A 57,671-nucleotide genomic window follows, 5' to 3' on the forward strand; every position below is an offset into this window, starting at 1 on the left:
ATCTTTCGCTATATGAATAGCCCGTTGAAGAGCAGGTATACTGATAACAGGAATTTTATGCTCTTGTAAGTGCCATAGTGATGGTTGATAGGAGCCCGTCACTACTGTGACATCATGCCCATCCTGTTTTAAATGGATAGCAAGTGCCTCCACATGCTTTTGCGCACCTCCAACTTTATCCATTCGTGTAATAAGCTGAACGATTTTCAGTATTGCCACTCCTTATTTTTTAGTAAGCACCTGTGCGTGCAACTACAACATAAATTGTCTTCAACAAAATTTGGACATCCAACCAAAAGGAATAATGGTCAACGTATTCAATGTCATATGATATTTTTTGTCCATGTGAAATATTCGACCTACCGTTAATTTGAGCTAGACCTGTTAAGCCTGGCTTTACCTCCAAACGCCGAACCTGTAAGGAATTATATGCATTCGTGATCGCTGGAACCTCAGGACGTGGACCTACAATGCTCATATCACCCTTTAACACATTTAAAAGTTGTGGAATTTCATCAATACTGAGCTTTCGAAGGATAGCGCCTACTTTTGTGATGCGTGTATCTTGCTCTGTTTTAAAATAATAATCATCAGGTATACCGTTGGCACAAAGAGAAGGCATATTTACCGGGACTGCCTGGATACACATTGTTCGGAGCTTCCAAATCACAAAGCGGTGATGATCGTGGCCAGTTCGTATTTGTTTGAAGAAAATGGGGCGACCTGTTGTTATGAGTAAAATGAGGAATACTGCTAGCATTAGAGGAATCGTCATAAAAAGTAAAAATAATGCCCCAACAATATCAAATATTCTTTTGCCGTACTGACCATAGAATGTGAGATTCTGAGCTGTCTGAACGTGCAATACATCATCCTTTGCATTTTTTTAGCACTTAACTCTATATATTCATTTTGAACATTTCTAGAACTATTTTAGAAAAAGTGCTTATTTTATGAAAAAAAGAGTTATATCAGCGACACTTGCTGAATAACTCCTGTTGTCTTATTATATGCTTGCTTCCAAAATTTGAACATCACATTCAATCACAACATTTCCTTTTAATGCTTTACTAATCATACAAGTTTGTTCCGCCTTTTGTGCTAAGCGTATCATTCTTTTTTCAAGTTGTTCTGTTAGCTCTTGCACAGTAATAATCGGCCTATGCACAATTTTTTCATATGTAAAAACGCCATTTTCTACACTGACAAATCCGTGTGCCTCCATAGATAATTCCGCCACATCTATTTCTGACCTTTCGAGTAGAGCAGCTAATGTAATTAAATAACAAGTTGCGGCTGCACCTAAAAGCATTTCATCTGGATTTGTACCAATGCCAGGCCCATTCATTTCCCGAGGAATAGAAATTTGTGTTTGCAGATTACTTGCTTTAATGTTTCCTGTACCATTTCTTCCCTCAGACCAAGTTAAGTCCATTGTGAATTTATGCTGAACCATTCTAGATCCTCCTTTATTTGTGTAGCTAAGAAAAATGCTCGCTTACAAACGTAAGGCGAGCATTCCTTTTATTCAACTGTTACTGTATTTTTTTCTGTCTCATTATGGCGACCTTTTTTGGTCACAGTCTGGTACTCAGCAAGGCGAGCCGTTGTACGCCAATAGTGATAGACAAGACGATCAATCCACAGCAAAGCCTCCACTTTCGATACGGCTGTCTCTAACTCTACCACATTCTCAACAGTATGCTCAAAATATGCGTTTCGTTTATCGCGTCGCACGGCAGCCATTTCAGAGGAAGTAACCTCAAGCAAGGTTGCTATCTCAGGTAGGCGTTCATCCTCATCGATGATTAGTAGTACTTTTTCCAATACCTCTAGCCACTTTTGAGTTAATGTCTCCTGTAACTGAAAGGCATTAGGATGTTGTTCGCGTAATGCCTTTGACAAACGATAGAGGTGGTCTAAAGCATGTAAAAGGGCTATATGTTTATAACGTTCCTTTTGTGAGGAAGATTGGATAGCATCCATAAATAAACGTGTTTTTTCAATCGCCTCATCCATTTGAGCCAATCTACTGTCTGTTTCAGCTGTGCGTTTTTTCCCTTGAATAAGAGAAACAAGTACAGTCGTCATTTCCTTGGTAATATCTTGTAATGTATTAAAGGATACCTCCACAGCAACCCCAGGTAATTTGGCAACACTACTATCTAAATTACGTGTTAAATGATTGCCTTTTTCAGGAATCATTTTTTCAATGGCCTTTGCAAAAGGACGGACAAATGGTACAAAAAGTATCGCGCCAATCACACTAAATAATGTATGGAAAACAGCAATGCCCAGTGTTTCATCAAAGCTACCATTGATGGATTTTGTGACGAGTTCTGTAAGAGCAAACATAAACGTTGCACCAAATGTCACTAGTATAGCAGTGACTACATTGAACATTACATGGGTCACAGCTGTTCGCTTAGCAGCTGTTGATGCACCAATCGCTGCAAATAATGCTGTAGCAGTCGTCCCAATATTTTGACCAATGACTAAATAAGCAGCCTGTTCAAAATCAATGGCACCTGCATATAAGGCTGTTAAAGTGGCTGCTATTGCAGCACTAGAAGCCTGCATAATAACGGTCATGATAAGACCCAAAACAATTAAAATTAGTTTTCCACTAATAGTATTTGCACTAAATGCATCGAATGGGATTTTATCTTGTACAGCTGCCATTCCTCCCTGAAGAACATCAATGCCTAAAAATAATAAACCAAAACCAGTAACTAGCCCTCCAATTGCTTTGTAATCTCGTGGTGCGAGCAATTGTACAAATACACCAAGTGCAATAAAAGGCAGTGACATTGTCTGCATATTTATTTTGAAGCCGATTAATGAAATAATCCAGCCAGTACTTGTACTCCCGATATTCGCACCAATAATGACACCAATCGATTGGACAAACGTGAGGAGTCCCGCACTGACAAAACCAATCGTAATCAGGGTTGTGGCCGTGGAGGATTGTACAATCATTGTCATGAATGTACCCGATAAGACCGAGCTAATGGTTCCACCTGTAAAACGATTGAGCCATTTTTTTAAGGCATCCCCTGCCAATTCCTTTAAACCGTTCGTTAGCATCGTCATTCCAAGTAAAAATAAACCGATGCCCCCAAGCACATTGATCAACCTATCAACACTCCCTACTAAAATTGTATCTATTTATGAACGACTCCCTTTTTAAAGGAGTTTTATTCCTCAAACATTCTTAATAGTACCATTATTAAATTTGAGAAAATAGGGATATTTCCCTGCATTGTACAAAATCAACCATTATTTTACGAAAAACAATGTCATAATTTTTATGGTAGAATAGAATAAATAATTCTTTAGGAGATTTTCAAAATGATTTTAACAAAGCAAGAAGCAATGCAGGCACTTAAAAAGAACAAGTTCATCGGTTTTACTATTACAACAGGCAATATTATTATGAAAAAGATTAATAAAACCGAATATAATATTTTTGTTTTTGAAGAAGAAAGAGAGAAACCATTACGTTATGTAGGCTCTATCATGAACGTTATGGCGACAATGAGCGATAAAGCTTCCAAGAAAGATTTTGTGATTGTTGAACAACTACCAGCAAGAAACAGTGCTGAAGAAACTCAATCTTCTGAACAGGAAGACATGACAGAAGAAAAAGTAGCGCCAATCGAAGAAAAACCTTTAGTTGAAGGTCAAGAAGAAAGCCGTGCGATTGCTGGCTATGAAGGGTTATATGAAATGACGATGAGTGGTCGAATTATTACGGTACGCGAAAACCGCCCATTGGCTCGTTGTAATGATGAATATGGCTTCCATATTGCACGACTAACAAAGGACGGCAAAGCATCTAGCCATAATGTTTTTGAACTTTGGAAACAGACATTCCCAGAGCTGGAGCATACTCTTTTCAAAGGTGCTTTAAAAGCTAAGTATGGTACAGGCTGTAAGCTAATCGATAAACCTGGTATCCATTTTTAATGGAACACCCTCAGCGAAAAAAAGCTGAGGGTGTTGTTGTTTAGACATGATATATTTTTTGCCATTTGAAAATCTTTATTATGTTGATTTTGGCTACTTTATGGAAACCTGCCTGTACGAGCTTTCGCCGTCTGCTTCTATCATACCATGGGGCTATTGTACAAACTGCCCTCCCTTCACGTTGCACTTCAGTAACAATCTCAACTAGTCGCTGGCTGTCATATTCTTTTATAAACGACATATTATCTGACAGCTCATAGGAATAGTCAACCGTTTCTTCCGTTGCCGTTTTATCGTGTCTCTTGTATATGACTTGATCGCCATCTGCAAAGGGTCGATACCCCTTATAGAGGTCTGCAACATTGTTCGCTCGCTCTTTCATCGTCATGATATCCTTCATTGGTAATTCTTGAAATCTCACTTTTTCGCTATCTTGTTTTTGCTCTGCAATATAAACATCTAAAATATGAACCGATAGTATTCGTTGGAACATTTTCGTAACAGCTCTTAGCCAGTCTTTTGTATTTGCATGCTTCAAAAAATAACGCAGTTCTCCTAATCTGTCTCGCTTCAGTTTCACTAGCTGATGATTATTCGTTAATAGCCCTTTTAGCCGATCACGTATGACCATCCATAATCGAATATTACGCTCTTTAATTCCTTTTGTACTCATGACAAATTTTCTAGTGAAATCAATATGTGTATACCATTCAAACTTATATGGCTCATAGCCACTTCCTAAGTCATAATAACGATAGCCAGATTGATGTGCTTTTAGCATGTTTTCCTTTTCAATAAGGCGCCCTGGGCCAAATAGGTTAAAATCAGGCTCATGGCCCATTGCCTGGCAAAAATTACGCTCTCTACAGCATAGGTCAATTGTAAAAGCAATCCACTGCCTTTCAAATTGTAAGCTATCGACTTCTACCCGAAGCACCTTGCTGTTGGTTTTAGCTAGCCGCTCATAAAATAGACGTGTTTGCTTTTCTGTAAAGCCACTTTTATCAATTTTCTTTTGCCATCTTCTTGTGAACAACGTAAACATGTCTTGTAGATAATTGGGATTTACTTCCTGAAAGACGACATGACCAAGTGACTTTAATTTGTTTTCACGTCGTTTAAGGCTTTTGAATTTCTTGCGATGCTTCTGTAGAAATGTATCTATTGTAATGGATTGAAAATCGATATAGGATGTGACAGTCCGAAAAATCGAATGGGGCATCTGATATTCGATCGCATACTTCTCTAATTCTTGAGAGGTTTTCTTACTTTCTACTAAACCATGTAACACGATTAAATAACGCTTATATTTTCGCGAAAACTCCTTCAATAGAAACGTAATGGAATGTTCCAGCCACTCCTTGTCAGCGATCACTTCCATATAGGTCGCAAAACCTTGTCCTAAAAAGCTAAAATAATGGATTGTACCAAATCGTATACAATGCACTAACGGAAAAAAAGCCACTGCCACACCCTGATGTTCCACTATGTAAATCTCTACATTTTCCTGAACCCCAAGCGTTGCCCACCAAGTTGAAATCCATTCGTACTCAATAAAAGGATTATTATTGTGCTCTTTTTCAAGTATCCCTGACCAAGTACTTCTATAGGGCTCTAACTCTTCGATAGTCGTGATGAGTTTATAAGCTAGCAATGTACTAAATCGCTCCTTTTTCCGTTATCATCCATACATTTAGTAGCCACTATATTCCTAGCAAGAAAGTATTAGAACATTACACCAACGTAAAAACCCCTCCTCATTAGAAAGGAAGGGTTATGTCTCATTTATACGTTTACAAGTGATACCTCACCTTTTGTCACTGCATTGGCCATATGTGCTGTCGCTACATAGCTTAATGTCATACCAGGTCCAATGGTTGCGCCTGGGCCAGGATACGTCTCTCCCATGATAGACGCTGAACAATTGCCTGAAGCATACAATCCTTCAATGGGTTGACCATCCTCCTTTATCACACGAGCATATTCGTCCACTACGAGGCCTCCTTTTGTGCCAATATCTCCAGGATAAAGACGCAATGCATAGAATGGCGCTTTCTTGATTTCTGCTAAATTTGGATTTGGTAGTGTCGGGTCCCCGTAGTAATTATCATAGGCACTATCTCCTCGATAAAAATCATCATCATGTCCGTTCCTCGCAAAGTCATTAAAACGATTCACCGTCGCTACTAGACTCTCCGCTGGCACATCCATTTGTCTAGCAAGCTCTTCAATCGTTTCCGCACTTTTTGCGACTCCATGCTCAAACCAACTTTTAGGGAAGGCTTGTCCAGGGAACAGTCCTGTAAAAATATAACGGTTTTTAGCAGAGGCATCAATCAGTATCCAGGAAGGAACCGCCTGTTTGGTTGCCTCTTGATGCTTATACATCGTATCCACAAATTCATGATATGGTGCCGCTTCATTGACAAAACGCAGTCCTGTACTATCCACCACCATCATATTTGGTACACCGCGATCTGCCACAAGGAAGAATGGATGTCCTTGTGGATCAATAACAGAAGGTGCTCCCCACACTTTATCCATTAAATCCAACGTAGCACCAATTTTTACACCAGGTTCAATGATGTCACCTGTTTGCCCTTCTGGTGAAGAAGTCCATGCAGCTTTCGTTGGACTTGGTAAATATTTTTCTCGGAGGGTCTGATTATGTGAAAAACCACCTGAAGAAAGAACAACACCTTTCTTTGCCTCAATTTTCAGCTCTTGCCCATCTCGTTCCACAATAATTCCATTCACTCGCTCCTTGTCCATAATGAAATCTTTAAAGGCAGTTGATAGCCAAAGCTCACCATTTGCTTCTGCAAGAGAGAGTCGTAAACGAGCAACTAAAGCTTCTCCTAATGCGACTGGGTCACTCTTAGTCACCTTTGACTTTACTAAACGCGCTCCTAATTTCAGGGCAGTTGTTTTTCCTTTTAACGTCCGAGTAATCATGTTCACCTTATGAAACTCGTAGCTATTCATCGTGAATCCTTTTGTTGATAGAGTTGCTCGACGCATAGAATTTGCTAAAGAACCCATTTTCGTTAAATCGAAAATAAGTGGTTCAATGGAGCGTCCTTGTGACAAGCCACCTGTTTTTTCTGGATAATAATCCGAGTAGCCTTTTGCATACTGGAACCGCATATGCTTTGTTTTATTGTATAAAAAGCGTAACATTTCAGGTCCTCTCGTAATATAAGCTTCCTTTAACGCTTCTGGCACACGATCACCGATTGTTGAATCTAGATATTGGCGTGCAAGTTCATGTGTATCTGGGACACCTGCACCTTTAATGACATGATTATTAGGAATCCATAAGGCACCGCCTGAAATAGCAGAAGCACCACCATAGCGATCTGTTTTTTCAATCACTAATGATTTCATTCCTTGTAACTTTGCTGTTAAACCTGCTGTCAATCCCGCTGCACCAGAGCCTACTACCACTACATCATAACTTGCATCCCATTTCATTCAACCATTCCTCCTTATATGAGCTAAATCGATGAATCTGGCCTTTCTATTAAAAAGCATAGAATTAAACCAATATTCAGTCAATTTATACCGTTCCCTATATTTCCACAAAAAAAGAGCATAATCGCTCCCTTTAAGGTTTTAGAATCACCTTTATACAGTTATCTTCCACTTCACTAAATAAGCTTTACTTGCAATTCCCTGATATGTTACAGCCTTCATATCATCATCTCCCTCTGTAAAGTATCATTACAACTAGCATAGATTCTGACTCTATTCTTTCCTTGTCTAATCTGCGGTCTGCACATCATGTTTTTACGCTGCCAAATCGACTGCAAGCATATTCATTTCTACTTAGCATATATTTTGAAAAAGACATTAAGTTGATGATAGGGCGGAGGAATTTTACAGGTGAGTGCAATGATACTTGGCGGTTTTCTATTTTTCAGTGTGAGCATTGGGGGCGCGATTGCCTGGATTTTCTCTAAGCTATTTCAGCATACAACACAAGGATTATCATTATTATGTGGGGGTTTTTTAGTAGGCTTACTTGTGCTAGATATCATCCCATCTTCATTTCAAATCTATCAACCATTCGGTATTATACTGGGTATTTTTATTGGCTATTTCATCTTTCAACTACTAGACACCTTATTTCATGCTTCTCATACACAAAATCCCTCGGTCTCTCTATTAACCCTTGCTATGATTATCCATACAATACCCATTAGTCTCACTGTCGGAAATTTACTTGGAAATGCTGCATTAAGTATTTCTCTCACTGCCTCCATTATTCTTCACCATGTTCCAGAGGGCTTTGCTCTATCTACCGCACTCATCTCTCAGGGCGAAAGGCTATGGAGACTTTTCATTTATTTCTTTATCTTTTCTATTTTCTTTAGTATTTTCATCTGGTTTGGTCAATATTGGGCTTTACCAGACAAAGCACAAGGGATCTTAATGGGCATTTCGATAGGATTGATTGCTACAGCTAGTATTTCTGAATTCATTTTACATCAGCTACAAAAAGTCTCATTTAAAGCATTTTTTATGTATCTCTTTTTAGGTTATTTTCTAAGCTATATTTTCCATATACTTGTTGAATAACAAAGGGATATCTCTGCACTTGAGACACCCCTTTCCTATTTTATTCTTCACTTACTAGCATTAAAGTATGCGTGAGAATCTTACTTCTATTCTTGAATTTGAAGCTACTTGAGCAGATGAACAAACGACAAGCCACATTACATATTTAATTAGATATAAAGACGAATGTGGTCCTAAATCCCATCACTATAGACATACATTAATGGAAATCAAGCTTACAGGAGGTTTCAAATGGTTATCACCCCTGGTATAAAAGATTTGCCTTATCGTATGCAGGTAGATGGTTCGAAGTTTTTCACTTTAATTGCGGAAGAAATAACATGGGAGCTTGTCGATGGGATATTCATTCAGGCTTGGGGCTACAATGGTTCCACTCCTGGACCAACCATTCGTGTTTACCCTGGTGATCGTGTATGTATTCGTGTCATTAATCGACTGCCTGAAAAAACTAGTGTGCATTGGCATGGCTTAATCGTACCGAACACAATGGACGGTGTCCCCCCAATTGAACCATCACCCTTTATTGAACCTGGACATTATTTCGATTATCATTTTACGATTAAAAATCCTCCAGGAACGTATATGTATCATTCCCATGTAAATGTTGCTGTGCAAGATAATGCTGGTCTATTAGGTGGCTTGATCGTTGAAGATCCAAACTTACAAAATACTCATCAGCATAAGGATTATCTATGCCTATTACAAGAATGGGCCGTCGACCAATTGCCTTGGGGGAAGCTTACAAAAGGTACGTATCCGTTAAATTTTATCAAACCGGAATTTAATTTCTTTACGATCAATGGCAAATGCTATCCTTTTACAAAACCATTAGCCGTACATTTCGGTGATACTGTAAACATTCGTTTTGGCAATATTCAAATGCATCACCACCCCATCCATTTACATGGTCACCAATTTCATGTTGTTGGGGCAGACGGTTTTCCTATCGCTAGTCACAAGCAAATTGCCAAGAACACCATTCTTGTGGCCTCTGGTGAAACTTGGGATATATGCTTTACAGCTAATAACCCTGGTATCTGGCCCATCCATTGTCATATGCCACATCACGTAACAAATAACGGCGCGCCTGGTATTGGGGGCATGTTTACCACGGTGAATTACCTCTAAAATGAGGGCAGCTTAAAAGCTGTTCTTTTTTACGTTATATTTCTTTAATAGTGGGTACATACTTGAAAAGGAACTTCGCGCAAAAAACTTTATATTTATATAATATCAGAGGCTTTCATTTGATTTTTATTCAAGGGTAGAAGTAGTATGGAATTGTAACGAAGGATTATCTACATATCCACACTATTATATTAATGTAACAATTCCAAAGGAGGAATTTCGATGAATTATCAAAACATTACAGTTGCAGGTAGTGGTGTATTAGGGAGTCAAATTGCTTATCAATCTGCTTTCAAAGGTTTTAATGTAACCGTTTACGACATTAATGACGAGGCTCTAAAAAATGCGCAAGATCGTATTATAAAATTAAAACCATTTTATCAACAAGACTTAGGTGCAACTCAAGAAGAAGTGGATGCAGCCTATGCACGTCTTTCATTTAATAGTGACTTGGCTCAAGCCGTTGCCAATGCTGATCTTGTTATAGAAGCAATTCCTGAGGTTGTGAGCATCAAAACAGATTTTTACACGAATCTTGGAAAAGTAGCACCAGCAAAAACAATTTTTGCAACAAACTCGTCTACTTTATTACCAAGCCAATTTGCTGAAGCAACTGGCCGTCCTGAGAAATTTTTAGCTCTTCACTTTGCTAATACAATCTGGAAAAACAATACTGCTGAAATAATGAAACACCCCGATACAGATATGAAAGTATTTGATGAAGTTGTTGAATTTGCACGCGCCATCGGCATGGTACCACTACCATTGCACAAAGAGCAACCTGGCTATATTTTAAACTCATTACTAGTGCCGTTTTTAGATGCAGCTGAATCCTTACTTGTAAAAGAAGTGGCTGATCCAGAAACAATCGATAAAACATGGATGATTGGTACAGGCGCTCCACTTGGACCATTTGCTATTCTAGACATCGTTGGCATTAACACTGCCTATAATATTGTCGAAGCGAAAGCAACTGCCACTGGCGATGAAAACATGAAAAAATTAGCCAACCTCTTAAAAACAGAGTATATCGACAAAGGCAAACTTGGTCGCGCAACAGGTGAAGGCTTCTACACATATCCAAACCCAAGCTTTGCTAAACCAGATTTTCTAAAAGCTTAATCGATAAAAAGATGTACATAGTACTTTTTACTATGTGCATCTTTTTTTACTTTCCCAATGTTCGTAGTGACAATCCTATCTTCAGATAAGCCGCGTAAGTTATTCCATCATGCATGTAGGAATGAACTCTGGCAACAACAGTATATGTAATCTGGTGACTACTCGAACACCAGAATAGAAAATCGCCTGGTAGCTTTCACAAGAAAAAGTCCCAAAAACTAGGCGCGTCTTGAAATTTTACTGTTGCAAGCTTTTCTATAATTTTTAATTTAATTTCTTGCTCTAGGTCTTCCCTTTCATGATAGTCTGTATTGTGTAAACAATGTTTAATTTTTGGGATGAAATTCTCGATTATTGTTAGCGTCTCTTCAGTATGTTGATTTTCTAAATTTCCCATAGTTTATTCCTCCCTTTTTCCGAGTGAATGATTGAGTTTATTTAAAGCCTTTCTATGATGATTGGATATATTCTGGGGAGTTGTTTGTAATAGTTGAGCTATCTCTTTTATAGAAAGCTCTTTTACATAAATCATCTCTAAAATTTGAAGCTGTTTTACCGTTAGTTTTTGCAAGGACTTTAAGAGCTGTACATCTTCTATATTGTCCAATAATCCTCCACCAATTAAATGATCTAGACCATTTTCATTGCGTGTATCTTCTATTAGTTCTTTTAGGGTCGTCTCCCCCTCCTCTGATAATCCCTTATCTAATATTAATAAAGACCGATTTTGCAGCCTTCTTCTTTTTTTATCAAAATCTAAACTAAAGAAATAAATTAAATTACTTACATATTTGATCTTCCTAACATTTATATAGTGCGATTGAAAAGATTCATCAACGAGTTTCTTATTCAAATCAGTTGGATATAAGATCGCTTTTTGCACCAAATAAAGATTTTGGGAATCCGACAAAAAGCTTTTAATAATTGGATTGTTAACCTGCTCATTATTTCTATAGAAAAATTCCTCTATTTTTTGTTTATCATTCTTCATTTAATAATCCCTCCTATTATCCGCCTTCTTTCTATATAAAGTGAATGTTGTATCTATATTATAAACCAAAATAAGAACAAGTGTTCTTAAAAAAGATAAAAAAATCACCTTTTATACAAAAAAGGTGATTTAATCCAACTTAGTTAAATTTCTAATATAGCTTTTATTTTTTCTGGCTGATAACCAATAATTCTCTCTACTTTATTATCAGCGACTAATAAAGTAAATGGGATAGCGCTACTATTAAATTGCTTAAACTCCATTAATACGTGCTCTTCATTAATATCCTTATTAATATAAGTAATATTATTTTCCTCTAACCACTCCTTCAACCTAACACAATATTGACATCCATCGCTTGAATATACCGTTATATCATACTTCATCTTAGAGACCTCCTTTTTTCTATAAAGAGGATTACAACATAAGAAATGAAACCATGACAAAATAATATTTTTTTATAGGCAGGTTGTTTTTATTACAGAAGAATCCTCTTTACATAGTACAGTTACAATTTTGGTGATATAGCCAAGCGGTAAGGCAAGGGTCTGCAAAACCTGGATCCTCGGTTCGAATCCGAGTATCACCTTATATTACTAATTTGGAGTAAGAGGGAGGGTGATTTACATTATGACACCAGAAAATGTTCCAATTTGGATTAGCCTAATAGGAAACTTTGGATTCCCTATTGCCATAACAGTCTATCTGTTCATTCGCTTTGAAAGGAAAATAGATAAATTAGAAGCTGTCATCATGGAGTTATCTGAAGTTATAAAATCTCTTAATTACAAGAAAGGAGGGTAATCCACATGGAAATTGAAAAATTAATGGCCTGTTACTGTAAAGCAAGAGAAGTTCAATCATTTTATACAAATTGTTTAGCGAGTGACAGTCTGTCCCCAAAAGAACGCGATTTACTAATAAATCTTATACAAAATACTAGTATTTCTTCTAATTTATTGAGGGAATATTGTCAGATTCATGCTAATGAAATATGATCTATTAACAAAATAAACCCATCAAATAATTTAGGTTAAGAACTACCTAATTTTATTTGATAGGTTTTAATTTTTAATAAGTGATTTAAGCTTCTTTAAATCCAAACGTTCCTATTAAAAATGCTATTAGAAATATTATTAGCAAAATGGAATTGAGGATAATTAAAAGTAATTCTACTACCGCATCTCATACCATACCACTTTTTATACAGTCGAATAACAAGAAATCAACATTTATGGAGCAACTTTTATATTATTATGTAATGTCGATAATAAGGTTTTTTCATAATCTTTAAGTACTGACTATTATAAATAAAAAAAGGCAAAGTTGATTTCAGGCAAGGAATGGTTTATTCGATGTGATGAAAACTGTAAATAACACGTGTGGTATAATTGTAATAAAGTCAAACCTTCATTTACATACAAAGGGGCGGTGCTATTTGCAAAGAAAAATTTTTACGTATTTATCAATAATTTTCTTGTTTTTAACATTTCTTATTGGATTGGCTCCTCAATATATTCTGGGAATTGGCATAACAATTCCATTTATTTTAGGAATTTCAGGACTAATATTTGCTATTTTAGGGATAAAGGGACCCACTCGTATGATTTTAGTTGTCCTTAATTCGTTTATATTAGTAGTGTTTATCGGGATTTATCTAATGGCTTTTTATGGATTTAATAAACCTTAAAAGAAGCAAAGTTTATCTTTAAAAGTCAGAATGATAGGAATTTTATGATAGTCTACAAAGAATAGCTATACTATATCTTCTTATAATAATCCATAGTATTTTTTAGGCTAAATAGATGAAAAGTATATAATTGGATTCTCGGGTCTTGCTTTTTTGTATTTGGTGCTTATGAGCCTTCATTATAATTGCCAAAAAGGCGTAGTTTTTGAGATGTTTTAGTATTGGTTAAAAATAAATGCGCGAATAGGTCCTAAATTATTTTTCAGAACAATATAAAGAAAAAATTGTACTTTTTATTTCTCTCTTAATCATTCTATTCTATTTAATTAAAATAACTATTAATTATAATGCATATTACCTATATTCTAAATGTACTACTTTAATCGTTTTATCAAATTCCATAGATTCGAGCTATTAGCCTCCTTATTCATAACGTAACAAACCATTCAAAAGCATATAATTTCGTTTTATAGGTTTAATTTATATTTCCTGAAAAAAATTTAAAAATGCAGTTTAAATCTCCAGTTGTATTTCACTTTACATAGTAATGAAGCACATCATACTAAATGTTGCTTCAAATACTTTAAAAGGGAGAGAAAACAATGACTGAAAAACAAACTAAATCAGGAATTAAAGAGTTATCGAAAAATGAGGTTAACAATTTAGTTGAAAAAGCATTGGCAAATGAAAGTGTGCAGACGCTTATCAACAACTCACTAAATCATTACCCTGCTATTAAAGCTAAGTATACTGATCTTCGAGCTTTAATAACACAATCATTAGGCGGAGAATTTACTAAAGGAACTACCCCTGTACAAGTTCTTACTTTAGTTATGGAAGAACTTCAGACAGTAATTACTTTTACTGTCGAAAACGCAGAATTTAAAGCTGTTTCGCATTTCCATGGTCATTCAAGTGTTATCGAAGTTACACAATCTGTTGGAGTAAATTTATTCCCAATTGTAACTATTAAGATTAATGGAGAGTATTTCGATTATGAATGGCACACAAACCCATTATATGATGTCAATGAATTACGTTCTTCTACACAAAATAATGAACTTAATCTAATGTGGTCAAATTGTACTATCTGTACTACTGTTTGTGACACTATCCAAGGTTTAGGATGTACCTTAGCTGGTACAGCAGCTTGTATGGTAGCTTGTGCTCCAATCGGTACTGTAGCGTGTCCATTTATTTGTGCAGCTGTTTTTGGATTAGTGTGCCTTAGCGAAAATAAGATCACATGTGGACCAGGTTGTAAATCATTAGGGTTTTGCTAAATAGAAATAACAAGTTATAAAGTTAATATCTCCCCACCAATAATGTTATAATTAAAATAGGAGGGGAGATTCTTGTTAGCCTATAAGAGAATAATTATAATACATTTACTTATTATGTTTTCTAGCATTTTTATTAGTTTTCAGATAAAAGGTATATGGATAGGATTACTTATATTTTTATTGGTGTATGCTTCTCTTTTTTGGTTGTTTATTGGACTACCTTATGCATTTCAAACAAAGTCGAAGTTTTTCGAAAGGTATTGGAATTGGTTAGTAAAAGGTGGGAAAATTGGTCCAAAAAGCTAAAGATTTATTCTTTAATATTGCTTAATAATAGTAACAGAATACTCAATTTTATAAGAGAAATATTAAATTTAATCTACCTCCGAAAATGTTAGACTTTTACTAACATTTCAGGGGTAGATTTTTGTTTAATATTGAGCGAATTTCTCCTTTTTATTTATTATCATCTTCCTTCTAACACTTTATTATTTAAAAGGAGATGACAAAATGAAATATGAAATCATTTTAGAGCGGGTAAAAGTGGTCAAGTTGTTTAAAGTTTTAAATGCAGTTCCTGATAATTTAGATAAGATTCGAGCAAGGGAATTTTGGCAAGAAACAGATCAAGGTTCAGGATCTGTTATTGCTGTATTAGATAGTGGTGTTCAGGTTGACCACCCGAGTTTAAAGGACAATATTATTGATGGCTATAATTTCACAGATGATGATGAAGGTAATCCTTCAATATTTAAAGATTATCTTGGACATGGTACACATGTAGCTGGAATTCTAGCTGCTGTTGATAATGGCAAGGGAATCACAGGTATTGCGCCAAAAAGTAAACTTCTTATATTAAAAGTAATAAATCACAAAGGAAGAGGAAGCTTTGAAAGTTTGATTAAGGCGATTATGTATGCAGTTAATTGGACTGGACCTAATGGAGAAAAAGTAAACATTATTAATATGTCACTTGGCAGCCCAGAACCAAATGAAGAATTGCATAAAGCCATAAAATATGCCCGTTCAAAAGGTATAGTATTAGTTGCAGCAGCGGGAAATGAGGGCGATGGAGAAAGCGCAACTATCGAAATATCATACCCTGGTTTTTACAAGGAAGTAATTCAAGTCGGCTCTATATCTGAAACAGATACGCCTTCAAAATTTTCTAATACGAATGTTAACTTAGATTTTGTAGGGCCTGGTGAAAATATATTATCAACGCATTTAAACAGTGATTATGTAGAATTGACAGGAACCTCTATGGCAGCTCCGTTTGTTGCCGGTGCGGCTGCACTTATCATAAAAATAATCAAACATTGTGAACCCCATTTGATTCCAATGTATGTATTTGACTACTTGTTAACTCATGCTCTTTCATTGGATCATTTCTCCATTAATCAGGTAGGGAATGGTTTTATTCAGTTGAAATAATTTGTGTTAACAATGGCAATTTAATTACTCCCTTTAAAAGGTAAACATCAACAATTTCCTTTTAAGAGGAGTATTTTTCTTGTTTTTAGTTCATTGTACTACTCATTACCATTTTCAGTATAATAAACAGTAAGTGCTGTTGATATTTGAAACCTTAGGTATTTAGCAAAAACTTATTTATTGAAAGGATTTGAATAAGGGATGGATATTCTACTTCCAATAGAAATAGGCTTTTTCGCTAATATGTTAGTATTTGGAATAAGTATACTTGTTATAAAAGATAAAAGAAAAGCATCAAAGCTAACACTTATTTTCTTCGAAATCATTGTTCTTCTGTCGTTGATCATTGGTAGTTGGTCAGAAATGGGCTTATTTGTTATAAGCTTAGGCATATTACTCTTATGTATGTGTTTATATTTATATATTTTTATTGAGCGTACCTTCAGACCTATAGAGTAATGCTTGTAGTCCGCAGAATGCACGAATACCAGCCACCGCTGTAGTATGTCCTGAGACTCTTGAGGCAACAGGCACTGAGGTATTTATTTGTAAGAGCTTTAATCCGAAATGACGGCAGCACTCTTTTTAAAAGTACTGCCGTGTGACTTACCTGTTTATCTGCATACCATATATGTAAGAACAAATATGTAGATGGGGGGATTTTATGGAACTGATTTTGACCATTTTTCTCATGCTAGATATTCCCTACAATTACTTTCACCATTCATTCCCCATTACGATTGAATACTTGGGGATTCTTGGATTTTGGCTAGCACTCCCATTATCGGTCATTATTATCTTGCTAAGTATATGGTTACTTATAAAAAAAGTGGGCATTGTTAGCTCTTTACTTATTCTTTATATTACGGGGATTCTTTTATTCATTGCTTTATTTTCATTGTTCCATTGATACTCATCATAATAAATTGAAGCCTTTGAAGATAGAAACTTCAAAGGCTTTTTAACTTTTTTAGAAATACAGCACCATATAATCCTCATCAAAATATTGCTGTCCTATTTTTAAGGCGTTTCGCTCTGTTCCAAAAACGTGAAAGCCTAACGATGTGTATAATCCCTTTGCTGATTCATTGGAAGACACAACTGTTAAATTAATTTGTTCGACGTCTACTAGTGATTTTGCTTGATTGATGACCTCTACCATTAGTTGTTTTCCAATGCCCAATCCTCGCTTTTTTGGTGAAACATAAACGGCAAAAATGCTCGCTTTATGCTTTAGCTTCATTTTATTTGCTTGCACCAATGTTGCCACACCGAGTAATTCCTCCTGGTCAAATGCACCAAATGTAAATGTTCCTTGTCCTTCGAGCCTACTTGCAAACGACTCAAGTGACAAATCCTTTTCTTCCTCGAAGCTAGAGCCAAAAGCTTCAGGATTTGTTTGCAATCCCTCTAACCTTAAATCTCTATATACCTCAGCATCAGCTGCTGTTAATTGTCTAATTTCCATGCCTTTCCCTCCCATCGTACTTTTCCTATTTATCGGCCATAACGATTAGCATTTAATGTACTTTTCCTATAACAATCCTTAAAATGGAAATAAAGGAGTTGAAAATCTATGAAATCTACTAGTATGGTGAAACATTTTCTTACGTTAGAGGAGCAACGAGCACACTATCTACCAGCTATTCATACGCTTCCACAAGAGGAACTATGGCAGCAAGGACATGAAGGAAAATGGTCCATTGGTGAACACTTTTATCACCTCTATTTGATTCTCAAAATGTTACATACAGCAACCAAATATTCTTTCTTCCTCACACCTTTTGCCAAAATGCGAAGAAACAAGCCCTTCGCTACTGAAATACATGATATTTATGAAGAATATCAATCTAAAAAAGGACAAGGAATGCGAGCACCAGCTATTTTAGTTCCATCTAAGAAACTACGCTTTGCCTTAAATAGTTATGATATCGAGCAATTACTTATCAACGAGACACTTGCTTTGCAAAAATTAGTAAAAGATATAGACGAGGATGTTGCCGGACACATTATCTTTCCAGATCCCATTGCGCATTATCCTAATCTAATTCAAGCTATTCAGTTGTTGGCTATTCATGAGAGACATCATTTTAATATTATGAAAGGGTTAAAATTATATTGAAAGGTACAATTAATGAAGTCAAATAGAGCCAATTTGATTTTATGTCCATCAAAACTGGCTCTGGATTTTTCAGTATAGCAACTTTGTCATGGAAAAATTTCATTAGGAAACGCTACGATCTCTTTGCTCTACAACAACACTTAAAATTCCAAACAATAACAGTAATAAGACGCCCATTAACGTAATATTTGACCATTGTAACCTTGTATCAAAAAGCTGAAAAAAGAAGGTACATACAGGAATAAAACACAGTGACATCATGACTAGAAATACTTCACAATATTGAATACCCTTCTGTAATAAATACATTGGAATCAAAACACCGATGACTGTCATCAGTAAAATCCAACCAATGTTTTCAAGTAAATAAGTAAACATGACATCATATGTAGCGATAAATGATAGCAAAATGATACCATAAAATCTTTTTGCTAAAATCATTGAGCTTGTCCATCCTAATTGACTGAGCCGCTTAGAATAGACTGTACATAATACTGCACCAAGTCCACACAATATGCTTGCCCCGACTCCTAAAATACTTGATTGGTCCCATGTTTGTACAGCCGATTTCCCTGTAAAAATAGCACCAATTAGTAATAAACTAGCTGCAAATATGCCAATTGCAATACCCCACTGTGCATTTATCACTCGTTTTTTCTGCTGTATTGCAAGTAGCAATGCAAACAATGGGCCTAGTCCCATTTCAAGAGAGCTCACTATCGCAGGTTCAATATATTTTAATGCAAAGTAAAACCCCATAAAGGCTAATATGGAAGCACCGTTTAACTTCCATAAAGATGATCGAGCCTCTTTCCAGCAGGGCTCTACCTTTTGCTTACTTGTGATTAATTGAAAGAAGACAGTCGTGAGAAAAAAACTAATGCCTGTGAAAAGAAATGGATGCACCGCTTGTACACGGTTCGAGTAATACACTTGGCTAATAGACGTTAAAATGGCTGACAATAGTAAACTTATTACCCCTATTGCATATAGATTACGTTTATTTTCAACTATAACTCCCATAGATTTCCTCCTGATAGGATGTCTACTCATATGTTTACTATTGCGTCGCTAGAGTAAACTTCTTTACTAGGTTCTCCAAACTGTCCTCTACATGGTGGCAGTCGACGAAGAATACCTTCACTTCGGTACTTTGGTCACCTTCATTTGTGTTGAAGTAGATTTCTTTCATTTGTTCAACCTCAGTATTCAATGGATAGATAAGCCAAATTTCTTTAGCGTGATATTTTTTAGCGTAAGCATACATTTGATACATATCTGCCTGTGTAATTCCATAGTTATTGTGTGGCGTATTACTTAGCATTTTCCATTTTGTATCTAAAACAATTTTGCCAGCGCCATTAGTTAACACTATATCTGGTCGTAATGCAAATTTTCCTTGAAATAAATGATAGCCTTTATCCTGTAATTGCACCTGCCATGCTGAATTACTTAGTAGCTTTTTCAGATGAAAGCCAATATAAGACTCAAAAACTTTTTCCATTGGGAATAATAATGCTTTTCTAAATGAATTTCCCGAAAAAGTTGTAAAGCTTTCATCATTTAAAAAAATGTTAGACCATTGCATAATCGTTTCATAATCTTTTGAGTTACGATCAATCTTTACCTTTGAAAAGTCTTTGCTGTAGTTTTTTGATTGCTCAATCAGTTCAAAGTGTACGAGCAGTTTACGAATTTCGTTTATATTGTCATTACTTGTTGATTGTTTTAGCAATTTAAGTAATGTAGCCTTGATTAAGCGGTTTTCGGCCCGATTCATCCCAAACTCATCGTAGCGTGTATAGAAACGTTCTCTATGAACAAGGTTATATTTTAATTGCTGTGAAAATACCATTTTACCTTTGTATACATTTAAGTTATCTTCCATCGCATAATAGGATGATTTAAGCCCCTTTTTAATCAGTTTTTGCACTTCTTGAATGTACAATCGAATGAAAATTTCCAATAATGTCATACGATCTGTCCGAAGGCTAGTCTCATTAAATGTTTTGCTAGGAAATTCTTGTAGCGATTTAAGCATTTTCACAAATGTTTTTTTAGGGTCAATGGCTGTTTTCCCATATATTTTTGGCAAAATTTGAATTTGTGTACCATTCTTCAATTGCACAATACCAACATAATTTTTTGCACGAATGACCTTTCCAACATGTCGCTTTGTGGAAACAGAGAAAAAATCGTATGCCTCAACATCTTCCATTTCATTGCAGTGCAAAATCATATTTTCAAGCTGCTCGAAAGAATCCTTATCTAAGTATATATACTCATCTTTATAAGCTTTATTGCATGTCAGGATATCGTATTCCTTCATTTCAATTAACCTCTTCATTCTCGACCCTTCCATATATCCCGATATAGCTTGATGGTTCCTCGAATGCACTTGCTTGAAGATGGTATTTTGTTTCTGGGAGGTCTATATCAATGTCTCGACCAAATAATCCTTTTATACTTAATTTCTCATCCAAAATAAATCGATATTGCTGTGGTTTTAAATGATCTCCTAACACTAACTGAATCTTACTATAATCTTCATAAAAATATTCTTGGAGAAGCGGAATAATCGCATTCTTAAAAATAGTAGCTAGATTTTCTAATGAATTGTCTTCTTTTAAGCTCATAAAATATGCATGACCAATAGTATGTTCACGATCATATAGCGCTTCAATACGAGCGTTCATGACTTCCATTAGACGTTGAATATGGATATTTCCTACTTTTATATCAGCTACTGCATTCAAATTTGGCAGCATTTCAATAAAGTCAAAGCGTCTTCTAAGTGCTGTATCCATCAGGGCAATCGAACGATCGGCTGTATTCATAGTTCCCAGTAAATAGACATTTTGAGGTACCCCGAAATCCTTTTTAGAATAGGGAAGCTTTACATGCATTTCTTCTTGCGCCCCAATTCGTTTTGTCGGCTCAATTAATGTAATAAGTTCACCAAAAATCTTCGATATATTGCCTCGATTAATTTCATCGATAATAAAGACATAATTATTAGTGTTTTCTTCCACATCGATTTGATCATTTTGCGAGTATTTTAAAATTAAATTATTTACATCATTAATCGATAGTCTCCAAAGCTCATAAATGGTTTGCTGCACTAAGTTCGTTTTGCCATTTAGCTCATAAATATTTTCATAGATATCCGTGGCTATCCATTCTACTTCTCGACTCCTTTTAAAATCTTCCTCAGCCTCTAACCATTCTGGCTCTCCCGTGACAATGCCAATTGCATCAATATGCTTTTGATCACCTAAAGAAAAGACAATATCTCCAACACTCATTCCCTCATAGAAATAGTACAAGGTATCTGAAGGATAGTCCCCATCCTCAATAAAGTCAGTACCTTCCTCATCCCAGCCTATACGAATTTGATTGTCCTTAAAGCATTCCTCTTTCAGCCAATTATTCCCACTTCCTCCTAGAGAAATCTTCCAAACTTTTTTATTTCCTTCCATCACCTGATTATGAGCAGTTAATTTTAATTGCTGCGCTTGCTCACAAAATTCTTTAAACACCCCTGATTCAATTTTGTATTGAATGCTCTCTTCTGCTTCATCGTTTAAAACAGGCTTGATTCCCTCAATAAACTCTTCATATCCATATGATTGATGAAAAGTAACGAATCGAATCTGACCTTGCTTTTTATACGCAAGATAACGTTCAAAAACGTCTTGATACGCTTCTGCACAAATCGCCATAAAGTCTTTATTCTCAATAATACTAACCGCGTAGTTCACTGTATTATACGTTTTCCCTGTTCCTGGTGGACCGTACAGGATTGTATTGATATTACATTTATTCATTTTTGGGGAATCCTCCTCTAAACTTCATATTTCTAGCAACTCTGATTGGTAAGCTTGTATTGCTTAGGTATCTTCTATCAAGAAATTTATTCCCATCATAATACCATAAATTCATACAAATATTACTAGTTATTTTATAAAAATAACCAACTTATCTACTAAGATCATCCTATATTATTTAATTTTTCTACAACAAAAAAATCCGTAAAGGTCACTATAAAACTGACATTTACGAATTTTTTATTACTCTTTTACATCAGCATGCGTAAAAACTTTTCAAAATGCACGCCTGCCTCACGGGGTACTTGCTCCTTCGAAGTAGCTTCAATTGCAGCGGCTAAAAATGTTTCCGCTAGTTTCATTGACTCCATTAAATCTTGTCCACGCATCATGCCGCCCATCATGATGGATGCGAACAGGTCGCCTGTACCTGAATAGCTCTCACCATTATAGTTGCGGATACTATGAAAAGACCGCTCAGAATCGACAAACATATTCCCTACATAACGCTTGTCCGCATCTGCTGCTGGTGGATTCAAACCCGTAATAATGACGTTTGATCCAGTTGTTTGCTGTAGCTGCTGACCTGCCTCTTCAAGGGCATGAATATAATCTAATTCATTTTGATAGCTCTGTAGCCTCTCATAGGATAAACCTGTAAGCAAGCAACATTCCGTAACATTTGGCGTAATAATATCCGCACACTTTACTAACGCTCTCATACGATCAAGCAATTCACCCGTAAACATTTTATAGACTTCACCATGATCACCCATCACTGGATCAACAAGCAATGTCGTCTTCTTTGAGTGAAACACGTCTAAAAAGCGAAATATATTATCGATTTGCTCCTTACCTGTAACAAAGCCTGTGTGAATACCATCAAAGGTAGCTCCAAGCTTGCTCCACTCATCTATAAAAGAGTCCATCTTTGATGTTAAATCTTCGCAATAAAAGCTCGAATACCCCGTTTGTGCCGTTAAAATAGCTGTAGGTAGTGGCACAGCCTGTACACCCATCACAGACAGCACAGGCATCGCAGCCGTTAACGAGCACTTTCCAAAGGACGACATATCTTGAATTACCGCAACTTTTTTCATCATTCATTCCACCTAACTCATCCTGCTTTTACTCTCCTCATCGTATCATAATTAGATAAATGCGAAAATAACCTCGAACTGACCCTTAATTTTTTTATAAAATTGACACTTTTACAACAGTCAGTCCTTTGCTAAAGTAAAAATCATCAAAATATTCATCATAGTGAGGAAGAGACAAATGCAAAATATACAAAGGCCAACATCCTATACAAAATCACGCACCAAAACATTTGATTTAGTCATTACAGCCATTTTAGCAGCACTTGTTTTTGTTGCTACAATGTTTATCAATCTTAAGCTACCGATCGGGCAAGGTGGACTTATCCACTTAGGAACATCCATGCTGTTTATTTCTGCTATTTTATTCGGACCTAAAAAAGGTGCACTTGCTGGAGCCATTGGAATGGGCTTATTCGATATCGTAGGTGGCTGGTTAATTTGGGCACCCACGACTATTATTTCACGCGCATTACAAGGCTTCATTGTCGGTAAAATTGCTTGGTCAAAAGGACATAAAGGTGATAATCTTGGGCTGAATATTTTAGGAGCAGTAGTATCAATGCCCGTGATGATTGCTGTTTACTATGTTGGGCAAGCCATTATGTTCAACAGCTGGATTGCCCCGATGGCATCCATTCCAGGAGACGTCATTCAAAACATCGTAGGCTTAGTTATCGCCATCCCAGTATGTGTTGTACTGAAAAAAACACCATACTTCAAAAAGAATTTTTAATGAAAAAACGCCATCTTGCTGTTTTACACAGTACAGTTGGCGTTTTTTATGGAGTGCTATGCAGAAACAATGAATTTCAAGATAAAGCGAAACTAGCCTTGATCTTTTTCATACTATAGGGTGGAGGTGTAAAAATGCCAAGAGTAAAATACCGTGATGCAGACGTTGCTTTAATGGCAAGGATGATGAGAGCGGAAGCTGAGGGTGAAGGAAAACAAGGCATGCTTTACGTGGGCAATGTCATTGTGAATCGTGCAGTAGCATCTTGTTTAGACTTCAACGATGTTAGAACGATTGAGCAGGTTATTTACCAGGTTCAAGGTGGAAATTATTCTTTCGAAGCCGTTCAAAAAGGCAATATGTTTTACCAACGAGCGAGAGAAACGGAAAAAAGATTAGCGAAACAGAACTTAGATTTCTGGCGAGATCATCCAGCAAAATACGCACTTTGGTACTTCAATCCATATGCCCCATGTCCCCCAACATGGTACGGCCAGCCGTTTACAGGGCAATTTAAAAATCATTGCTTCTATGAACCCGCTCCAGATACTTGTGCTAGTGTATATATGGGATAGTTAGTTCATCATTGTAAAGGGAATACCTCAATTGCAGGTATTTCCTTTGTTCTCCCATTATTTAACATGGCTTAATCCATTACTTTCAAAAGCTTTTCCTTAAACATTATCACACCAATCAAGCCAATTATAGAAAATATAACAGGCGAAATGAAGCCGTAGTAGTACCCATCACTTACATTACCTGTGGCAGCTTGAAAGTAATCTAAAATATAGCCAAAAATAATGGGCAACAATGCAGCACTTAGAAAGCCACCTGTATTGGCAAACCCAGAAACAATGCCGGATTCAGTTAGAGGGAAAGTTTGACGAACTGCCGCAAAGGTTAAGGCACTTGCGCCATAGCCAAAGCCAATGAGAAAGAATAGGACGATGAGCATGAAAAATGGAGGATGTCCTTTCAATAAAAGAAATGAAAACCAGCTCAATAAAACTGTAATATGAACAACAATATATGGTTTTTTAATCGTTCCTAGCCAGCCGGCAATCCAACTCATTAAAGGAGCTCCTATAAGCGCCCCGACTAATCCAATCATAATCAGCTGACTAGCCTCTGAACGGGACATCTCATACATATTGATCCCATATGGTACTGCCCACGAACTGATAAAACCAACATAACCTCCAACAACGCCAAAATGGCAAAAAAATAAAGCCCATGCTTGCCTGCTTGAAAATATTCTTCGTAATAATATGGAGCTTTTTTCACGTTGTATTTCTTCAGTTATGCTTATGGGTTCCTTTGAAAAGATACGTTTTGTGTTTTTTATCAGCACAAAATAAAGAAGTACACCACATAAACATAATAATAATCCCGTTGAAAAAAAGGTGATTCGCCAACCTAATAAAAGGATCAATGTAGCAAAAGGAACTGTCGCCAATAAGAAGCCTAAGCTCCCAGTCATGCCTGCAAAGCCAATTAATCGAACAAACTCCTTTTTATGAAACCATTGTGCCAAAATAAGCACCATATTCACCCATATGGTCGCATCTCCTACGCCAGTAAGCATTCTAGAAAAGAATAGGACAACTTCATGTGTACCTAGACTGTAAAGAATGGTCCCTATTCCTGTAAGGGTGGCACCAATGATGAGGAAAAAGTTTGGCCCAAATCGATCAGCTAAAATCCCCATCGGAATTTGCAAACTCGTGTACACAAAAAATTGAATACTCGTCAATAACCCGATTGTCGATGCCGTTACCCCAAAATCCTTCATTAATTGATCTGTAATTAACCCTGGAGCAGTTCGCTGACTTGCCATTAACAAATAGGTAAACAATACAGCAACAAACACAATCCATCTGTACTTATGTTGTTGTTTGTCCAATAATCACTACTCCTATTAGCTTTTATTTTATGTATATGAGTTTAAGGTCAGGATGAAGACCTGCTTTTGAGGAAGCTTCAAAATTACGACAGAAAGAAAACGCACCTAGTCTATACTAAGTACGTTCATGCTATATTATACTGCTGGTTGAGGCTGTTCACTGACATGTACTACTGGTTTACGGTCTTTCCAAGGCATTGCTTCCTCTAGCTGTCTACCTAGCTGTAATAACGTCAATTCATCTGCAAATTTACCTGTCATTTGTAGACCAATTGGTAGGCCTGATTTACTTTCTGCTAAAGGCAATGATAAGGAAGGCTGACCTGTAGCATTAAATAAATTTGTAAACGGTGCATACGTGAAAATTTGCTCCGTCCATTCAACAGCTGAGATGTTAGGATTGTTCGCATTTAATTCACCAATTTTAGCAGGAAGCGTGCCAATTGTTGGACTCAATAAAATGTCATAGTCTTCAAAGAAGCTTGCAACTTGACGTGAAACGACTGCATTTGTATGAATAGCTTCCAATAAATCAGCCGCCTTTAACTGTCCACCATACTCATAGCATTTCCAAATGGCTGCTTCAATATTGTCCGGAGAAACTGTTTTACCAGTCCCCGCTGCGGCACCCTTAATCATTTGATAAATATTTGCTGTCCAAATATCAACCGTCGCCTTTGTAAATGATGCTTGTTCATATTTCGGACGCGCTTCTACTACTTCGTGTCCTAGGTCCTTTAAAACTTGTACTGTTTTATGAACAGCTTCAATGCATTCTGGATCGACAAATGCCCCAGAATTTGCTTCAGTTGTCCAAGCAATTTTTAGAGGGCGCACTTTTTCTAGGATAAGTTGTCCATACGGTGCATGTGTTACTTCTAATTTGGAATAGCTCCCTAAATCAGGACCTGCTACTTGATCCAGTAGCACCGCTGTATCACGAATTGTACGAGTCACAGCGAACTCAATGGCAATACCATTTAAAGGCTCGCTATTGAATGGACCAGCTGGAACTCTTCCTCGTGTAGGTTTCAATCCAACTAGCCCACTACAGGAAGCGGGAATACGAATAGAACCACCGCCATCATTGGCATGAGCGATTGGCACAATACCACTCGCAACAGCAGCTGCTGATCCACCACTCGAACCACCTGGACTATGATTTAAATTCCATGGATTGCGCGTTGCACCATAAATAACCGCTTCAGTAGCTGCATTATAGCCAAACTCAGGTGTTGTCGTAGTACCTGCTAAAATCAAGCCAGCCTTTCTAAAACGCGCCATTAATTCACTGTCGACCGGAATAATCGTATTTTCCCCTATACGACTCCCCATACTATGCAGAACACCCTCTGCATGTAACACAAGCTCTTTAATTAAAAATGGAACACCTGAAAACGGAGCATTTTCATCAACCTTCTCAATTGCTTTGTCAGCCTGCTCTTCTAACACACTAACGACCGCATTAATGGATGGATTTACTTTTTTTATTCCTTCTAACGCTAGCTCCTTTAACTCCTGTGGTGTTACTTCCTTTGATTTTACTAACTCTGCCAACCCAATACCGTCATATGATGCATACTCTTGTAAATTCATATCATCACCTCGTATAGTAGTAATCTTGCAATTACAATGTACTGAATATTCTAAAATTAAGATATTACCCGAAAGGATAATTCTGTTTTAAGTAGAATATAAATGCATAATAGAGAAACGAGGTGTTTTCATGTTTTTGGAAAATGATTTAGAAAACATTCTTAAAGCGAGCTATCATATTTCGAATATAAATGTGAAACAAAGTAATGAGAGTTTTAAACATGAACTATTGCATACATTAAGTCAGCATCTCGGCTATCACCATATGTTATTTTGGGAAATATTGAATAATGAATTAAATGCTCCTGTGCTTTTAAATATAGAGGGTCATACGATTAATGATTATTTACAAATATATCAAAAATTTGATCCATTACACCCTCAAAATATAGGTACACAGCATTCCATTCAGCTAATGAATAGGAATGAAGTTATGTGTCTGCAAAAACAAACCCACTATAAAGAAGTTTTTTTAAAAGAAAATCGCTATGAAGATGAAATGGCGATGTATTTGAGGGTAGACAATAAGCTCGTAGCGGTTATTGGCTTTTTAAGGAAAACAGGAGAAAAGTTATTTAATGAAAAAGATATTTTAAAATTAGTGTATTTGAAAAGAAATATCGAAAACATGTATTCCCTTCATCACTATTCACAGCCCTCCATCCTATTTAAAATGACGGAACGAGAAAGAGAAGTTTTAAACTTTGTTTTCAAGGGCTTGAAAAATGGAGAAATCGCCCAGCAATTATTCGTCAGTGAAAATACGATTAAAAAACATCTTCAAAACCTATATAGAAAGTTTCAAGTAACAAATCGTACCCAGCTACTAGCAAAGTGTTTGAAGTATATTGATCGTGTTTAGTAGGTTCCTCCAAAGAATAATTTCCTGTTCGATACCCACATATTGTGACATTGAACTCTTCTACAACCTGGAGCCTTATAGATATGATTTGTCATTTGAACTATAGGGGTATCTACAATATTTTCTAAATTGACATTATAAAAGAGACATTTCCAAGATCGAAATGTCTCTTTTCTATCATGTTTGATATTTATTTATCATAGATGCTCTTTAGCTACACTTTTATTTTGTTTTGGCAGTTTCAATAATCCATTTAGCTAAATTGTCTATTTGTCCTTCTACTGCAATTGGGTCTCTAAACCATGACTCACTTTCCGTCCACAAGTATACTTTTCCATCTCGAATCGCAGGCAAGTTACCCCAAATCGGATCAGCCTGTAGTTCCTCCAACGTTGATTTTGTTGTTAAAACCAAATAATCTCCAGTATATTCAGGAAGCATTTCTAGCGAAAACTCGTAAAATGATTCAGCTAGCATATGTTCTGGAACCGTTGAGGGTGGATTCGCACCTAATATTTCATACATAATTCGACCGCCGCGTCCAGACTTTGATCCGAATAAGAATACCTTTCCATCATACTCCTGCATGATGGAAACGGTCTCTCCCTCACCAAGTGCGGCTTGAACTTCATCACGTAATTTACCAGTGCGACTCTCAAAATCGGTAATCCATTGTTCAGCTACATCCTTTTTATCTAATAAATCACCGAAATAACGCATTTCCTCCTGAATCGTTTCAAAGCTATTATAAGGCATAGCCACGGTTGGCGCGATGAGTGAATATTTGTCCACTGTTTCTTCTTTATTAATATTTGTAATGATTAAATCTGGTTTCAATTCAACCAGTGCTTCTAGAGAATCTCCTACATCCGTTACACCATCAAGCATCCCTTCTAAATACGGGCTTTCCATCAATAAAAAATCAGATGCAACTGGTTGGACATCAAGTGCCAACACGGTTCCTAAATAAGCAGGTGCTGCTATACGTTGTGGTTGTATAGGCACTTCTACATCTCCGAGTGCCGTCTTAATTGTTCGCATTTGGATGTTGGCAGGTGCCTCTGACTTTACTTGATTCGATTTTGTTGCACCACTATTTCCGTTAGCCCCTTCTGATGATGTTCCACATCCTGATGCGACCATAGTCAGACACAATAGTGCCATCGCTAATAGATTTTTCTTTTTAATTTCCATATCATTTCCTCCATCCAACATCAATTGATAATGAATATCATTACCATTTAAATGATACATTGCTGGATGTGGTGCAACAATGGACAGATTTGACCTATTCATTGTATCTTTCGAACCTATATACTGATATTGCTTGCGATATTCTCCTGGAGTTATGCCTGTTTGTTTCTTAAACATACGGTTAAAATAGACCGTGTCTGGATAACCAACATAAGCAGCTACTTCCTGTAGCGTCGCTTCGGTATCACACAGCAATTTTCGCGCCAAGTCTATGCGTAATCGAATCGTATAATCAAGTGGACTGCATCCCATCTGCTCTTTGAATTTCCTCGAAACGTACTGTGGAGTGTAATTCATTTGCTGGGCCAACTGCTCCATAGAAATCATACCACGATAATTTTTTGCGATATAGCGGACAACTTGTTCGGTTAGAGATGGGGCGTGAGCATGCTCCAGCCGCTCCTGTAACGTTGCATGTACGAAACGGATGAATTCCCCCTTGGCCTTCAGTTTTCTCAATTCATGGACATCCTTCATGTTTTTCTCTTTGTCTATCTGCCCATTGTCTATTTGTTGCCAGTCGGTAAGCATTGTTTCTAGCATCTCCAGCATAACGAGCGGTTCGGATGGTGACACTGCCCAGCTTTGCATAAATGGATTGTCTGTTTGCATCATCATATGAAACTCCCGCAATGCTGAAGCGGGTAAAGAAGCATTGTATAAAATCATGTAGGTGTCAAGAAAGTCAGTGGATTGAACCGTTATCCGCTGCCCCTTGCCGATATGTATTAAATGAAACCGTTCGGATAGCCATACTTCATCGTTTGTCCACAGTTCAGCATGGCCATTTGCCACAAACATAAACATGCTTGCTGGTGTTACATAATCACAAATCACATCGCCGCGCCCTATTCGTTTTATCCGAATGTCGAGTACACGAATGTCAACTTGATTCCACAATTGAATTTGTTCACCTATATTCATAATAAAACCACGTAACGACTACTATCTACCCAGTCCATTAGATTGCTCCTTCCCATGCATATTACAATTGAAATTATTTATGATAATCATTCTCATTTTGATTTTTGTTTCAAGATATGTCAAGGACAGTCAAATTATTTCTGACTAGATGAAGAATTCCAATTAAGGACGTAGCTTGTTACACCGTTGTGTGTAATTTATTTATGATTTCAAATAGCTTAAAACAGCCTCTATTTTTTCTCAGCAGGAAATTTCCCCATAGAAAAAACTGCATCATCAATTGGTAGAGTGTGTCTAACAATTGGTGGTGCAGTTCTGATTTTGACTCTAACTATAGGGGTATAGATCCCATTCTTTTACTTATTACTTTGTACTTTATACACTTTACTATCAAGCTGTCTATTTATTGCCTGCTGTAAAAATTGTGTTGCGGTAAACAATTTTTCTTCATCAATATTCGTTTGCACGCCTAAACGATGTAGGAAATTTACTAAATCATTCGTTGACACATTGCCGCTTGCACCAGGGGCATAGGGGCACCCCCCCAAACCACCAATAGCACTGTCGTATTTTGTAATCCCGAGTTCAAGTGCTGCAAAAATATTCGCTAAAGCACGGCCATACGTATCATGAAAATGAAGGGCAAACAAATCATGGTCGTATCGAGTGAGCAGCTCTGATAAAATAGCCTTTACTTGTACAGGGTCTGCTACACCAATTGTATCACCAAGTGAAATTTCAGAAACGCCCATTTCTAGATAGGCATCAATGATTTCCTTCACTGTTTGAAGCTTTACTTCGTCACCAAACGGACTGCCAAATACAGTTGAAATATAGCCTCTTAACGATATACCTTCACGATTTGCTACTTCAGCTACAGCTTTTAAGTTTTGCAAAGATTGGCTGATTGAAGCGTTTACATTACTTTGATTATGTTCCTCAGAAGCAGAAATAAATAAAGCAATTTCATCAACCTTTTGTTGGATGGCCCCTTCTATCCCTTTCAAATTGGGCACAAGAGCTGCATACGTTATTTTTTCATGACGTGTGATTTGCTCGAATACTTCATGATGATCGGCTAAAGCCGGTATCCACTTTGGACTAACAAAAGAGGATACCTCGATATGGCGGACACCTGTTTCACTTATTAAGTTAATCCATTGCACCTTCAAATCAGTTGGAATAAAAATTTTCTCATTTTGTAAGCCGTCACGCGGACCTACTTCTCTTATTTCCACTGCTTTTGGTAAGTTCATCAAGATACACTTCCTTTAATTAAATGCCGAACAGTTGTAGCATAATCCAACTTGATGCGTAGAATACCATGAATTGCACACCGGCTCCTACACCTAAAATTCGATTTAATAAACCACCAACAGTTGCGACTGTAAATGTTAACACTACTCCTAGCAATTGCGCCTCGTTATAGGCAAGCAAGAATGCTAAACCGATGAACATCGCTACGATTGCTTCCTGGCTAATATATTTCAATACTAATACAGACGCTTTACGTGCATAATTCATCGCAAATGGATAAGCAATTAAAGCAGCTACACTAATACCGATTAACCCAAAAATGAAAAAATCCCATGAAGACATTAGCGTGTGTAAGTTGTTTACTGGATCTACTGTAAAAATCGGTGGTGCATTAAATAAAGGTGATGCCGGTCCAAGTGCAACTGGACTTAACGGAATACCGAATGCAATTAATGGAATAATCGCTTCAGCAATATAAGTCGATTCCGTTACACCATTCATTACAGTAAGACTCGTTGTTGATTTTTTATAGGCACCTTTTGTGCGAGAGCCTACAATTTCCCCCATCAATGACGTCATCCCGACAGGACTGAAGACAAATGTGAGGGAGGAAAGAAACGTTGTAATACTCGTAAAAATGGTCTGCCTTTTCGATAAAATTTTAAATGGATTTGGAAAATAGCCTTTCCATGATTTCGTTTCAGGAGCAAGATTATATTGATTTGGCTTACTACGTGCTAGATCATTTTTAGCAACCGAAGATGCCGCCATTAAAATATTACAAAACATTGGTCCAATGGCAATTCCTAAAAAGAATGTAATGCTTAAATGTTTATCCAGCATCGCAAAGCTAACGCTATCTAAAGCTTTAATGAAAAACGCAAATGGGATAATAATTAAAATACTTGCCCATTTTCCTTTTGAAAAGAATGCGATTAAAATTGCGGCAAGTGTAAAAATGATGCCTGATGAAGATTTAAAAAAATCGGCAAATTGGCCTAAAAACTGACCTAAAAGTACTGCGGTTGGTAGGGCGATAAATGCACCGATAACGCCGCCGGAAATCATTTTACGTAGCGCCACGTGTGGCATACCTAAACGGCGTAATGTATTGGCATGATCAATTAAAGGTACAGCTGTTGTATCCCCAGGAATACCTAATAACGCAGTTGGTACAGCATGTGTTAAGTGCTTAGCTAACACGCCCGCCATGAAAAAGGCGAATACCCCTTCAGGAGGCGCTCCCAGCAAAATAACTAATAGCGTAATTGGTACCATAATCGCTGTTTCATCTGTACCTGAAATAAGCCCAATGACAGTAAAGATAGCTGCGCCTAGAAGGGCAAATAAAAGAGCTATTAAATAAATACTCATTTTTTATCCGCTCCTTTCAAGCCTTGTAAGCTAGAAAGAATACCAAAATCCTCGAGCTCTTTTTTTGTCACCGGATCTTCCTCGATTAAGCGTATTTCCTCGTCTATATCAATTTGTAAATCTTCAAATGCTTCCTTTAAAGAATGACTGGATGCTTCATCTTCTACTAAAATACGTTTTGGTTTAAAAAGAATCGTATTGATAGCAACAACAATCAGAATACCTGCAATGCCTGTTAACAATGAATACGAGTTAATCATTTGAGGGTCTGCAAACTTCGGAAAAACCCACTGGCCAAACTGATAGCCTAAAAAGCTTGCGGCAACGCTTAAAATAATTGAAAGAATTAACTGATTACCAGAAACTGTGTCACCTAAAATTTCAATAAACTTTTTTTCCTCTACATTTTTTTGCTCATTGTATGGAGTATTCGCCATGTTTTATTCACCTCGCAGAGAGTTTGTAATCTCTAAAACACGATCATAACGGAAATCCTTCTCTTCTACCGCCTGCTGCACAACACGATCAATAATATCGCCTGTTGCCCCAGCCATTACAGCCAAGTTTTTCGCATGCAAACGCATATGACCAGATTGAATACCCTCTGCTGAAAGTGCGCGTAAGCTTGCTAGATTTTCTACTAATCCAACTGCGGCAATGTAGCTGGCTAGCTCCTCTGCAGATTGCACATCCATTATTTTTAGCGCTGCTTTTGCAACTGGATGAGTCTTCGTAGCCCCTCCCACAATACCAACAGCTAATGGCAATTCCAACGTACCAACAAGATTGCCTGCTTTATTTAGCTCCCACGTTGTTAAAGAACGATATCTACCAGAACGAGCAGCATAGGCATGTGCACCAGCCTCAACAGCGCGTGTATCGTTACCCGATGCCAATACTGCGGCTGTGATACCATTCATAACCCCTTTATTATGTGTGGCAGCCCGATACGGGTCAGCATCCGCAAATTCGTAAGCACTTACAATATTTTTGGCAATTTCTATACCGCCAAGCATATCTGTTGAGAATTCACCACGCGCACGGACGATACGCTTATCTGCTAAATTTGAAATAATCCGTAGCACAACTCGTCCATTTGTAATCCGTTCGATTAATGGTGACACAGATTCTGCCATTGTATTGACAGCGTTTGCCCCCATTGCATCCTTCGTATCTACGATTAAATGGACGACAACCATTGTTTCTTTTGCTGTGTCGATTAAGTGTACTTCTATATCCTTCACTCCACCGCCTAACTTGACTAACGTTGGATCTTTTTCATTACAATGCTCGATGATCTCATCTTTATGTTCAAAAATTTTCGCCCTCGCTGCATGAGGGTCCTCAATATTTAATACCTGAATCTGTCCACGCATAACTGTTCCCGAGCTGGAAGTAAAAATACCCCCTAACTCATATGCTGCACGTGCCGCATTACTAGCCGCAGCGATTACTGACGGCTCTTCCGTAGCCATCGGAATAAATACCTCTTTGCCATTAACCTTAAAGTTGGCTGCTACCCCTAGAGGCACTGAAATATGTCCAATAACATTTTCAACCATTGCGTCTGCAAGCTCTAATGAAATTCCACTTTTTAAAGCTTCAACTTCCTCGTTGGTTAAATTTGATTTTTCAGCGATTAACTTAATTCGCTCTTCTACTGAAAGTAAATAAAATCCTTTAATTCGTGAAGTCATCCCTATACCCCCAAAAATAAAAAAGTGTAATATAATTCAACTTAGTTGAATAACATTACACCAATTGTAAATTGTCTGAATAGTATTGTAAACAAGAAATTTGCATTTTCGATAATAATTACGTTTAAAAGAAAGATTTAATCCTCAACATAAATCGTTAATACCTTTGAGTTTTCCGCAGAATTGTTAATAAAGATATGCTCCTTTTTCCCAGAAAAATACGCAGAGTCCCCCTCTTCTAAATTGTAAAATTTATGATCGTATTTCAAGACGATACTACCCGAAATGACATAAATAAATTCATCATTATCGTGTGTATAAGGGGCTAAATTTTCCGCTCCATTATGTACAGTAACAATAGAAGGATTGATATTGCTCATATAACTCTTATTCGCTAACAACTCATATTGATAGCCAAGTTCATTCGTTTCAACAGTCTCATTGCGTTCTTTTTTCGAAACAATCGAAATGCCATCAAACTGATCCTGGATAACAAACCAAGCCATTGGCACATCAAATATTTCCGCAATCTTGGACAATGTCACCAGACTCGGTGTCGCTTTGCCATTTTCTATTTTTGAAATATGGCTTTTCGTTAAATTAATCTGCGAAGCTAAATCATCCTGAGACATTTTATTTTTCTTCCGCATCTGCTTTATTTTTACTCCAACTTCTAGTAAGTTCATCTATTCCAGTCCCCTCGATCATTTCGGTTTTTACAATAACTATACTATATTTTTAAATGATGGATAGAAAAATACGGAGCGTATAATACTCCTTCATTTTAGTCTGCGGTATCAGTTTTATCCCAATATGAGAGTTAAGTTGCTGAAAATGCTAATTGTCTAATATGTATTGACACCCTAATTTCAATTTCTACATAAAAAGATCAGACACTCACTTTTATATGTGTGTCTGATCTTTAGAATTTTGTCTCAGTTAGTTATTATAAAGATTATATAGAATTTAGTTTTAATCTAAGTATAAATTTACGGAATTGCTGAAACAACTTTATTTGCATTTCTGCCTTTTACTTTTTATTCATGGTTAGTTAAAAGCCCTCATTTTAGACAGTTTCTTGTAAATTGACTAAGTTCTTGTTCTTGTTACTGCAAAGCTTGAGATACAAAATTGAACATATTTGAATTCATCTTTGGTCCACCATTCATAGTGTTCCCATTAACAATATATGAACCTCTATGAACACCAACAACTTGGTTGTTTGCATTTAATAATGCCGATCCCGACTGCCCAGGTGCAGTATCAATTGTATAAAAGGCTAAAGACGTATCTTCTCTTGTAACATTTCCTCTCATACCAAATTGAGAAACCACACCACCTGCTCTTATTAAATCTCCTGGATACCCAAAAATACCAACATTTTCGTTAAGAAGATTATTTACTTGTCTTATTCCAAGAAATCCTGCAACATCTCCTGCATGTCTATTATTATTTGCATCTAAAACAAGTACAGCAAAATCTTCTGAGGTTGAACCAGTTGAAATCCAATGAGAAGGGACAAAATAATCCCTAACATTATAAGAGCCAAACCATCCCGTGCTATCACTTACGCCTGGATAAACTGTAGCACTAGATATACCCCTTTGTGTTCCAGCATCGATTACACAATGTGCATTTGTTAGAACCCTGTTCCTACCAATTAAAGTACCTGTACAGGTGCCACTTGTACCATCCGCCCAATTTAATTCAATATACGTAATTGAACTAAATGGTGCTATTTGTGTATTTTCTACAATTGTTCTACCGTCCTCGCCTATTACTATATATGGAGTTATTTCATTTGTATTTTTAGATAAGTTGTCTTCAATAATAACAGGTGACGGAGTTAAATCAATAAATGATTTACTATGAAATATTAAGCTATCAATCTGAACAGGTGAAATTATTCCAGTGCCTTGAAAACTTGGTGTTTCATTAATTAATTGCAAATTATTATTTTTGAAGTCCTCATATTTAATAATTTCACCTTTCGAATTTACCATATCATAAGGATGCGAAGAATCATTTGAATCAAATGTAAAACTTCTAAGTTGATCCTCCGCAAAGACATTCATAGGAACTAATAAAAAGATAAACATAAAGAAAAACTTTAAAGTAATTTTTTTCATTTTCATTCCTCCTAGACTGTTGTTAACTAACATTCTAATAAATAAAGGAAATAAATTAAAGTTATTATTCATAAATGGTAATTAAGTTATATTTAGTAAAAAATAATTTTGGTCACAGTTTTTCTATACGAATAACTTTGATTTTTGCTGGATTTGACTCCAAAATTTCAGAATACCAAATCCTCACTTCATCTCCACTTTTAATTCCTTTCATAGAAAGTTTCGATTCATTAATTAAAATTGAAACTGATTCAAATTTATTTGAGAACAGGAGATTTTCGCTAGAGAAACTCTCTATATCTGATTGTTGAACGTCCTTTCCTTGAATAAAATAGACTATTCCTTCATGCATTACTATATAACCAATTTCACTTTCGGTATTTTCTTTACTAGCAAATAGTTGGCTAACATTACCTAAGAACCATAAAGCAACAAGAAAAAGTAACAATAAAATCGTGTTGATAATAGGTTTGGGGATTCTATCCTTCATTCAAACCACCACCTTATACATTTAATAATTTTCATGTTGAATACAATTTAGCATTTTTAAATGTACATAATATACCAAATACTGTGCTCACCTCTATTCTACAATACCAAACAATACTTTACTTGTAATACTTCCCAAAGAAGGAATACAGAAAATATTTTGAAGTTTTCAATACGATTGGATAGAATCGGTAAAATATTGAACTGCCGAAAATAAATTACAAGCTGTTGAGCGCTACTTAAAAGGAATGGAACGGAAAGCTCCTATGCTATAGCTAAATCTATGGGGACTAATAATAAAGCAATCCTTAAATGGATTAAGCAATATGGAATACAATGTAGTTGAAGCTATTATTCAGCCGTATACAAATTAAACATTAGAGTTTACTCTAGACCAACCTATTCACTTGTTTCAGACATGTTGGACAAAGCACTCGAACGTTTATCTGAGAACCACCAGTTACTTATGCATACCGATCAGGACTGGCATTATCAAATGAATAAATACTGTCCTGACTTAGAATCAAGAGGGGTTGTTCCATATATGCCTCGTAAAGGAAATTGTTACGCCAACTCTGTCATGGTGAATTTCTTTGACATTATGAAATCCGAATTCCTTTACATGAGGGAATTTGAAAGTATAGAGCATTTTAAAATAGAATTAGAAAAATATATAAACTACTATAATATGAAACGGATCAAGGCAAAATTAAAAACGAGTCCGGTGCAATACCGAACTCATTTATCCAAACAGCCTAATGAAATAACGAAGCTAACATACTTCGAATTAACTATTTAATTTATCGTTTTCATTCATTTATGTGTAACTTACTTAATTGCGCTCTGATTTTAGGAATGCTACAAATAAAGATAATTTTTCATCAGAAAAACCTTAGTTTCCTCTAAAGACATTAGTCTCTATTATTGAAAGCAGATGCAAATAAAAAAATACTAAGAGACTGAGACATTCAGATGTAAAAACAATTTTATAAATTAATACCCAAAATAGAGCCTTTGAAGAATTTGATATGCATATATTCACATGAATTCTTTCACATTTAACCAAAAACGTTGGATATCAGTTTAAAGAGATAAACGGATGGTTATCTCGCTTTATGACTACTCCCACTCAATCGTCGTTGGGGCTAAGATGTAATATCATACGGTAGGATTTAAGATTATTATCAAAACAGAAAAATGCATTCAAATCATGTAATTTTTTGTCCTCAATTGTAGATGGTGACTCCCATTTATATGTCTATGTCGTTTCAATGTCTTTATCATCAATTTGAAAAGAAAACATAGGAAAATTTTAGTCTTCCTATGTTTTCATTCAAATTATTGATCTGTTTGTTCTTGCTTCTTTTTCAAATACTCTGCACGTATTTTCTCAAGTTGCTGCTTTTTATCAAATTTGGCCGGCTTGTTTTTTTCATGATACTTTGCCACAGCCACCTTACCTTTAGTATCCAATTGATATTTCCCCACTTTGGTTCACCTACTTTTCCTGCCTTTAAAGATATCTATTCAACAAATATAGTATACCTTATTTTGTTGATGTAAACCTTTTTCCTATATTGGTGTATTGCTTAACCTTAATTTCGGTAAAAGCTTAGTAAATAATTCATAGCCAAATGTATTATCTGTATCCATCCATTTTTATATTATTATACCTTTATCATTATTTACCGCGACAATCTTGCTCACCTTTATGTATGGAGACGGCGGGAGTCGAACCCTCTTCTTAAATGAATACCGTCGCACCATAATTTATAGAAGATTTTTGATATTTTCAATACTCTTTGACTACGGTTTTGACTACGAGTTCATAAATAACTGAAAACAGATATTAAGAAACTGGATTTGACAAAGCAAATATCTCATACTAAATGTATTTAATCCGAATTAATGAATTTAGTGAGACGATATGATAAAATTTATATAAATACCTATACTTTAACTGGCAGTAGTCAATTTTAGATTACTGCTTTTATCTTTTGTATTTACATGTAAAATGTTATAAAATAAGAACAAATGTTTTCTTAGAAGGAGATTTTATGAAAGTAGTAGACTTATTTTGTGGAGCTGGGGGGCTACACCTTGGTTTTCAAGAAGCTGGTTTTGAAATTAAACTAGCAGTAGATAGTAATCCTATTGTAGCCAAAACTCATGAATTTAATTTTCCTGAAATCCCATTCTTCTCAGATGATATTAATCAATTGACAGGCTTTGAATTGTTTAACTTAATTGAAGGAGAAGAAATCGACGTTTTAATTGGTGGACCACCTTGTCAAGGATTTTCTACTATTGGAAAACGAGTTTCTTCAAATTTTGAAAGGCGAACAGCAGAAGATGAAAGAAATAAATTAATTCTTGAGTATATTAGAATCCTGAATCAGTTAAAACCTAAATATTTTGTAATTGAAAACGTTAAAGGTTTACTAACAATGGATAAAGGAGACTTTATAAAAGGGGTTTATAAAGAATTAGATAAAACTGGGTACGATTATAAATTAAAATTATTAAATATGGCAGATTACGGGGTCCCTCAATTAAGGGAAAGGGTCTTTATTATTGGAAATAGACTAGGGCATGAAGTTAATTTCCCTTTACCTACCCATTCTGAAAATGGTGAAGATGGAACTTTTTCTTGGGAAAATTGTTGGTATGCTATTCAAGATTTGGTAGAAATTAAAGAAGATAAAGACTTTAATCATGTACCTTTAAAACATACCGAAAAAATTATCGAAAGATATAAATTAATTCCAGAAGGTGGACGTCTACCAGAAAATGATTTACCTCCAGAGCTATACAGAAAGAATTTCGGTAATACTTATAAAAGATTATCGCGATTTAAACCAGCGCTTACTATGGTACCTGGGAACGATGCCTTTCCTATACATCCTATTTTAAATCGAAGTTTAACTGTTCGAGAAGCTGCTAGAATTCAAACGTTTCCTGATTGGATGATATTTAAAGGTAATCGTCGTCAACAAGGGCATCAAGTAGGTAATGCTGTTCCGCCTTTATTTTCAAGAATTTTAGCTGAACACATCAAGAAGAAACTGTTAAAGGAGGAAGTGTAATTGCGTTTAAATGCTGTTGATCTATTCTCGGGTGCAGGAGGTCTATTACAAGGTTTATTACAGACAGACTATAATGTACTTTTCTCTGTAGAGATTGATAAAGCTGCTGTTAGAACACACCTCGAGAATTTTCCTGATATCCCTGTATTTGACGATGATATTAGAAATTTGACAAAAGAAAAAATGGTTGAATTAACCAAAAATTCCGAGATAGACTTAGTTGTAGGAGGTCCACCCTGTCAAGGATTTTCAGTCTTTGGTAAAAGGAGATTTATTAATACACAAGGGTATAATCCTAAAGAAGATGACAGAAATAAATTAGTTTATGAATTTATTCGTGTAGTTAGAGAATTAAAACCTAAATATTTCTTTATGGAAAATGTTAAAGGATTCCTATCTTTAGATAAGGGTTTATTCGTTGAAGAAGTGATTAAAGAATTTAAGTCTTTAGGGTATGACAAAATTGAGTATAAAGTTTTTTGTGCAGCTGACTATGGCGTTCCACAAAAAAGATATCGTATGTTAATGATAGGAAATCGTTTAGGACAAGATATTATTTTCCCTGAACCAACACATTCAGAAAATCCTTCTTTACTTAGTCATCCATATAAAACTGTAGGTCAAGCAATAATGGATTTAGTTAATTTTACTGAGACAGATATTCCTAACCATGTGCCTTTAAAACATAAAGACATTGTCTCAGAAAGAATGGCTTATGTAAAAGAAGGATCTAAACTAAATATTGAAGATTTACCTGAACATCTATTGCAAGCTACTCGAGTTGATTCTAAAACAGGTAAAGTAAAAAATTATAGTCATATTTACAAAAGATTGCACCGTGAATTACCATCTAATACATTGGTTCCCGGCCACAATGCATTTCCTATACACCCTACATTAAATAGAACTTTGACTGTTAGAGAAGCTGCTAGAATTCAAACCTTCCCAGACACACATGTTTTCTTTGGAACAAGACAACAACAATGTATTCAAGTAGGTAATGCTGTTCCACCATTAATGGCAAAACCTTTCTTTGAACAAATAAAAAACTCCCTATCATTAGAGAAAGAGTAAAATTTCTCAAAAAATATTTATACAGCTAAAGCCTAAAATGAAGATATTTTAGGCTTTACTTATTAAATTTCTCGGTTTAAAGCTGTATATACTTTCTCCCAATCGATATCTAATCCAACAACAGGTTTAAATCTATTTCTACCTTTTTTAAAGAAACCTAAAAAACCTAAAACTGCTAATTCTGCTTGGAAAGGTTTTCTCCCCACTCCTCCACGTAAAGAAACTTTTCTAATAACTTTTATATCATTAGCTAATATTTCTTCTACTTCTTTTAAATAATTATTCGAATTAAATGACTTAAATTCATTTCCTTCTATCACACTATACTTTAATGGAGTGTCTTTAAAAATCTTTTGTGAGGCTAAGCTTATGTAATGAATAAATGCACCTAATTCCCCGTGCTGGATTATTGCTGTTTCAAAAATAGCTAGCGGAGTACCATTTATACTATCATTTCTATTTCTTTCACAAGCATCTACAAATTTGTAACCTATACTTGTAGGCTTTCCATCTTCATCAATCATACCTATATGATAGAGTGAAGAATCTATATCTTCTCTAAAGCTATGTGCTCTGTCTTTTATTTTCTGGGCATATTCTACCCAAGCTTGTTCCTCGTTAATGGTACCAGCATTTAATTTTCCTATAATTTTATTTTTTGGAGAGTTACTTTTACCCACCAAAAAATACTTAGGTAAACCATCATTTTTTAATAAAGAAGAACTAGCATCACATACCTTGTATAAGTCCCCTTCTAAAGTAAATAAAGGCAATGTTCTTTCGTTAATGATATATGTAAACCAAAAGTGCCTCCAAACAAAATCATGATAAGTATCCCCAGGTGCATTTGATAAGTATTTCAGAGGATCTACATCATTCGGCAATGCGTTTAAGAGTTCAATAGGGAATTCAATTGTAGGTTCATTTAACTCTGTTAAATCTATTCTTTTTGCCATTTGTAAATATCTATAAAAAGTATCTGGCTCTGTGCTTCCCTCTCGTAAGTGTGCCCACTGTGTACTAATTGTATTAGTTTGATTGGTAGTATCGTCAGAATCGATAGCCGTCGTAGAAAGATCAATATTGCGGATACAGTTAACTTCTAAATCATTTTCTCCATTTATTTTATAAGTAAAAATCATTATTGGTAAATCTTCACCAACTAAATCAAGAACACTTTTTAAATACTCACCAGGTGCTTCATGAGTATTATACACTTCTGGAATTATTATGATTGTTCCATTATAACCTTTTTTTAAATACGCTTGTGATTGGCCTAATGCAGTTAAAATTCCGTGAATTCCTTCATTAACTCTTTTAAATTCAACTGCCATCTTATATTTTACGGTTGCCTCTTCTTCAATTACAATTACTCCATCCGCAAAAGGCCATGAAGTTTTCCCTTCTCTACTAGCATAAATAGAGAGGTTATTTATTGTTTCTGAAGTAAATAATGTTGATTGATCTGTTAAAATGTTAGCAATTGAAGCACTTGATATTGAAGCTAGTAAATCGTGGCTCATTAAAATCCCTTCACTCTCTTTGGAAATTTTTATCATAAAAGAACATTAGAGAAAACTGTTCTCTCCTTAATTAGATCATTGAAAACAAATAAATTAACAAAGGTTGAAAAAAAAAAAAAAAAATGCTTTAACAGCAAAATTTTTAGACTCTTTATTACAAATATTCGTAAATAGAGGAAAGTGCTCATTTTTGTAGAAGTATTCACTTAATAACCAAATACTTCAATAAAGGTGGTAAATTATGAGTATAAAAAAGAATAGTTATGTTACTTCTAATGAATTTGACCTTAAAAGAAATCGTCGATACTCGCAAATACGTACATGGGGGACTATTAGGAATAAAGCAACGATTATTATGTATAATCCTCGCAATCCTGACCCTAACCCAATCTTTCATAGTCTGTCAATTGAAAAATGTGTAGAGGCTCTAATAAGATACGATAATAATTTTGGATCTATTGAAGTCGTTAACTTATTCGCAGATTGTAGTTCTAACTCTAAAGATTTAAACAAAGGTTTCCGTAAATTTGACGAAACTAACTTTGGATATATTACAAAAGCTGTGATGGATAACAATACAAGTGTTGTAATTTTAGCATGGGGAAAAAATTATGTTGCCCCTATGAGCCGAAATGAAAGATTTGTAAATCTTATTACTGGATGCAACAAAAAACTAATGTGTTTAGGACTATATGATAATCATCAACCTATGCATCCAGCAAATCGCAAAGTGCTCCCCAAATTATACCCTTGTAAAATGATAGAGTGCAAAGGAAACCAAAATGGAAATATCTATTTATACCATTGATTGAAACTTAGAGAAGTATAATTACTTAATCTAAGTGATTATTAAAATGAATAAAACAATAAAAGTTTCCCTTTATACTCCTTAGATGACTTTACTTGTCACTAACTTCAATAATATCAATAATTTCTCTAATATCACTAAGCTGTAAAGTATCGGCGATTTTCTCAATATGGCTAAAGTTAATATTTTGTCTTTTTTGATTAGCTAATTCACTTAAAGCAGCATGGCGTATATCAGTTAACCGAGATAATTCCCTTAATGAAATTCCTCTTTGATTGGCTAGTTCATGAATTTTCACTTTGACTCTTCTTGTCATAGCTCTCCCTACAATCGAATTATATTGACTATTAAGGAAAACTTACCATATACTTAAAAATATAGTGGTACGCTTAAGCGTACCAAAAACCTTATATAAGTCTCTAATAAAGAAAATTGTATATATATAAATTAGGAGGGAAATGTTATGAGTGAGCTAAAATTTAGTGAAGTACCTGTAAAGAGGAAGCCTATATGGAAAAGTAAGGTTATATGGGCTATTGGAATTATCATAGTATTATTTTTAGCCTATAAATTAGGTAGCTCTCCAAATGTGCCAGAAGATATTGGAGAAAATTATTATAGTAATGCTCTATGGGCATTCCATGAACTAAACGTAGCGTTTGAAAATGGTGAATTTCCGAGTAATGAGGTTACAAAATCTATCTCTGATAACGCAAGAGAAGTAGAAACTAATTCGACCAATTACACTGATAAGGAAAAATATATAAGTGAGCAATTTATAAAAATGATTCTAGGAGTAGGCGAAGGTTTGGAAGAGCAAGTATATGAAGCTCGTTCTAATCTCGCTAACTTGTTAGAGGTGGATGAAAACTATTAGAAGTAGATGGAGGTTTATTTTAATAATAAGTATATAGTTCTCTCGGAAGCTCGAATAACTAAGTAATTTATTTAATAGCGAAGCCTTCTCTGCGAAGCAGAGAAGAAGGTCTTATAAAATACGGTAGAAAGAAGTGAAAATATGAAGAACGCTTATGATGAACTATCTAACGAACGAGAAGGATATGTGATGAAAAATGAAGAGAGCGGCGTGGAGATAACTTGTACTGAAAAATTTGTGAAGGCATGGGAAGAAAGAGGTTTTGTGATTATTAAAAAAGGTCTTGTTAAATTAGTTAATGAAAAATAAACAAATCTACGATGGCTATAAGCCCCTTAGGTGATAACTGGTTGCTAAACTTCCAGAAATCACCCAAGGGGCTTTTGACGTAATAATTATGGTAGTTTAGCTGGGAAAGATATAAAATGGCAAATTCCTTGTTTAAAAAGCCTTTAACCATTTGAAACTAGGGAATGAGTTTATCTTTAAATTACTGTGTTCCTTTGAAAGAAAAAAGATAGAAAACGACACTTAATAGTTAAAGATTTTTATGGGCATTTTATGTGTGATCGTGCTGATTAGAATTCCTGTATTTACCACACCTCGTTCTAAATCTATGTGGAAATATGAAACTATATGTCGCTTTAAGGTGATAAAGCCCCACACGCCCTCTTGTGTACTTTAGTACTTTAACGCTTTAGATAAAATATAGGTGGATATTAAGAAGTAGAATGAAATTTACATCTGAATACTCTACTGAAATTTGAATGAACAGGAAAAAGCTAAAGCATATAAATGGATATAAAGAAACAGAGACACAGAAAATTGAAAAGGACTTAGTTTAAAGAAAGTGAAAAAATAGCACTTCAGCGAAGCTGAAGCTTCTACTTCTTAATATTTATGGGTTATCCATGCCCTCGTTGGGGCGCTTTCCATAAATAAATAATCAAGAGATAAGCTAATCTCACTCCTCGCTATGCTCGGAGGACTTCGCTTCGCTCCGTCCGTTGTTTATTTCCGCTTCTCCCCTCTATAATCTGATGAGAACCTATCCCCTACTGGCGAATGATGTAACTTTAACACCTCGAATCAGCCAAAGGGGCTGTTTTATTTTATAGCTAGATAAAAACCAAATCCACTTCTTGCGTGTGAAATAACCACATAGAAACATTTAATTTTTTGTATCTACTAGAACATATGGAGTACATTTCTCCTTCCTTGGTTTATTTATTTCGAACCCCCAAAAAACGGGGGTACTATGGACCGAAAGGATGGTAAAATATGGATTACTATGATTGCGTACTGAAGCTGATAGGTGATGAATACATCATAGCAAAGAAGTATGGGGCTAGAATTAAGAAAAGAGAACGCTCTAAGAAAACTGATGATGAACTACAGGCGGAAATTAAAAAGATAAAAATGGACGCTAGTCTTTCAGACGTTGCGAAAATGACTAAAATCGCTATCTTGAAAAATAATGGAGCTAAAGAAAAGATAAGTAAGAAAAAGGAAACTCAAGTACCTAAAGGTCGGAAGCTTACTATGAAGGAAAAGGAAACTTTCAGTGATTTAATGGATATGAACTTTAAGCTAGGCGATAAATATGTGACTCTGACTTATGCGAAGGAAGATGTGTCGCTAGATGAAGCTAGTCAAGATTTCGATAATTGGATAAAACGTATGCGTGAAAGATATTCTGATTTTAAATATCTAGGTGTGCGTTCCTTCCAAGAACGTGGTACAGTCCATTTCCATGTGCTGATGACGATACCTGATATACCGATAGACGAATTAAGAAACGGTGTATTTCAAGGCATATGGGGACATGGACATGTTGATATAGAAAAGATTTATAGTCTTAGTATGGTCGGAAAATATGCGAAATTAAAAAATTATCTAATAAAAAATTTACGTGAATTTAAAGCAGATGAACGCTCTTTCGATAAAAACTTACTTTTAAAGAGCAAAAATCTAGAGAAACCAGAGGTTATAAGAGGTACTTATAAAGAGATAAAAGAATATTTAAACAGGCTTGAAGGAGCTTTAAAAAAGATAGATGAATATAGATTTTCTCATGAATATCTAAATTATATTACTTCCGTTACCTTCATACGTATACGAAATAAAAATGAAAACTAACCTTTAAAACATAAAAATTCGCTAGCGGTGATGAAAGTTCACTGTACCTTTGTACGAGTGTAGAAAAAGGTTATTATCATATTTTTTAAAAAATCAAAACCTAATTTAGGGTTGTAATTATATACAAGAGCGTAATATGCTTATTTGGAATTTAATACCAAATAGCGATTATTCTATATGGAGGAGAAAGTATGTCGCTAAATATCGAGGAGCTATATCAATTTGAAAGTAAAATAAATGAAATTCTAAACGCTGCTATTATGAGCGCAATCGAAAAATACCAAGCTTCTTTAACCTCTAAGGAATGGATGACGTTAGCCGAAGCCTCTAAATACGCTGGGGTCTCTCACAATACCTTTGTAAAATTTCGTGAAATGGGATTAAAAGTGGCTCAAGTAGATGGGATAAAACGTGTATCACGTAATGAGATTGATACTTTCTTAAAAAAACATAGTTTCTAATACGAATTTGAGAGACTGAACCTTTAGCTTTAACGTTAGAGGTTCACTCCCTCTATACCTTATAAATTGATATGGGAGGAAATATTAATGACTAAAAAGCGCACAACGTCGATTGAAAGTTATACCTTGGCGAACGGAGAAAAGCGTTATAAGTTCCAAATTTATGTTGGAGTTGACCCTCTAACAGGAAAAGAAAAGCGTACCACTCGAAGCGGCTTTAAAAGGAAGAAAGAAGCTGAACTAGCACTAGCACGAATAAAGCTTGAAATTTCTAAAGGTACGTTTCGGAAAGTACAAGCTGAAACCTACCAAGATATTTACGACTTGTGGATAAGGCAATATGAGAAAATTGTAGAAGAAAGTACATTCGTTAAAACAGAAGGTATATTCCGCAACCATATATTACCTCATTTAGGTTTATATAAAATTGATAAGTTAAATGTTGAGGTATGTCAAGAACATGTAGATAAATGGGCAAATAAACTTAAAAAGTATCGAATTATAAAATCCTACGCCGCAAAAGTAGTTGATTTTGCTATTAAGCGTGGCTATATGCAAATCAACCCATTTAAGCTAGTTGATATGCCGAAGATAAAAAAAGAACCGCTTGAATTAGTGAAAGAAGTAGATGAAAATTTTTATACGCGTGAACAATTAAATAAGTTCCTTGATTACTTAAAAAAGGAAAATAAACCGAAAGTATATGTCCTTTTTAGACTTCTAGCTTATTCAGGAATGCGTAAAGGCGAAGCTTTAGCCCTTAACTGGAAGGATATAGACTTTAAAAACGATGAAATACGAATCAATAAAGCTATATCGAGGGGAAAAGATAATAAGCTATATCTGAAAACGACGAAAACGGGTTCTATTCGAACAATTAAAATGGAGAAAGAAACGATGCGTACGTTAGCTTTATGGAAAAAGCAACAACAAAAGGATTACCTAATTTTAGGGTTTAATACACTAAATGAAGAGCAGCTCGTGTTTAGTAATAAAGAAAATGAATTCTTACAGCCTACTAAAACTCGCAAATGGCTAGTTGATATACTAAAAAAATATAACCTAAAGCCAATTACTACACATGGGCTACGTCATACACACTGCTCCCTCCTATTCGAAGCGGGTGCGAATATTAAAGAAGTTCAAGACCGTTTAGGTCATTCCGATATTAAAACAACAATGGATATATATACTCACCTAACCCAAGAAGCTAAATCAGAGACTATTCGAAAATTCGATAACTACCTGAATAATTAGCTTAAAATCTTACTACGGTTTTAACTACGACCTTAACTACGGTTAATTATAATTGAACGAAATCATATGATATAGAAAAAACGCCAAAACCCGTATAAGTCAAGGGTTTTGACGTTCAATGAATCTCAATGAAATCTTTAAATGGAGACGGCGGGAGTCGAACCCGCGTCCAGAAACTCCAATACTTCAGCTTCTACGCGTGTAGTTTGCCTATTTACGATTCACGTAACATTATGCCGACAAACAGGCGTCCTGTACGCTAACCTGGAAATCTCTTGCCGATGACTCAGGTGGTACCATCGACCGTATCCCACTAAAGTTGGGCCCCACGTTCTCTACATGGGCGATAGAGAGGCAGAGCGCTTACGAGCTTACGCTGCGAAAGCTAAGTTTTGTTGTTTGCCAGTTATTATATAACTGTCGTTGATGACGGAGCCGAGCCCTCCGACGCGCGACTAAAGCTTGAACCATCCCTGTCGAATCCGTAACGTCCCCTTGAATATAAAGCGAAGCGGTTGGGCCTCGTTCAAACAAAGAGCTAGAATTGCTTCTAGTACGGTGGGAGCTTAAAAGTACGCTTCCATGAAATCTGGCAATCAGTAATACATATTATAAAACAAAACTATTGATAGTTCAAGCATCCCGCTATCGTAGAAAAAATTGGCTTAGATACTTAGGGTATCCGTTAGATTGAGCTTTCTATCCATCACTTTTGCTTTGCTATCCACCACATTTCAATCTTTATCCGTCACTTTCGCCATTCTACCCGCCACGCCCAGCACCACTGCCACCCAACAACCGAAAAAAGCTCACCGCAGTCCAGCAGTGAGCTTTCTCCAAATCTATTAATATTGATTTTTGGATTTGAAGGTACGTTCCATTTCGCGTTTGGCTTCTTTTTTGCGCATGTCGTTGCGTTTATCGTAGTCTTTTTTCCCTTTGCCGACGCCGATTAAAAGCTTGGCATAGCCGTCTTTGATGTACATTTTCAATGGGACGATTGTGTAGCCGTCACGCTTTACGGCACCGACTAGCTCGCCGATTTGCTTTTTGTGGAGCAGCAGTTTGCGGGCGCGCAGTGGGTCGTGATTGAAACGGTTGCCTTGATCGAAGTGGCTAACATGCATGTTGCTAATCCATGCTTCGCCATTGGTGATTCGGACATAGGAGTCCTTTAGTTGGGCCTTGCCTGCACGGATGGATTTGATTTCTGTGCCTGTTAGTACCATGCCTGCTTCGATTGTTTCTTCGATGAAGTAGTCATGGCCTGCTTTTTTGTTTTGTGCTAATACTTTACCAGTACCTTTTGCCATATTTTTCACCCTCTACTTAAAAGGTTGAGCTTAAGCGAAAGCACCCTTTCAATGGATACTTTCGCTTAGGCTTATTTACGTTTTGATTTTTTCTTTTTGCCTTTTTTGGCAATGCCCTCATAGAACTTTTGCTTTTGCTTCACGCGTTTTTTAGGACCTGGGCTTGAGTCATCTTTGCGGCGACCACGTGGGTCACGGTCGCTTTCACGACGTTCACCTTGCTTGGCGCTACGACTTCCTCGGTCTTCCTCTTGGCGACCGCCTCTGCGATTGCCCCCACGGCTGCCTCGTTCCTCATCACTGCGTGTGCTTCGGCGACTGCGTTCACCTTTGTTATCGCTGTAATTTTTACGTGCATGAATAACAGTAGGTGCTGCTTTGCGTGTTCGTCCATATGAAGTTACCATTCCAACGATTTCAAAGTCAATGGATGACTCCTCAATAATGACATTGGCCACACGAACGGTTACTTCATCACCAATACGGAATTGGCGATTCGTTCGTTCCCCAATCATAATCATTTGACGATCATCAAAACGGTAATAATCATCTGTCATATTGCTAATATGGACAAGTCCTTCGATTGTGTTTGGTAGCTCCACAAAAATACCGAAGTTTGTAATCGATGAAACAATTCCTTCGAATTCTTCGCCAATTTTGTCGGACATATATTGTGCTTTTTTCAAAGCATCTGTATCACGTTCTGCATCAACAGCACGGCGTTCACGCTCAGATGTGTGATCGGCAATTTCATCCATTGCCATACTCCACTGTGCAATTGTTTCTCTAGATGTATCCTTATTAATTAAATACGTACGAATTAAACGGTGTACGATTAAGTCTGGATAACGACGAATTGGTGATGTGAAGTGTGTATAGAAATCAGTTGATAAACCAAAGTGACCAATGCTTTCAGGATAGTACTTCGCCTGCTGCATCGAGCGTAAGAGCATTGTTGAGATAACAGGCTCCTCTGGCATACCCTCAATGGCCTTTAATACATCCTGTAATGCCTTAGGATGAACCGTATTACCAGTACCTTTAATTAAAATACCAAAGTTTGTGACAAATTCAAAGAAGCGTTGAAGCTTTTCAGGCTTTGGATCTTCGTGAATACGGTATAGGAACGGTACATTCATCCAGTGGAAATGCTCAGCTATTGTTTCATTGGCAGCTAGCATGAAATCTTCAATTAATTTCTCCGCTACTGTCCGTTCACGTAATTCAATATCAACTGGCCATCCTTCTTCGTTCACGATCACCTTGGATTCTTTAAAGTCAAAGTCAATCGCCCCTCGTGTTTCACGTTTACGACGTAAAATACCAGATAGCTCAGCCATATTTTTAAACATTGGAACAAGTGGCTCGTAGCGTTCGATTAGTGCCTCATCCTGCTCCTCTAAAATCATGTAAACGTCCTTATATGTCATACGCTCAGTCGTTTTAATGACACTTTGGAAAATTTCATGTGCAATGACATTGCCATTCGCATCAATAATCATTTCACAAGATAGTGTTAAACGGTCAACCTGAGGATTTAATGAACAAATGCCGTTCGATAAACGATGTGGAATCATTGGGATTACACGGTCTGTTAAATAAACACTTGTCGCACGATCATAAGCTTCAATGTCAATGACTGAGCCTTGCGTTACATAATAACTTACGTCTGCAATATGTACGCCAAGCTTATAAGTACCATCTACATTTTTCGTTACGGTTACGGCATCATCCAAATCCTTTGCATCTGCACCATCGATCGTCACAATCGTTTCATGACGTAAATCACGACGGCCTACTAAATCGGCCTCAGTAATTTCATCTGGCACACGCTGGGCAGCAGCAATGACTTCATCCGGGAATTCAGGTGGAATGTCATGCTTATATAAAATAGATAAAATGTCCACACCAGGGTCATTTTTATGCCCTAAAATTTTCGTAATATAGCCTGTAGCAGATTTTAAATCCTCTGGCCATGTTGCTACCTCAACAACAACCTTATGTCCATCAACAGCGCCTAATGTATCTCCTTTGGCAATAAAGATATCCATTGGTAGCTTTTTATCATCTAAGACAACAAAGCCAAAGCCACGGTTAGCCTGGAATGTGCCGACAAAGCTTGTTTGACCACGCTCGACGACCTTTGTAACCGTACCCTCACGTCGGTCACCGAATGATTCCTTTAAAACACGAATCAGCACGATGTCTCCATTAATAGCGCCATTAATTTCGTGAGGTGGAATGAACACATCATCCATGCCCTCGACATCAGGTGTCACGAAGCCGAAGCCCTTCGCATGTCCGATAAATTTACCTCTTAGCAAATTCATACGCTCCGGTAAGCCATAGCGATTGGAGCGAGAACGTACAACTAACCCTTGCCCTTCCATGCGGACAAGTGTTTTCACAAGCTCCTTGAACTCCTCCGCATCCTCAAAGCCAAATTCATCCTCGATTTCACCGACAGTTAGTGGTTTATAATCCTCTTTGCTAAAAAAATCGAGTAAACGACTTTGTAGTGTATCTTTTTGGTCTTTCATACATATTCCCTCCTTCATGAGAAAATCCTATTTATTATTTATTGTGCCCAATTTAGGCTTTCTAAAAAGCGATAAATATCTTCATGTAATTGATCTTTTTCTTGATCTAATGTAATAACATGTTTTGAGTTTTCATACCACTTGATGTGCTTTTCAAGTGACTCAGTTTGATTATATATAATGTTGGCAGATTCTGTCTCTATTACTTCATCATTTGTAGCTTGTACGACAAAAATAGGCGCATAAATCATGTCAATTTCTTGACGAGTACGGGCTATAAATTCTCGCAACTGCTGTAGAGATGGCATGCCATTTTCAGCAATGAGCGCAACTTCAGCTTCAATTTGTTCTTCCTGTTTCCCTTGGAACTTTTTATAGTCCCTTGCATATTTCAAGACACCCTCAAACATAACGTCGGTTGTACGCATTGTCATGGGGGCGCACATTGTGACAATTCCTTTAACAGGATTATTTAATGCAATGTTTAACGCCATGACACCGCCTAATGAAAGGCCAGCAACGGCAATTTCCTGATAGCCAGCATCCTGTAACTGTTTGTAGGCGGCAACGACATCCTGCCACCAGTCTGCTGGTCCTGTTGTGATTAGTTCTTCTGGTTCCACACCGTGACCTTTATAGTGAGGTGCTAATGTAGTATACCCTTTTTTCTCTAAAAATCTACCAAGCATTCGTACGTCTGCAGAGCTTCCTGTGAAGCCGTGTAATAATAAAACAGCACGTGATCCTGCTTGAAAGAAAAATGGCTGTGATAATGTTTTGTTCACTGTAAGCACTCCTTCATTCTAAAACACTTATACATACTATACCCATTATAGTCATCTCGATGATGTCCAGCGATTGACATTTGGATATTGCGTTACAATTCATTTTTTACTACAGAGAGAGGATTTACCATTTAACAATGATAAAAGAAAACGCCCAACCAATTCGGTTAGGCGATATATCTTCAACTATTAGATTTTTGTAATAGCGATTGCTAAAATAAAGAACACTATAGCTAACACAATTGTTGCACGGTGAAGGATTAAATCCATACCACGCGCTTTTTGCTTTCCAAATAGTTGCTCAGCTCCACCCGAGATGGCACCTGATAAGCCTGCACTTTTACTAGATTGAAGTAATACCACAACGATTAACGCTAATGATACGATAACTAATGAAACTAATACTACTGTATGCATTCACTGCACCTCCCGAACTTTGAAACATCACAACAGACTACATTATAACAAAAAAAGGTTGCCATGACAAACTTAGCTTTATGTTTTGCGGGATTTTTTCCGCTTCATGCCTCTCTCCTTGTCGACTTATGCTACTATTTGTGGATGTCACTCCCTATAAATTAAATTATAATGGCAAAAATGAATTTTTTTGGAGGATGGGAAAATGAATAAAAAAATAACAGCGCTGCTTGTACTATGCTGCATGATTCCCTTTCTTACGGCATGCTCAAAGGCCATTGACATACTTCTTGATGAGGATGATGTAACAACTACGACCTTAGCAGAAGAAACAGAGAATGATATAAAGAAGCCAGAAAGTAAAGCGTTATCTGCTTCTTTTTCACCTAATGATCTTTTCTCTACCTCATTATTTAAGGATGATCCTGCCTTACTACAATTCACTAAAAAAGTAGAAAAACAAGTAGCAAAGTTTGAACAGCACTTTGAAGTCCCTTATACAGGGAAGCTAGCTTTCGAAGATTTTGAAGTGCAGTTGAATGACTTAAATAGCCTCCTGACCTTTGTTGACCCCTATACAGCTGGTTATTTTCTTACTTATGAATGGACTGCTTGGGAAACAGATGATGGCTATTTGGTGGAGTTGTCGATTGATTACTTAACAGATGCCAAGAAGGAGAAAAAGGTCGATCAATATGTAGATGCTTTTGCTGACCAGTATATTACGAAGGAAATGACAGATTTTGAGCGCGCTAAAATTATTAATGATACTGTCGTACAGTTGGCCACTTATACAGAACAAGGCTCTACTGAGGGACAAACGGTTTTTGAGCTAATAGATGAGGAAACTGCGGTATGTCAGGCCTATGCCCTACTAGCTTATCGCCTACTATTGGCTTCGAATGTAGAAGCGAAATATGTTTATGGCTATAGCGAGGATCAGCTGCATGCTTGGAATTTAGTCAGTATCGATGGCAACTGGTATCACCTTGATACAACATGGAATGATGTGGATTCAGCGGAGCCTTATGCGATTTCCTATGAATACTTTTTAGTCAATGATGAAAAACTAAGCCAAGATCATTTATGGGCAAATGAAAACTATTTTGCTGCTACAAATAATGATTATGATTTTATGCATGATATGTGGTATGCCAATACTGTAGATGATGTGATTTATTATAATAGTATCAACGATAATATGGTCTATTCTTATAATTTTGACACCAATGAAAACCATCATATTACAGAAACGGCGTGCTATTATTTAGCTACTTATCAAGAATCCATTTATTGCAGCGACTATGACAATGCTGGTTATTTAACAAAAATTGATGTCCAGGACGGCTCCGAAGAAGTCTTACTCGAAGATGAAGTCCTCAATCTGTACATCGAAGCAGGCACTTTATATTATGAAACGATAGACGGTGCACAACATCAGGAAAATTTGTAACGCTCTCCAAAAGAATCTGTGTGAACCTCTACATAGATTCTTTTCTTCCTCATTATTTACAGAATTACCATACTTCATTAACAAACCTTTAACGCTAGCTTTACACCCTTCCTTTACACTTACAGTTGAATTCATCTAAAGGAGGAAAATCATGAAATACGCAAAAAAATGGACTTCATTGTTTTTAGCAAGTGCAGTGACTTTATCCGCAGTTAGTATCCCACAACAAGAGGTACACGCAGCCGAAGTAAAAAAACCGACAAATGTCATTATGCTTGTGATGGATGGTAGCAGTAATAATGCTGTAACCCTTTCTCGTTGGTATAAAGGTGAAAGCCTCGCAATGGATGAAATTTTATCGGGTGCTATGCGCACGTATTCTGCTGAATCAGCCATTACCGATTCTGCGCCTGCTGCTACGGCATTAGCAACTGGCCATAAATCGAACGATAAATATATAGGTGTGCTCCCATCTGTGATTAACTCCCCTGGATTAGCGCAAATTGCTAAGGAAGATGCCTTCCGACCTGTAGCCAATGTGCTAGAAGGAGCTAAGCAGCAAGGTAAGGCGACTGGATTAATTTCTACTTCTGAAATTCAACATGCTACACCAACTGGTTTTTCTGCGCATGTCAATAATAGAAGTCAATATGGGGATATTGCAGAGCAGCAGGTTTATCAAAATATTGATGTTGTCTTAGGTGGTGGTCTAGAATCCTTATCACCAGGCACAACGAAAAATGCTCGTCAAGATGGTGAGGATTTAATCAAGGTTCTGAATGAAAAAAATTATGATCTCGTTAAAACGCGTGATGAACTATTCAATAGTCAATCCTCAAAAATTTGGGGAAGCTTTGCACCAAGTGCACTTGCTTATGATTTAGACCGCGCTAAAACAAGAGCGTCTGAGCCTACACTTGCAGAAATGACGAATAAGGCGATCAATACGCTGAAAAAGGATGAGGACGGCTTCTTCCTCTTTGTAGAAGGTAGCAAGGTTGACTGGGCAGCACATGCCAATGATACAATTGGTATCATTAGTGATATTTTATCGTTTGATGATGCAGTGAAAGAAGCGGTTGATTTTGCGAAGGAAGATGGTAATACGTTAGTCATTGCAGTAACTGACCATGGAAATAGCGGCATTACGATGGGGAACGCTAACACAACTAGTACCTATTCAAGCATTCCAGTCTCTGCTTACATTGATCCGTTAAAAAAGGCTTCAATGACTGTTGAGGGAGCATTAAGTCAACTAAAAGAAGATCGCTCTAACTTAGTTGAGGTTGCTGCCCTTTATGGCTTAGATTCATTAACTGAGGACGAGCTCAAAACATTACAGTCAGCTAAAGACTTGGGCAATGCAATGGTAAAAATGCTAGCTAATCGTGCGAACATTGGTTATACAACAGGTGGTCATACGGGTGAAGATGTATTTTTATATTCATTTGGTCCTTCTAAATTGACAGGGCTAGTAGAAAACACTGATTTAGCCCATACAATGGCAGGCTTTATGGGCTTCGACTTAAACACATTAACGAATGATTTATATGTGCCAGCGACAAAGGCATTTATGGAAAAAGGGTTTACAACAAAAATCGATTTATCGGATAAAGAAAACCCAACATTTATTGCACAAAAAGCAGATATTACAGTGAAAATTCCGGTCAATAAAAACACCATGATATATGAACAAACTTCCACAAACACGGCAAAGACGCATACATTTGATACAATCAATGTCTACAATGGCTCTGAATTTTATGTATCTAAAAAAGTGATTAATGAAGTGAAATAAAATGAATAGCACGAACATAAGTTGAGATTATTCCCTTATGTTCGTGCTTTTTTTACATAAGATAACCAGCCAATAGTTTGTAAAACCTACACATTCCCCCAGAACCTTAAATTTACCTTAAATTAATCTTATGATTTACTGAATTCATCTTAATTCAGCAACATTTTTCTCCACATTCCGTCAAATCAGTGTTAAAAACATAAGGTAAGGATTTTTAACTAGTAAATTACTATTTTTTGAAAGTTTAATCCTATACTTTTTTTCATTGGAGGTGGACAAATGCAATCCATCAAAAATAATGAGTATTTACGCTTCATTGGCTTCACGCTATTTTATTTGATTGTTTTGGTACTGTTGTTTCTTATACATGGCTTCCATGATATGAACGCTGGACCATTTATATATACGGAATTTTAAATAAAGGAGATTAAAATATGTTAAGTATTTTGGCAGCTATTGAACGTGTGGCCATCCAGCAGCCACAAAAAACTGCTTATCAGACACACAATGCCTCCTTAACTTATAGTGAGCTTTGGCATTTATCGGATCGTATTGCCGATTATTTGATAAAGCTTAACTTGCGGAGACAGCAACCTATTGTCATTTATGGACATATGTCCCCCCTACAAATTGTTGCCTTTATAGGAGCTGTAAAGGCCGGCCATCCATATGTAC

General features: G+C 36.3%; 57 protein-coding genes, 1 tRNA gene, 1 other RNA gene and 1 pseudogene (2 of these 60 running past the window's edge). 28 read left to right on the plus strand and 32 right to left on the minus strand.

Annotated elements, in window-relative coordinates:
* The 4 genes from JTI58_RS03795 to JTI58_RS03810 all read right to left on the minus strand — a co-directional run.
* Nucleotides 1–219, minus strand: partial view of a glycosyltransferase family 4 protein gene (locus JTI58_RS03795; RefSeq protein ID WP_205445319.1) — the start only. Its footprint begins 912 nt before the window's first position; 219 of the gene's 1,131 nt are visible here — the first part of the coding sequence; its start codon is at nucleotides 217–219; its stop codon lies off the left edge, out of view.
* Between the two features lie 10 nt (nucleotides 220–229).
* Nucleotides 230–865, minus strand: a complete 636-nt coding sequence (locus JTI58_RS03800) for a sugar transferase (protein ID WP_205445321.1) — start codon at nucleotides 863–865, stop codon at nucleotides 230–232.
* Between the two features lie 141 nt (nucleotides 866–1,006).
* Complete coding sequence (locus JTI58_RS03805; RefSeq protein WP_205445323.1) at nucleotides 1,007–1,456, minus strand: SACOL1771 family peroxiredoxin; 450 nt, start codon at nucleotides 1,454–1,456, stop codon at nucleotides 1,007–1,009.
* A gap of 68 nt (nucleotides 1,457–1,524) precedes the next feature.
* A complete protein-coding gene (locus JTI58_RS03810; protein ID WP_243456399.1) occupies nucleotides 1,525–3,126 on the minus strand; it encodes a Na/Pi cotransporter family protein in 1,602 nt (533 codons plus the stop codon).
* Nucleotides 3,127–3,351: 225 nt separating this feature from the next.
* On the opposite strand from JTI58_RS03810, the gene JTI58_RS03815 reads away from it, so the two are divergent.
* Nucleotides 3,352–3,969, plus strand: coding sequence for a 3-ketosteroid-delta-1-dehydrogenase (locus JTI58_RS03815; protein ID WP_205445326.1), 618 nt, complete (start codon nucleotides 3,352–3,354; stop codon nucleotides 3,967–3,969).
* Between the two features lie 40 nt (nucleotides 3,970–4,009).
* Here the strand turns inward: JTI58_RS03815 and JTI58_RS03820 are convergent, their stop codons facing one another.
* Entirely contained in the window at nucleotides 4,010–5,623 is a 1,614-nt protein-coding gene (locus tag JTI58_RS03820) for a GNAT family N-acetyltransferase (protein WP_205445328.1), read from the minus strand.
* Nucleotides 5,624–5,754: 131 nt separating this feature from the next.
* Nucleotides 5,755–7,443 carry an FAD-dependent oxidoreductase gene (locus JTI58_RS03825; protein ID WP_205445329.1) on the minus strand — a complete coding sequence of 563 codons (1,689 nt, stop codon included), beginning with the start codon at nucleotides 7,441–7,443 and terminating at the stop codon, nucleotides 5,755–5,757.
* Between the two features lie 420 nt (nucleotides 7,444–7,863).
* Between JTI58_RS03825 and JTI58_RS03830 the strand changes: the two genes are divergently transcribed.
* The 3 genes from JTI58_RS03830 to JTI58_RS03840 all read left to right on the plus strand — a co-directional run bounded on the left by JTI58_RS03830 (nucleotide 7,864) and on the right by JTI58_RS03840 (nucleotide 10,800).
* Nucleotides 7,864–8,550: a ZIP family metal transporter gene (locus JTI58_RS03830; protein WP_243456400.1), complete on the plus strand. Its 687-nt coding sequence runs from the start codon at nucleotides 7,864–7,866 to the stop codon at nucleotides 8,548–8,550.
* Between the two features lie 231 nt (nucleotides 8,551–8,781).
* Nucleotides 8,782–9,678, plus strand: a complete 897-nt coding sequence (locus JTI58_RS03835) for a copper oxidase (protein ID WP_205445332.1) — start codon at nucleotides 8,782–8,784, stop codon at nucleotides 9,676–9,678.
* A gap of 222 nt (nucleotides 9,679–9,900) precedes the next feature.
* Nucleotides 9,901–10,800 carry a 3-hydroxyacyl-CoA dehydrogenase gene (locus tag JTI58_RS03840; RefSeq protein WP_205445334.1) on the plus strand — a complete coding sequence of 300 codons (900 nt, stop codon included), beginning with the start codon at nucleotides 9,901–9,903 and terminating at the stop codon, nucleotides 10,798–10,800.
* 196 nt (nucleotides 10,801–10,996) lie between these two features.
* Here JTI58_RS03840 and JTI58_RS03845 read toward each other — a convergent pair whose 3' ends face one another.
* From JTI58_RS03845 to JTI58_RS03855, 3 genes are all read right to left on the minus strand, one after another.
* Nucleotides 10,997–11,197, minus strand: a complete 201-nt coding sequence (locus JTI58_RS03845) for a hypothetical protein (protein ID WP_205445336.1) — start codon at nucleotides 11,195–11,197, stop codon at nucleotides 10,997–10,999.
* Between the two features lie 3 nt (nucleotides 11,198–11,200).
* Nucleotides 11,201–11,791 (minus strand): sigma-70 family RNA polymerase sigma factor, encoded by a 591-nt coding sequence (locus JTI58_RS03850; protein ID WP_205445337.1) that lies wholly within the window; start codon nucleotides 11,789–11,791, stop codon nucleotides 11,201–11,203.
* Between the two features lie 143 nt (nucleotides 11,792–11,934).
* Nucleotides 11,935–12,177, minus strand: a complete 243-nt coding sequence (locus JTI58_RS03855) for a glutaredoxin family protein (RefSeq protein WP_205445338.1) — start codon at nucleotides 12,175–12,177, stop codon at nucleotides 11,935–11,937.
* Between the two features lie 132 nt (nucleotides 12,178–12,309).
* Here JTI58_RS03855 and JTI58_RS03860 point away from each other — a divergent pair.
* The 7 genes from JTI58_RS03860 to JTI58_RS03890 all read left to right on the plus strand — a co-directional run bounded on the left by JTI58_RS03860 (nucleotide 12,310) and on the right by JTI58_RS03890 (nucleotide 17,108).
* Nucleotides 12,310–12,380 (plus strand) — tRNA-Cys (locus JTI58_RS03860).
* A gap of 41 nt (nucleotides 12,381–12,421) precedes the next feature.
* On the plus strand, nucleotides 12,422–12,595 hold the full coding sequence (locus JTI58_RS03865; protein ID WP_016993736.1) for a YvrJ family protein: 174 nt from the start codon (nucleotides 12,422–12,424) through the stop codon (nucleotides 12,593–12,595).
* Between the two features lie 5 nt (nucleotides 12,596–12,600).
* Nucleotides 12,601–12,789, plus strand: a complete 189-nt coding sequence (locus JTI58_RS03870) for a hypothetical protein (RefSeq protein WP_202342581.1) — start codon at nucleotides 12,601–12,603, stop codon at nucleotides 12,787–12,789.
* A gap of 440 nt (nucleotides 12,790–13,229) precedes the next feature.
* Nucleotides 13,230–13,481, plus strand: coding sequence for a hypothetical protein (locus JTI58_RS03875; RefSeq protein ID WP_016993735.1), 252 nt, complete (start codon nucleotides 13,230–13,232; stop codon nucleotides 13,479–13,481).
* Between the two features lie 602 nt (nucleotides 13,482–14,083).
* Complete coding sequence (locus JTI58_RS03880) at nucleotides 14,084–14,764, plus strand: hypothetical protein (protein ID WP_016993734.1); 681 nt, start codon at nucleotides 14,084–14,086, stop codon at nucleotides 14,762–14,764.
* Between the two features lie 510 nt (nucleotides 14,765–15,274).
* Nucleotides 15,275–16,198: a S8 family peptidase gene (locus JTI58_RS03885; protein WP_205445340.1), complete on the plus strand. Its 924-nt coding sequence runs from the start codon at nucleotides 15,275–15,277 to the stop codon at nucleotides 16,196–16,198.
* Between the two features lie 664 nt (nucleotides 16,199–16,862).
* A complete protein-coding gene (locus tag JTI58_RS03890; RefSeq protein ID WP_205445342.1) occupies nucleotides 16,863–17,108 on the plus strand; it encodes a hypothetical protein in 246 nt (81 codons plus the stop codon).
* Nucleotides 17,109–17,168: 60 nt separating this feature from the next.
* Here the strand turns inward: JTI58_RS03890 and JTI58_RS03895 are convergent, their stop codons facing one another.
* Complete coding sequence (locus JTI58_RS03895) at nucleotides 17,169–17,666, minus strand: GNAT family N-acetyltransferase (protein ID WP_205445343.1); 498 nt, start codon at nucleotides 17,664–17,666, stop codon at nucleotides 17,169–17,171.
* 108 nt (nucleotides 17,667–17,774) lie between these two features.
* Between JTI58_RS03895 and JTI58_RS03900 the strand changes: the two genes are divergently transcribed.
* Nucleotides 17,775–18,320 carry a DinB family protein gene (locus tag JTI58_RS03900; protein ID WP_205445345.1) on the plus strand — a complete coding sequence of 182 codons (546 nt, stop codon included), beginning with the start codon at nucleotides 17,775–17,777 and terminating at the stop codon, nucleotides 18,318–18,320.
* A gap of 102 nt (nucleotides 18,321–18,422) precedes the next feature.
* On the opposite strand, the gene JTI58_RS03905 is transcribed toward JTI58_RS03900, so the two are convergent.
* The 4 genes from JTI58_RS03905 to JTI58_RS03920 all read right to left on the minus strand — a co-directional run bounded on the left by JTI58_RS03905 (nucleotide 18,423) and on the right by JTI58_RS03920 (nucleotide 23,247).
* A complete protein-coding gene (locus JTI58_RS03905) occupies nucleotides 18,423–19,343 on the minus strand; it encodes a DMT family transporter (RefSeq protein WP_205445346.1) in 921 nt (306 codons plus the stop codon).
* Nucleotides 19,344–19,380: 37 nt separating this feature from the next.
* Entirely contained in the window at nucleotides 19,381–20,667 is a 1,287-nt protein-coding gene (locus tag JTI58_RS03910; protein ID WP_205445348.1) for an McrC family protein, read from the minus strand.
* Nucleotides 20,651–22,147 (minus strand): McrB family protein, encoded by a 1,497-nt coding sequence (locus JTI58_RS25020; protein WP_205445350.1) that lies wholly within the window; start codon nucleotides 22,145–22,147, stop codon nucleotides 20,651–20,653. Before JTI58_RS25020 ends, JTI58_RS03910 begins: the two co-directional genes overlap by 17 nt.
* 251 nt (nucleotides 22,148–22,398) lie before the next feature.
* Nucleotides 22,399–23,247, minus strand: coding sequence for a pyridoxamine kinase (locus JTI58_RS03920; RefSeq protein ID WP_205447096.1), 849 nt, complete (start codon nucleotides 23,245–23,247; stop codon nucleotides 22,399–22,401).
* A gap of 178 nt (nucleotides 23,248–23,425) precedes the next feature.
* Between JTI58_RS03920 and JTI58_RS03925 the strand changes: the two genes are divergently transcribed.
* Nucleotides 23,426–23,980 (plus strand): ECF transporter S component, encoded by a 555-nt coding sequence (locus tag JTI58_RS03925; protein WP_036078698.1) that lies wholly within the window; start codon nucleotides 23,426–23,428, stop codon nucleotides 23,978–23,980.
* A gap of 134 nt (nucleotides 23,981–24,114) precedes the next feature.
* Nucleotides 24,115–24,555 (plus strand): cell wall hydrolase, encoded by a 441-nt coding sequence (locus JTI58_RS03930; RefSeq protein ID WP_205445351.1) that lies wholly within the window; start codon nucleotides 24,115–24,117, stop codon nucleotides 24,553–24,555.
* A gap of 71 nt (nucleotides 24,556–24,626) precedes the next feature.
* Here the strand turns inward: JTI58_RS03930 and JTI58_RS03935 are convergent, their stop codons facing one another.
* Both JTI58_RS03935 and JTI58_RS03940 read right to left on the minus strand, forming a co-directional pair.
* Entirely contained in the window at nucleotides 24,627–25,883 is a 1,257-nt protein-coding gene (locus JTI58_RS03935) for an MFS transporter (RefSeq protein ID WP_205445352.1), read from the minus strand.
* Between the two features lie 135 nt (nucleotides 25,884–26,018).
* Nucleotides 26,019–27,479 (minus strand): amidase, encoded by a 1,461-nt coding sequence (locus tag JTI58_RS03940; protein ID WP_205445354.1) that lies wholly within the window; start codon nucleotides 27,477–27,479, stop codon nucleotides 26,019–26,021.
* 130 nt (nucleotides 27,480–27,609) lie between these two features.
* Here JTI58_RS03940 and JTI58_RS03945 point away from each other — a divergent pair, with 130 nt between their 5' ends.
* On the plus strand, nucleotides 27,610–28,341 hold the full coding sequence (locus JTI58_RS03945) for a response regulator transcription factor (protein WP_205445355.1): 732 nt from the start codon (nucleotides 27,610–27,612) through the stop codon (nucleotides 28,339–28,341).
* Between the two features lie 222 nt (nucleotides 28,342–28,563).
* Here JTI58_RS03945 and JTI58_RS03950 read toward each other — a convergent pair whose 3' ends face one another.
* From JTI58_RS03950 to JTI58_RS03985, 8 genes are all read right to left on the minus strand, one after another.
* Nucleotides 28,564–30,519 carry an AraC family transcriptional regulator gene (locus JTI58_RS03950; protein WP_205445357.1) on the minus strand — a complete coding sequence of 652 codons (1,956 nt, stop codon included), beginning with the start codon at nucleotides 30,517–30,519 and terminating at the stop codon, nucleotides 28,564–28,566.
* A gap of 356 nt (nucleotides 30,520–30,875) precedes the next feature.
* A complete protein-coding gene (locus JTI58_RS03955; protein ID WP_205445359.1) occupies nucleotides 30,876–31,775 on the minus strand; it encodes a hydroxymethylglutaryl-CoA lyase in 900 nt (299 codons plus the stop codon).
* Between the two features lie 19 nt (nucleotides 31,776–31,794).
* Nucleotides 31,795–33,150: a tripartite tricarboxylate transporter permease gene (locus JTI58_RS03960; protein ID WP_205445360.1), complete on the minus strand. Its 1,356-nt coding sequence runs from the start codon at nucleotides 33,148–33,150 to the stop codon at nucleotides 31,795–31,797.
* Nucleotides 33,147–33,587 carry a hypothetical protein gene (locus JTI58_RS03965; RefSeq protein WP_205445362.1) on the minus strand — a complete coding sequence of 147 codons (441 nt, stop codon included), beginning with the start codon at nucleotides 33,585–33,587 and terminating at the stop codon, nucleotides 33,147–33,149. The genes JTI58_RS03960 and JTI58_RS03965 overlap by 4 nt, the downstream gene beginning before the upstream one ends.
* Nucleotides 33,588–33,590: 3 nt before the next feature.
* Nucleotides 33,591–34,847 carry a hydroxymethylglutaryl-CoA reductase, degradative gene (locus tag JTI58_RS03970; RefSeq protein WP_205445364.1) on the minus strand — a complete coding sequence of 419 codons (1,257 nt, stop codon included), beginning with the start codon at nucleotides 34,845–34,847 and terminating at the stop codon, nucleotides 33,591–33,593.
* Between the two features lie 137 nt (nucleotides 34,848–34,984).
* Nucleotides 34,985–35,533, minus strand: a complete 549-nt coding sequence (locus JTI58_RS03975) for a helix-turn-helix domain-containing protein (protein ID WP_205445365.1) — start codon at nucleotides 35,531–35,533, stop codon at nucleotides 34,985–34,987.
* Between the two features lie 420 nt (nucleotides 35,534–35,953).
* The gene (locus JTI58_RS03980; RefSeq protein WP_205445367.1) at nucleotides 35,954–36,976 is read right to left on the minus strand and encodes a trypsin-like serine peptidase; all 1,023 of its coding nucleotides are present in this window, start codon (nucleotides 36,974–36,976) and stop codon (nucleotides 35,954–35,956) included.
* Between the two features lie 112 nt (nucleotides 36,977–37,088).
* On the minus strand, nucleotides 37,089–37,466 hold the full coding sequence (locus JTI58_RS03985; RefSeq protein WP_205445369.1) for a DUF3221 domain-containing protein: 378 nt from the start codon (nucleotides 37,464–37,466) through the stop codon (nucleotides 37,089–37,091).
* A gap of 387 nt (nucleotides 37,467–37,853) precedes the next feature.
* Here JTI58_RS03985 and JTI58_RS03990 point away from each other — a divergent pair.
* Nucleotides 37,854–38,264 (plus strand): annotated as a pseudogene (locus JTI58_RS03990) (IS3 family transposase); the annotation flags it as partial.
* Between the two features lie 539 nt (nucleotides 38,265–38,803).
* Here JTI58_RS03990 and JTI58_RS03995 read toward each other — a convergent pair.
* Complete coding sequence (locus tag JTI58_RS03995) at nucleotides 38,804–38,953, minus strand: hypothetical protein (RefSeq protein WP_004228154.1); 150 nt, start codon at nucleotides 38,951–38,953, stop codon at nucleotides 38,804–38,806.
* Nucleotides 38,954–39,522: 569 nt separating this feature from the next.
* Between JTI58_RS03995 and JTI58_RS04000 the strand changes: the two genes are divergently transcribed.
* Together JTI58_RS04000 and JTI58_RS04005 are read left to right on the plus strand one after the other, a co-directional pair.
* Entirely contained in the window at nucleotides 39,523–40,551 is a 1,029-nt protein-coding gene (locus tag JTI58_RS04000; RefSeq protein ID WP_205445371.1) for a DNA cytosine methyltransferase, read from the plus strand.
* Nucleotides 40,552–41,625 carry a DNA cytosine methyltransferase gene (locus tag JTI58_RS04005; RefSeq protein WP_205445373.1) on the plus strand — a complete coding sequence of 358 codons (1,074 nt, stop codon included), beginning with the start codon at nucleotides 40,552–40,554 and terminating at the stop codon, nucleotides 41,623–41,625.
* A 62-nt stretch (nucleotides 41,626–41,687) separates the two neighbouring features.
* Here JTI58_RS04005 and JTI58_RS04010 read toward each other — a convergent pair whose 3' ends face one another.
* Complete coding sequence (locus JTI58_RS04010) at nucleotides 41,688–43,148, minus strand: hypothetical protein (RefSeq protein ID WP_205445375.1); 1,461 nt, start codon at nucleotides 43,146–43,148, stop codon at nucleotides 41,688–41,690.
* Nucleotides 43,149–43,389: 241 nt separating this feature from the next.
* On the opposite strand from JTI58_RS04010, the gene JTI58_RS04015 reads away from it, so the two are divergent.
* Nucleotides 43,390–43,956 (plus strand): DUF1643 domain-containing protein, encoded by a 567-nt coding sequence (locus JTI58_RS04015; protein WP_205445376.1) that lies wholly within the window; start codon nucleotides 43,390–43,392, stop codon nucleotides 43,954–43,956.
* A gap of 91 nt (nucleotides 43,957–44,047) precedes the next feature.
* On the opposite strand, the gene JTI58_RS04020 is transcribed toward JTI58_RS04015, so the two are convergent.
* Nucleotides 44,048–44,272: a helix-turn-helix domain-containing protein gene (locus JTI58_RS04020; protein WP_205445378.1), complete on the minus strand. Its 225-nt coding sequence runs from the start codon at nucleotides 44,270–44,272 to the stop codon at nucleotides 44,048–44,050.
* A 147-nt stretch (nucleotides 44,273–44,419) separates the two neighbouring features.
* Between JTI58_RS04020 and JTI58_RS04025 the strand changes: the two genes are divergently transcribed.
* The 5 genes from JTI58_RS04025 (at nucleotide 44,420) to JTI58_RS04045 (ending at nucleotide 48,690) form a co-directional block, all read left to right on the plus strand.
* Nucleotides 44,420–44,833, plus strand: a complete 414-nt coding sequence (locus JTI58_RS04025) for a hypothetical protein (protein WP_205445380.1) — start codon at nucleotides 44,420–44,422, stop codon at nucleotides 44,831–44,833.
* Between the two features lie 141 nt (nucleotides 44,834–44,974).
* A complete protein-coding gene (locus JTI58_RS04030) occupies nucleotides 44,975–45,142 on the plus strand; it encodes a hypothetical protein (protein ID WP_205445382.1) in 168 nt (55 codons plus the stop codon).
* A gap of 972 nt (nucleotides 45,143–46,114) precedes the next feature.
* Nucleotides 46,115–46,972: a rolling circle replication-associated protein gene (locus JTI58_RS04035; protein ID WP_205445384.1), complete on the plus strand. Its 858-nt coding sequence runs from the start codon at nucleotides 46,115–46,117 to the stop codon at nucleotides 46,970–46,972.
* Nucleotides 46,973–47,163: 191 nt separating this feature from the next.
* Nucleotides 47,164–47,433, plus strand: coding sequence for a helix-turn-helix domain-containing protein (locus JTI58_RS04040; protein WP_205445386.1), 270 nt, complete (start codon nucleotides 47,164–47,166; stop codon nucleotides 47,431–47,433).
* Nucleotides 47,434–47,520: 87 nt separating this feature from the next.
* The gene (locus JTI58_RS04045; RefSeq protein ID WP_205445387.1) at nucleotides 47,521–48,690 is read left to right on the plus strand and encodes a site-specific integrase; all 1,170 of its coding nucleotides are present in this window, start codon (nucleotides 47,521–47,523) and stop codon (nucleotides 48,688–48,690) included.
* Nucleotides 48,691–48,829: 139 nt separating this feature from the next.
* On the opposite strand, the gene ssrA is transcribed toward JTI58_RS04045, so the two are convergent.
* The 5 genes from ssrA to secG form a co-directional block, all read right to left on the minus strand.
* Nucleotides 48,830–49,185: a transfer-messenger RNA gene (gene ssrA, locus JTI58_RS04050) on the minus strand.
* Nucleotides 49,186–49,535: 350 nt separating this feature from the next.
* A complete protein-coding gene (gene smpB / locus JTI58_RS04055) occupies nucleotides 49,536–50,003 on the minus strand; it encodes an SsrA-binding protein SmpB (protein ID WP_205445389.1) in 468 nt (155 codons plus the stop codon).
* A gap of 71 nt (nucleotides 50,004–50,074) precedes the next feature.
* Nucleotides 50,075–52,543: a ribonuclease R gene (gene rnr, locus JTI58_RS04060; RefSeq protein WP_205445390.1), complete on the minus strand. Its 2,469-nt coding sequence runs from the start codon at nucleotides 52,541–52,543 to the stop codon at nucleotides 50,075–50,077.
* 38 nt (nucleotides 52,544–52,581) lie between these two features.
* Nucleotides 52,582–53,328 carry an alpha/beta hydrolase gene (locus JTI58_RS04065; RefSeq protein ID WP_205445392.1) on the minus strand — a complete coding sequence of 249 codons (747 nt, stop codon included), beginning with the start codon at nucleotides 53,326–53,328 and terminating at the stop codon, nucleotides 52,582–52,584.
* 189 nt (nucleotides 53,329–53,517) lie between these two features.
* The gene (gene secG / locus JTI58_RS04070; protein ID WP_205445394.1) at nucleotides 53,518–53,745 is read right to left on the minus strand and encodes a preprotein translocase subunit SecG; all 228 of its coding nucleotides are present in this window, start codon (nucleotides 53,743–53,745) and stop codon (nucleotides 53,518–53,520) included.
* Nucleotides 53,746–53,950: 205 nt separating this feature from the next.
* Here secG and JTI58_RS04075 point away from each other — a divergent pair, with 205 nt between their 5' ends.
* The 4 genes from JTI58_RS04075 to dltA form a co-directional block, all read left to right on the plus strand.
* Nucleotides 53,951–55,198: a transglutaminase domain-containing protein gene (locus JTI58_RS04075; protein WP_205445396.1), complete on the plus strand. Its 1,248-nt coding sequence runs from the start codon at nucleotides 53,951–53,953 to the stop codon at nucleotides 55,196–55,198.
* A 151-nt stretch (nucleotides 55,199–55,349) separates the two neighbouring features.
* Complete coding sequence (locus JTI58_RS04080) at nucleotides 55,350–56,996, plus strand: alkaline phosphatase (protein ID WP_205445397.1); 1,647 nt, start codon at nucleotides 55,350–55,352, stop codon at nucleotides 56,994–56,996.
* Nucleotides 56,997–57,275: 279 nt separating this feature from the next.
* A complete protein-coding gene (locus JTI58_RS04085) occupies nucleotides 57,276–57,413 on the plus strand; it encodes a teichoic acid D-Ala incorporation-associated protein DltX (protein ID WP_004228095.1) in 138 nt (45 codons plus the stop codon).
* Between the two features lie 17 nt (nucleotides 57,414–57,430).
* A protein-coding gene (dltA, locus tag JTI58_RS04090; RefSeq protein ID WP_205445399.1) for a D-alanine--poly(phosphoribitol) ligase subunit DltA crosses the window boundary here: on the plus strand, nucleotides 57,431–57,671 show its 5' portion. Its footprint extends 1,235 nt past the window's final position; the window shows 241 of its 1,476 coding nt (coding positions 1–241); it begins with the start codon at nucleotides 57,431–57,433; the stop codon falls past the right edge of the window.

This window comes from Lysinibacillus fusiformis, assembly GCF_016925635.1.
GTDB classification, from domain to species: Bacteria; Bacillota; Bacilli; order Bacillales_A; family Planococcaceae; genus Lysinibacillus; species Lysinibacillus fusiformis_F.

Excerpts from the sequence above, each read along its gene's own strand:
- JTI58_RS03850 (WP_205445337.1), bottom strand. The coding sequence starts at position 11,791 with ATGAAGAATGATAAACAAAAAATAGAGGAATTTTTCTATAGAAATAAT.
- JTI58_RS03805 (WP_205445323.1), bottom strand. The coding sequence starts at position 1,456 with ATGGTTCAGCATAAATTCACAATGGACTTAACTTGGTCTGAGGGAAGA.
- JTI58_RS03890 (WP_205445342.1), top strand. The coding sequence starts at position 16,863 with ATGGAACTGATTTTGACCATTTTTCTCATGCTAGATATTCCCTACAAT.
- JTI58_RS03950 (WP_205445357.1), bottom strand. The coding sequence starts at position 30,519 with ATGAATATAGGTGAACAAATTCAATTGTGGAATCAAGTTGACATTCGT.
- JTI58_RS03975 (WP_205445365.1), bottom strand. The coding sequence starts at position 35,533 with ATGAACTTACTAGAAGTTGGAGTAAAAATAAAGCAGATGCGGAAGAAA.
- JTI58_RS03955 (WP_205445359.1), bottom strand. The coding sequence starts at position 31,775 with ATGAACTTACCAAAAGCAGTGGAAATAAGAGAAGTAGGTCCGCGTGAC.
- JTI58_RS03970 (WP_205445364.1), bottom strand. The coding sequence starts at position 34,847 with ATGACTTCACGAATTAAAGGATTTTATTTACTTTCAGTAGAAGAGCGA.
- JTI58_RS03920 (WP_205447096.1), bottom strand. The coding sequence starts at position 23,247 with ATGAAAAAAGTTGCGGTAATTCAAGATATGTCGTCCTTTGGAAAGTGC.
- JTI58_RS03825 (WP_205445329.1), bottom strand. The coding sequence starts at position 7,443 with ATGAAATGGGATGCAAGTTATGATGTAGTGGTAGTAGGCTCTGGTGCA.
- JTI58_RS04010 (WP_205445375.1), bottom strand. The coding sequence starts at position 43,148 with ATGAGCCACGATTTACTAGCTTCAATATCAAGTGCTTCAATTGCTAAC.
- JTI58_RS04040 (WP_205445386.1), top strand. The coding sequence starts at position 47,164 with ATGTCGCTAAATATCGAGGAGCTATATCAATTTGAAAGTAAAATAAAT.
- JTI58_RS03855 (WP_205445338.1), bottom strand. The coding sequence starts at position 12,177 with ATGAAGTATGATATAACGGTATATTCAAGCGATGGATGTCAATATTGT.
- JTI58_RS03925 (WP_036078698.1), top strand. The coding sequence starts at position 23,426 with ATGCAAAATATACAAAGGCCAACATCCTATACAAAATCACGCACCAAA.
- JTI58_RS04045 (WP_205445387.1), top strand. The coding sequence starts at position 47,521 with ATGACTAAAAAGCGCACAACGTCGATTGAAAGTTATACCTTGGCGAAC.
- secG (WP_205445394.1), bottom strand. The coding sequence starts at position 53,745 with ATGCATACAGTAGTATTAGTTTCATTAGTTATCGTATCATTAGCGTTA.
- JTI58_RS03880 (WP_016993734.1), top strand. The coding sequence starts at position 14,084 with ATGACTGAAAAACAAACTAAATCAGGAATTAAAGAGTTATCGAAAAAT.
- JTI58_RS03830 (WP_243456400.1), top strand. The coding sequence starts at position 7,864 with ATGATACTTGGCGGTTTTCTATTTTTCAGTGTGAGCATTGGGGGCGCG.
- JTI58_RS04000 (WP_205445371.1), top strand. The coding sequence starts at position 39,523 with ATGAAAGTAGTAGACTTATTTTGTGGAGCTGGGGGGCTACACCTTGGT.
- JTI58_RS04035 (WP_205445384.1), top strand. The coding sequence starts at position 46,115 with ATGGATTACTATGATTGCGTACTGAAGCTGATAGGTGATGAATACATC.
- JTI58_RS03945 (WP_205445355.1), top strand. The coding sequence starts at position 27,610 with ATGTTTTTGGAAAATGATTTAGAAAACATTCTTAAAGCGAGCTATCAT.
- JTI58_RS25020 (WP_205445350.1), bottom strand. The coding sequence starts at position 22,147 with ATGAATAAATGTAATATCAATACAATCCTGTACGGTCCACCAGGAACA.
- JTI58_RS03845 (WP_205445336.1), bottom strand. The coding sequence starts at position 11,197 with ATGGGAAATTTAGAAAATCAACATACTGAAGAGACGCTAACAATAATC.
- JTI58_RS03960 (WP_205445360.1), bottom strand. The coding sequence starts at position 33,150 with ATGAGTATTTATTTAATAGCTCTTTTATTTGCCCTTCTAGGCGCAGCT.
- JTI58_RS03930 (WP_205445351.1), top strand. The coding sequence starts at position 24,115 with ATGCCAAGAGTAAAATACCGTGATGCAGACGTTGCTTTAATGGCAAGG.
- JTI58_RS03940 (WP_205445354.1), bottom strand. The coding sequence starts at position 27,479 with ATGAATTTACAAGAGTATGCATCATATGACGGTATTGGGTTGGCAGAG.
- JTI58_RS03865 (WP_016993736.1), top strand. The coding sequence starts at position 12,422 with ATGACACCAGAAAATGTTCCAATTTGGATTAGCCTAATAGGAAACTTT.
- JTI58_RS03835 (WP_205445332.1), top strand. The coding sequence starts at position 8,782 with ATGGTTATCACCCCTGGTATAAAAGATTTGCCTTATCGTATGCAGGTA.
- JTI58_RS04030 (WP_205445382.1), top strand. The coding sequence starts at position 44,975 with ATGAAGAACGCTTATGATGAACTATCTAACGAACGAGAAGGATATGTG.
- JTI58_RS03965 (WP_205445362.1), bottom strand. The coding sequence starts at position 33,587 with ATGGCGAATACTCCATACAATGAGCAAAAAAATGTAGAGGAAAAAAAG.
- JTI58_RS03900 (WP_205445345.1), top strand. The coding sequence starts at position 17,775 with ATGAAATCTACTAGTATGGTGAAACATTTTCTTACGTTAGAGGAGCAA.
- JTI58_RS04015 (WP_205445376.1), top strand. The coding sequence starts at position 43,390 with ATGAGTATAAAAAAGAATAGTTATGTTACTTCTAATGAATTTGACCTT.
- smpB (WP_205445389.1), bottom strand. The coding sequence starts at position 50,003 with ATGGCAAAAGGTACTGGTAAAGTATTAGCACAAAACAAAAAAGCAGGC.
- JTI58_RS03870 (WP_202342581.1), top strand. The coding sequence starts at position 12,601 with ATGGAAATTGAAAAATTAATGGCCTGTTACTGTAAAGCAAGAGAAGTT.
- JTI58_RS03840 (WP_205445334.1), top strand. The coding sequence starts at position 9,901 with ATGAATTATCAAAACATTACAGTTGCAGGTAGTGGTGTATTAGGGAGT.
- JTI58_RS03910 (WP_205445348.1), bottom strand. The coding sequence starts at position 20,667 with ATGAAGAGGTTAATTGAAATGAAGGAATACGATATCCTGACATGCAAT.
- JTI58_RS03895 (WP_205445343.1), bottom strand. The coding sequence starts at position 17,666 with ATGGAAATTAGACAATTAACAGCAGCTGATGCTGAGGTATATAGAGAT.
- rnr (WP_205445390.1), bottom strand. The coding sequence starts at position 52,543 with ATGAAAGACCAAAAAGATACACTACAAAGTCGTTTACTCGATTTTTTT.
- JTI58_RS04080 (WP_205445397.1), top strand. The coding sequence starts at position 55,350 with ATGAAATACGCAAAAAAATGGACTTCATTGTTTTTAGCAAGTGCAGTG.
- JTI58_RS04020 (WP_205445378.1), bottom strand. The coding sequence starts at position 44,272 with ATGACAAGAAGAGTCAAAGTGAAAATTCATGAACTAGCCAATCAAAGA.
- JTI58_RS03985 (WP_205445369.1), bottom strand. The coding sequence starts at position 37,466 with ATGAAGGATAGAATCCCCAAACCTATTATCAACACGATTTTATTGTTA.
- JTI58_RS03905 (WP_205445346.1), bottom strand. The coding sequence starts at position 19,343 with ATGGGAGTTATAGTTGAAAATAAACGTAATCTATATGCAATAGGGGTA.
- JTI58_RS04075 (WP_205445396.1), top strand. The coding sequence starts at position 53,951 with ATGAATAAAAAAATAACAGCGCTGCTTGTACTATGCTGCATGATTCCC.
- JTI58_RS04085 (WP_004228095.1), top strand. The coding sequence starts at position 57,276 with ATGCAATCCATCAAAAATAATGAGTATTTACGCTTCATTGGCTTCACG.
- JTI58_RS03980 (WP_205445367.1), bottom strand. The coding sequence starts at position 36,976 with ATGAAAAAAATTACTTTAAAGTTTTTCTTTATGTTTATCTTTTTATTA.
- JTI58_RS04025 (WP_205445380.1), top strand. The coding sequence starts at position 44,420 with ATGAGTGAGCTAAAATTTAGTGAAGTACCTGTAAAGAGGAAGCCTATA.
- JTI58_RS03815 (WP_205445326.1), top strand. The coding sequence starts at position 3,352 with ATGATTTTAACAAAGCAAGAAGCAATGCAGGCACTTAAAAAGAACAAG.
- JTI58_RS03885 (WP_205445340.1), top strand. The coding sequence starts at position 15,275 with ATGAAATATGAAATCATTTTAGAGCGGGTAAAAGTGGTCAAGTTGTTT.